The following is a 55,290-nucleotide window of genomic DNA, read 5'->3' as shown; positions in this document are numbered from 1 at the left end:
CGCGCGCGTCACGCTGCCCGGGTACGGGGCCGCCAGGACCGCGCACCCCTTCCCGTTCTCGGACCAGTTCACGCTGGTCCGCACCCTCGGCGTCCCGTCGGTCACCACCCGCCTGTGCCTGGACTCGCGGCCGCTGACCGCCGCGCTGTTCGCCCTGCGCCGTACGGGGGCGGTACGGGCGGTGGCGCGACGCCCGGGGGCGCTGGGCGCGCTGGCCGCCGCCCTGCACCGCGTACGGCTGGGCGGCGGGCAGGGCTTCGCGGTACGGGTCGACGCGCGCGGGCGCGGGCGACGCGTGGCGTATGCACTCACCGGGCGGGAACAGAGCGGCGTCACCGGGCTGGTCGCCGCGCAGGTGGCGCGCGGGCTGCTCACCGGCGGGGTGCCCGCGCCCGGCGTGCACCACATCGAGCAGCTGCCCGCCTTCGCCGGACTTCCGGAGGCCGTGGCGGCCGACGCACGCGACCTTGGGGTGAAACTTCACCACCTGTGATGATCATGACGATTTGGTTGCGGTGGTGGGGATGTGCGTACTTCGCGTCGCCGGAGGTCGTTCCCCGGGGTGTGAGCGGTATCGAGATGCGGGAGGGTGGCGGCGCGCCCGTCGCCCGTGCGCTCCTGAGTACGTACGCGCGTACGTACGCGCGCAGGCTTCCCAAGCCGTCGTTCCGGCTTTCCGGACCGTCACTCCCCGCCGTCTGGCGGACGGTGATACTCGTGCTGGCCGTCGTCACCATCCTGTGGGGAGCGCTGATGGCCGTCGCGGCCGGGTGACGCCCGATTGTGGGGTCGGCGGCCCCGACGTTTGATGGGGGGAGACATCGACCGCCCGCCCCCGCCGGAGAGCGCCCGCCCCGAGGAGACCAGCCGTGGATCTCGTACTGCGTCCCGGAAGGCCCGACGACGCCGCCGCATGCGGCCGGATCTGCTACGAGGCGTTCGCCGGCATCGCCCGCGAGCACGCCTTCCTGCCCGACTTCCCCACCACCGAGGTCGGCGTCGGCACCATGGAGATGCTGCTGAACCACCCCGGTTTCTACAGCGTCGTCGCCGAGCTCGACGGCCGCGTCGTGGGCAGCAACTTCCTCGACGAGCGCTCCCCGATCGTCGGCGTCGGCCCGGTCACCGTCGACTCCGACGTCCAGAACGGCGGCGTCGGCCGCCGCCTGATGCGCGACGTCATGGACCGGGCCACCGAGCGCCGTGCCCCCGGCATCCGGCTGCTCCAGAGCGGCTACCACTCCCGCTCGTTCGCGCTCTACGCCGGCCTCGGCTTCCAGTTCCGCGAGACGGTGGCCTGCCTGCAGGGCCCGCCGATCGGCGGCACCGTGCCCGGCTACCTGGTGCGGCCCGCGCGCGAGGAGGACCGACCCGCCTGCGACGACCTGTGCCGCCGGGTCCACGGCGTCGACCGCGGCGGCGAACTCGCCGACGCCATCGCCCTCGGCACCGCCCGCGTGGTCGAGCACGAGGACCGCATCACCGGCTACGCCACCGACCTGGCCTTCTTCGCCCACGCCGTCGGCGAGACGACCGAGGACGTCCGCGCCCTCATCGGCGCGGCCGAGGAGTTCGGCGGCCCCGGCATCCTCGTCCCCGCGCGCAACAGCGCGCTGCTCCAGTGGTGCCTGGGCCGCGGGCTGAGGGTCCGGCAGCTCATGAGTCTGATGACCATCGGCCTCTACAACGAACCGAACGGCGCCTACCTCCCCTCCATCCTGTACTGACCGCGACCGACGGCGACTGGCGACGACTCCCGTGGACCGGCGGCGCACGTTCACCAGGCACCCCGCCCGTACGGTCGTCGTGTCCTTCGCCGTCGCCGTCCTGGCCGGTACGGCGCTGCTGGCCCTGCCGCCCGCCACCCAGGACGGCCACGCCGCGGACGCCGTCACCGCGCTGTTCACCGCCACCTCCGCCGTGTGCGTGACCGGGCTCGTGGTCGTCGACACCGGCACGTACTGGAGCGGCTTCGGCGAGGGCGTCATCCTGGCCCTCATCCAGGTCGGCGGCTTCGGCATCATGACGCTGGCGTCGCTGCTCGCCCTGCTCGTCTCGGGCCGGCTGCGCCTGCGGATGCAGCTGACGGCGGCGGCCGAGACGAAGAGCCTCGGCATCGGCGACGTACGCCGCGTGCTGCTCGGCGTGGCGGTCTCCACGCTCGCCGTGGAGCTGGCGATCGGGGGCGTCCTGGCCCTGCGGCTGCGGCTGGCGTACGAGCGGGGCGTCGGCGACGCGGTGTACCTCGGGTTCTTCCACGCGGTGTCGGCGTTCAACAACGCCGGGTTCGGGCTGCACGCCGACAACCTCACGCCGTACGCCCGCGACCCGTGGGTGACGCTGCCGATCGCGGCCGCCGTCATCCTCGGCGGCCTCGGCTTCCCGGTGCTGCTGGAGGTGGTGCGCCACCGTCGCCGACGGCGTACGACGGGGCGGCGGCGCTGGTCGCTGCACACCAAACTGACGCTGGTCACCACGGCCCTGCTGCTGGTCGTCGGTACGGTGCTGACCTGTCTGCTGGAGTGGGACAACCCCGCCACGCTGGGCCCGTTCGACGGGGCCGGGCGCGTACTGAACGGCTTCTTCCACTCCGCGATGCTCCGCACGGCGGGCTTCAACGCCCTCGACATCGGCGGCCTGGAGGGCTCCACCCTGCTGTTGAGCTGCATGCTGATGTTCATCGGCGGGGGCAGCGCGGGCACCGCCGGCGGCATCAAGGTGACCACCTTCGCGGTGCTGGGCGTGGCGATGCTCGCCGAGGTGCGCGGCGAGCCGCACTCCGAGGCCATGGGCCGCCGCCTGGCGCCGCACACGCTGCGCCAGGCGCTGACCGTGGCGCTGCTGGGCGTGGGGCTGGTCGTCGCCGCGACGCTGGCCCTGGAGACGCTGCACCCGGCGCCGCTGGAGGCGGTGCTCTTCGAGGCGGTGTCGGCGTTCGCGACCGTCGGACTGACCACGGGCATCACGGCGGACTTCTCCACCCCGGGCCGGCTCATCTTGATCATGCTCATGTTCGTCGGGCGGCTCGGGCCCATCACGCTCGTCTCGGCCCTCGCCCTGCGCGAGCGCACCCGCCGCTACCAGCTACCGGAGGAGCGACCCGTCATTGGCTGAACACCGGTCCTTCCCGCACCGGTGGCGCCGTCGCCGTGAACGGCCCGCGCCGCCCAAGTCCGCCCCGCCCAAGTCCGCCCCGTCCAAGTCCGCCCCGCGCGACCAGCGCGTGGCCGTGATCGGCCTCGGCCGCTTCGGCAGCTCGCTCGCACACGAGCTGACGCGGCGCGGCTGGGACGTCCTCGGCATCGACACCGACCCGCACCTCGTCCAGCAGCACAGCGACACCCTCACCCACGCCGCCGTCGCCGACTGCACCGACCCCGAGGTGCTGCGCCAGCTCGGCGTGGACGAGTTCCCGAGCGTGGTCGTCGCCATCGGCACCGACGTCGAGGCGAGCATCCTGGTGGCCTCCAACCTCCTGGACATCGAGGTGCCCAACCTGTGGGCCAAGGCCATCAGCCGCCAGCACGGCAGGATCCTCGAACGGCTCGGCGCCCACCACGTGGTGCTGCCGGAGCACGAGATGGGCGAACGCGTCGCCCACCTGGTGACGGGCCGGATGCTCGACTTCATCCAGTTCGACGACGACTACGCGCTCGCCAAGACCGTGGCCCCCGCCAGCGCCACCGGCATCCCGCTCGGCGAGAGCCAGGTGCGCAGCCGGTACGGCGTCACGGTCGTCGGCATCAAGCGGCCGGGGCAGGACTTCACGTACGCCACCGCCGAGACGGTCATGGAGCGCGGCGACGTCATCGTCGTCACGGGCCGTACGCAGGCGGTGGAGACCTTCGCGGAACTGAACTGACCGGACTGACCAGGGAGTGGCCGGATGGCACGGGACACGGACGTCATGGTGATCGGGATGGGCGTGGGCGGCGAGCACGTCGCCGGGCGGCTGGCCGAGGCGGGGCTCGACGTCGTCGGCGTGGAGGCGGAGCTCGTCGGCGGGGAGTGCCCGTACTGGGCGTGCATCCCCAGCAAGATGATGATCCGCGCCGGGAACCTCCTCGCCGAGGCGGGCCGCGTCCCCGGCACGGCCGGTACGGCCACGGCGACCCCCGACTTCGGGCAGGTGGCGGCGCGCATCCGGGACGAGGCGACCGACGACTGGGACGACCGCGTGGCCGTGGACCGCTTCACCGGCAAGGGCGGCCGTTTCGTCCGCGGGCGGGCCCGGCTCACCGCGCCGGGGCGGGTCGAGGCCGGCGGCAAGACGTACGCCGTGCGGCGCGGGGTCGTGCTGGCGACCGGCAGCCGCCCGCAGGCGCCGCCGGTGCCCGGCCTGGACGCGGTCCCGTACTGGACGAACCGCGACGCCGTCTCCGCGAAGGAGGCCCCGGACTCGCTGCTGGTGCTCGGCGGCGGCGCCGTCGGCGTGGAGCTGGCGCAGGCGTTCGCCCGCTTCGGCACGGCCGTGACGGTGGTGGAGGCGGCGGACCGGCTGCTTCCGGCGGAGGAGCCGGAGGCGGGCGAGCTCGTCGCGGGGGTGCTGCGGGAGCAGGGGCTCACCGTACGCACCGGGGCGCGCGCCACGGGCGTACGCCATGACGGGGACGGCTTCCACCTCACGCTCGACGGCGACGGAGCGGCCCTCACGGCACGGCGGCTGCTGGTGGCGACCGGGCGGCGGGCCGTGCTGAGCGGCCTCGGCCTGGAGACCGTCGGGCTGGACCCGGAGGGGGCCCGCGCGCTGGAGGTCGACGGGCGGATGCGGGCGGTCGGTGCCGACGGTGTGTGGGGCGTCGGCGACGTCACCGGGCGCGGTGCCTTCACGCACGTGGCGATGTACCAGGCCGAGATCGCCGTACGCGACATCCTCGGCGAGCTGGGTCCGGAGGCGGACTACCGCGCCGTGCCGCGCGTGACGTTCACCGACCCCGAGGTCGGCTCGGTGGGGCTGACGGAGCAGGCGGCGCGCGAGCGCGGCCTGCGGGTGCGTACGGGAACGGCGCAGGTGCCCTCGTCGACGCGCGGCTGGATCCACCGCGCCGGCAACGAGGGGCTGATCAAGGTCGTGGCCGACGCCGACCGGGGCGTCCTGGTCGGCGCGACCTCGGCGGGCCCGGCGGGCGGCGAGGTGCTGTACGGCCTGGCGGTCGCGGTGCAGGCGGAGGTGGAGGTGGCACGGCTGCGCCACATGATGTTCGCGTACCCGACCTTCCACCGGGCGGTGGAGAGCGCGCTCGCGGACCTGGACCTGGACCGGAACCCGCGCTGACGGGCCGTCACCCGGCCTGTCGGTGGCCGGGGATAGGCTGAGGCATGGACGACATCGACGGGGTCGAGATCATCACCTGCGCGGACGGCGAGGCGTTCGAGCGCTGGCTGGCCGCGCACCACACCCGGCACGAAGGCGTGTGGATCAAGGTGGCCAAGAAGAGCTCCGGCGTTCCGTCGGTCACCTCCGACGAGCTGGTCGACATCGGCCTCTGCTACGGCTGGATCTCCGGTCAGCGGCGGTCCCTCGACGCGCGGTACTACCTCCAGAAGTACGTGCCCCGCCGCCCCCGGAGCCTGTGGTCGCGCGTGAACGTCGAGAAGGTCGAGGCGCTGACCGCCGCCGGGCGGATGCGCGAACCGGGCCTCGCGGAGGTGCGCAAGGCCCAGGCGGACGGGCGGTGGGAGGCGGCGTACGCGTCCCAGCGCACGGCCACCGTGCCGCCGGACCTCACGGCCGCGCTCGACGCGGACCCCGGCGCCCGGCGCGCCTTCGAGGCGCTGGACCGGACCGGCCGGTACCAGCTCATCCTCCCGCTGCTCCAGGCCGCCACCCCGGAGAGCCGGCGGGCCCGGCTCGACAAGGCGCTCGCCTCGCTGCGTACGACGGGAGGCACGGCGGGCACCTCACCGGCCTCACCGGCCTCACCGGCGTAGGTCCCGGCGTCACCGGCCTCTCCGGCGTAGGTCCCGGCCCCGGAGCGGCTCCACCCGCACCGGGCCCGCCCGCAGCGGCGGCTCGAACGGGTCCGGCCGGGGTACGGGCCGGGGCGCCGGCCGGGGCCGGGCGGCCGGTCGCGCGTGAGCGGCGTCGTACGCCGCGCGCCGCTCCGGGTCATGCAGCAGGGCGTACGCCGCCACCACCCGGTCCAGCTCCTCCCGGGCGCCCGGCGTACCGGGGGTCGCGTCGGGGTGCAGGGCGCGGACGAGCGCGCGGAAGGCGGCGGTGACCTGCGCGTCCGAGGCCGTCGCCGGGACGCCGAGGACCGCGTAGGGGTCGCCGGGGTCGCGCCGCGGGGGTGTCGCCACCGCCCTTCACCTCCCGTCCCGTCCCGTCCCGTCCCGTCCCGTCCCGTCCCGTCCCGTCCCGTCCCGTCCCGTCCCGTCCCGTCCCGAGTTCCGTGTTGCCCACTTCCGGGATATAAAAATTGAGCGAGCCCTTGTCAAGTGCAGTCCGCGTGAGAAGGGAGTCCGTTCATGGAGGCACTGGTCTGGCTGCTCGTCCCCCTGATGGCCGCCGTCGGCGTCGGCCTCTGGGCCTGGTACGTCTCGCGCCCGAACTCGCTCGACCTCTGGACCGACGTCGAGCGGTACGACCGGCTGCGCGCCGGCCTGAGCTCGCCCCGCAGGCCCGGCCTTACGCGCCGCACTTAGCGGGTACGCGTTCCGTCTCGTCCTCATCGAGAACGGAGCAGACATGAGCTACGCCGTACCTCACCGCGACCGTCGACCGGTCATCGTCGGTGTGGAGGACTGGCACGGCCAGGAAGACCTGGTGCGCTTCGCGGCGGGGCAGGCGGTGCTGCACGGCACCGCCCTGCACATCGCCCACGCCGTGCGGGCGGAAGAGCCGGAGAGTCCCGCCGACCGGGCGGGGGAGGATCTCGTCCAGCGGTACGAGCGGATCGTACGGGCCGAGTTCCCCCAGCTCACCGTGGCCGGTGAGGTGCCCACGGGCAACGCCGCGGCCGCGCTGGTCGAGCGCTCCGCCACCGCCGCGATGATCGTCATCGGCCACCGGGGCAGCGGCGGCTTCCCGCGGCTGCCCCTGGGGTCGGTCAGCTGGCAGGTCGCCACGCACTCCGAGTGCCCGGTCATCGTCGTACGACCGGGAGAGGCGGGGGACGCGGCGGACGCGGGGCTGAGCCGGGAGTCCGGGGGCCTCGGGGGTCCCCGGGAGAACCGGGTCGTGGTCGGCGTGGCCACGGACGAGGTGTCCCTGGCCGCGCTGGACCTGGCGTACGAGGAGGCGGAGCTGCGCGGCGCCCGGCTGGAGCTGGTGCACGGCGCGTACCACCCCGGCATGGTGCCGACGGGGCCGGTCGGCATGGTGCCGCCGGACTTCTCGGTCATGGACGACGGCGCCGAGGCCTTCCTCCAGAAGGAGATCGAGCTGCGCCGCGACCGGCACCCGGGGGTGCAGGTCGACGTGCGCATCGACCACACCCGCCCCGCCGGCCTCCTCGTCGAGGCGGCGCGCGACGCGTCGCTGCTCGTCGTCGGCACCCGCGGCCGCACCGGGCTGCGCCGGCTGCTGCTCGGCTCGGTCAGCGCCGAGGTCCTGCACACGGCGAGCTGCCCGGTGCTGGTGGTCCCGACGGGCGCCGACGACGTCGCGGACGCCGAGGCCATCGAGGCCGCCGGGGCGTGAGCGCGCGGTGCTCCTAGAGCCTGTCGCCCTAGCGCCCGAGGCGGCGCCGTAGCGCGCGACGGACCCAGCGCCGCACCGGCCGCAGGAGCCGCCGCACCCAGCGGCGCGCCCGGCCGCGCGCCCGCCGCAGCGGGTGGGTGGCGCCGGGCGCGCCGTACGGCGGCGGCTCGGGCAGCAGGGGCACGCGCGGCATCAGGTAGCGGATGCCGCCGCGCACCATGACGCACAGGGGCGTGCCGTCCACGTCCTCCACGAGCACGGTGAAGGGCCGCGGCGGGTCCCCGGGCAGCTCGCCGGGGAGCTCGGCGGCCAGTTCGCGCACGCCCCGGCGGCCGTGCTCGTGCCGTACGGCCACCACCTTGCCGTCGACCAGGACCTCGACGTCGTGCGCGGCCCGCCCGAGCAGGACCGTGATGGAGTGGCCCTCCTGGTCGAGGTGGAAGCGGTGGCGGTGAGGCGCGGACATCACCCCGAGCCTTACGAAGCCCTACCTGATGGGGCGCGTACGGCCCCGGCGGGACCAGCGGACGGCGAAGAAGATCACGTCGATGACGAGCACGACGATGCCGATGATCAGCAGGTACATCAGGCCCTCGACGACGACGCCGATGAGGCCCAGGATGATGGCGACCAGGATCAGGAACAGGAACAGCGCCATGGGTGGAGCACCTCCTCCGGTGGAGTGACCGGCGGCCTCCCGGTGGAGTGACCGGCGGTGAGCGACCGGCCGGCCGGTGGCGGCCGGTCAGCGGCGGGCGAGTCTGCGTTCGCCGTTGGCGCCCGCCCGGTAGGGCAGGCCGTAGTGCTGGAAGATCGCTTCCTCGCCGTCGGCCGGGAGGACGCCGTCCATGTCGATGGACGGGGCCTTGCGGACCTCGCCCTTGGCGTACGGCACCTTGAGGTAGTCCGGTCCGGCGATGGCCTCGTCGAGGGGCACGAACACCAGGCGCTGCCGGGTGGGCAGGCCGGTGCGTACGGTGGCCATGGCGGGTTCGTCGGTGCCGGTGTCCACGTAGACCGCCTCCAGCACGCCGATCTTGTGGCCCTTGGGGTCGACGACGTCGTGGTTGCGCCACTCGCGGATGTCTGCTGACCGAATCATGCGTGCTGCCCTCTGCGCGGGTGGTTGGCCGTGGGCGAGCGACCACGCGGGTGCGGGGCACCCGCTTCGTGACGGCCGCTCTCCCGTCCAGCCTGCCCCGGCGCGCCGGACGCCGCCACACGGAGCCGGGCAGCGCCCTCCGGGTGCGCCTAGCCGTCGGTGTAGCTGAAGTCGCCCACCGTCCATGCGCTGACGTCCTCGATGGCCACCCGGTACATCCCGCCCGTCTCCGGGATGCCGACCGTGCCCTGGAGGATCCGGGCGACGTGGAAGTGCAGGTGCGAGGGGGCCGTACCGCGGGAGCCGTCCGCACGGTCGGTGCCGTCCGCACGGTCGGTGCCGTCCGCGCGGTCCGCGCCGTCCGTGCCGCTGAAGACGCCGGCGAACGCGCTCAGCCGCGCCGAGTCCCGCAGGACCTCGGCCACGCGCTCGCGCCACACGGCCTCGGGGGCGAGCCGCCCCGTGATCACGGCGCCGTTCACGACGACGGTCAGCGACATCTGATTGGACCGCTGGGACTCCACCGTGGCCGCGACGTCCACGAGCAGGTCATCAGGCTTCGTCATGCGGCCGACCCTACAATCCCGGCCGTCCCGGCGGCAGCCGCCCGAGTGAGGGAGGCTTGATCCGTCGGTGACGTATACCCAAGTTCCCTGTGGGGCAAGCGTGGTGTCGGGCGAGGAGGGGGCGCGCGGGGGTGCGGGAGATTTCGACATGGTCACAAGCGGCCGGATTCATGTGACATCCCTAAGGTGTGCCTTACCTAAGTTGTATGGTGGCGCCGTTGGTCCGGCCGAGGGGAAGGGACGTGGAGTCCATGGGCGAGGTCCGCCTGGTGGCGAAAAACCTTGAGGTCGGGCATGGTGGCGGCCGTCCGGTCCTGAAGCAGGTCGACCTCTCGCTGCGGGCCGGTGCGATCACCGTGCTCGTCGGGCCCAACGGTTGCGGAAAATCGACCCTGTTGCGGACCGTCGCCGGTCTGCTGCCGCCGCTCGCCGGCGAGATACGCGTCGACGACGCGCCGCTCGACTCGTTCGCGCGCCGCACCCTGTCCCAGCGCCTCGCCTTCCTGCCGCAGACCTCGCAGGCCCCCGCCGGGGTGACGGTCCGTGAGCTCGTCCGGCACGGCCGGTACGCCCACCGGGGCGCCCTCGCCCGGCACACCGCCGAGGACACCGAGGCCATCGACTGGGCCCTGGAGGTCACGGACGCCGCGCCGCTCGTCGAGCGCCGGCTCGACGAACTGTCCGGCGGCGAACGCCAGCGCGCCTGGCTGGCGATGGTGCTGGCCCAGCGGGCCGGGGTGCTGCTGCTGGACGAGCCGACGACGTACCTCGACATGCGCCACCAGTTCGAGGTGCTCGATGTGGTGCGGCGCCTCGCCCGCGAGCACGGCATCGCCTGCGGGGTCGTGCTGCACGACTTGATGCAGGCGGCGGCGTACGCCGACGACGTCGTGGTGGTCGCGGACGGCGGGATCGCGGCGGCGGGCGCGGCCGAGGACGTACTGACCCCGGACGTCATCGAGCGCGCCTTCGGCCTGCGCGTCAACGTCGTACGCGACCCGGAGACCGGCTACCTCGCCTGCTTCCCGCAACGGTCCGAGGCGTCCCTGGGGGAGTCCGCCGCTTCCTGAACCGCGCGCGGGCCCCTGACCGCGCGGGTCCCCGACCGCGCGGGTCCCCGACCGCCCGCGTCCCCGATCACCCGCGTCCCCAACCGCCCGCGTCATCCCTTACCCAAGGCACAAGGAGAGTTCGACCATGCAGAGAATGCTGCGCGCCCTCGCGACCGGCGGTACCGCCGCGGCCCTCATACTCACCGCCACCGGCTGCGGCGGCGGCACGGTCGGGGACACCGCCGGTGACAAGAAGACGGGCGGCGCCGACAAGGCCGCCACCGGCAAGATCACCGTCGACACCGCGCAGGGCAAGGTCACCCTCGACAAGCCCGCCACCAAGGTCGTGGCGCTGGAGTGGACGTACACCGAGGAGCTCGTCGCCCTCGGCGTCACCCCGGCCGGCAACGCCGACAACCAGGGCTACGGCACCTGGATCACCGCCAAGGGCGCGGCCCTGCCCGACAAGGTCACCGACGTCGGCAACCGCAACGAGCCCAGCCTGGAGAAGATCCGCGCCCTCCAGCCCGACCTCATCGTGATCGACAACGACCGGTCGAAGGCCAACCTCAAGCAGCTCCAGGACATCGCGCCGGTGCTGTCGTTCACGTACACCACCAAGCCGCAGCTCGAGACGATGAAGAAGAACTTCGGCGAGCTGGCGAAGGCGGTCGGCAAGGAGGACAAGGCCGCCGAGGTCACGAAGCAGATCGACACCAAGGCCGCGGACCTCAAGGCGCGTCTCGACAAGGCCGGCAAGGGCGGCATGAAGTACGCGCTCGCGCAGGGCTTCACCGCCAACGGCACCGCCTCGGTCCGCATGCTGACGGACGACGCCATCGCGCCGCAGGTGCTGGGCCTGGCCGGGATGAAGAACGGCTGGAAGGGCCAGCCGGACGCGTGGGGCATGACCACCGTCGGCGTCGAGGGCCTGACGCAGGTCGAGAAGGACGCCACCTTCCTCTACGTCGCCGCCGAAAAGGACAACCCCTTCACCGGCGCCTTCAAGGACAACGCCGTCTGGAAGGGTCTGCCGTTCGTCAAGAACGACAAGGCGCTGCCGCTCGACCCGGGCACCTGGCTCTTCGGTGGCCCGCTGTCGGCGATGCACATCCTCGACGAGACCGGCAAGGCCCTGAAGGTCTGATGGCTCGGGAAGGACTGACGGCGGTCGCACCCGCCCGTCCGCGCCGTCCGCGCCGTCCGGTCGACGGCCGCCGCCCACGGGCCCTGCTCGTGGGCGGCGCCCTGTCGCTGCTGCTGTGCCTGGTCGCCGTGGTCCACCTCGGCCTCGGGGTGTCCGGCGTGGGCATCGGCGACATCGTGGACCTGCTCCTCGGCCACGGCGACGCGCGCACCCACGACGTCCTGATGGGCAGCCGCATGCCGCGCACCCTGACCGGGCTCGTCGTCGGTCTCGCGCTCGGCGTCTCCGGCGTGCTCATCCAGGGCGCCACCCGCAACCCGCTCGCCGCGCCCGACACCCTCGGCGTCAACGCGGGCGCGTACCTCGCCGTCGTCGTCGTCGCCTTCTTCGGCGTCAGCCTCGGCCCGCTGCCCGCCGGTGCGGCGGCGTTCCTCGGCGGGCTCGTCGCCATCGCCGTCGTGTACGCGCTCAGCAGCGGCGGCGTCATGACGCCCGGCAAGGTGCTGCTCGCCGGCGCGACGGTCGGGCTGGCCGCCACCGCCGGGGCCGAGTTCCTCCAGATGCTCGACGTCAACGCCACCCGCGGGCTGTTCTTCTGGGGCAACGGCACCCTGATGCAGTCCGGTCTGGAGCGGCCGCTCGTCCTCGGCGCGGTCGTCCTCGCCGGCGCGCTGATCGCCCCGCTGCTGGCCCGGCCGCTGGACCTGCTGTCGCTCGGCGACGAGACCGCCCAGGCCATGGGCGTACGCGTGGAGCGCATCCGCCCGGCCGCCTTCCTCGTCGCGGTGCTGCTGTCCGCCGCCGCGGTCACGCTCGCCGGGCCCATCGGCTTCGTCGGGCTCATCGCGCCCGTCGTCGTACGGCAGTTGGGCATCCGCGCGCACGCCGCGATGATGCCGATGGCGGCGCTGCTGGCGGCGGCGCTGGTGCTCGGCGCGGACGCGGCGGCGCAGCTGATCGTGAGGCCGTCCGCGACGCAGCCCGCCGAGATCCCGGTCGGCGTGGTCACGGCCCTGATCGGCGGCCCGGTCTTCATGCTGCTCGCGCGCCGGGTCAGCACCGGTGACGCCGATACGGGCGCGGCCGTCGCGGTCTCCGACCAGCGGCGCGCTCCGGCGTACGCCGTCGTCCTCGGCGCCGGGCTGGCCGCCCTGGCGCTGGCGATGGCGGTGTCGCTGCGCGTCGGCGACGTACAGATCAGCTGGGGCGGGCTCGTCACCGCGCTGTTCTCCACCGCCGACCAGATCACCGAGTCCGTGGTGGCCTACCGGCTGCCGCGCATCCTGGTCGCCGCGCTCGCCGGGGCCTGCCTGGCCGTCGCGGGTGCCGCCGTCCAGGCCGTCGTCCGCAACCCGCTGGCCGAACCGGGGCTCGTCGGCGTGACCGGCGGGGCCTCGCTGGGCGCGGTCGCCGTCATCCTCGTCGTCCCGTCGGCGCCGCTGGTGGCGCTGCCGGCGGCGGCCGCGGTCGGCGGCGTCCTGATGCTCGCGGTGGTGCTGCTGGTGGCGCGGGGCAGCGCCAAGGGCGGCCGGGGCGGGCTCGACCCGACCCGGGTGGTGCTGGTCGGCCTGGGCGCCGCCGCCACCTCGATGGCCCTGGTCAACATCATGGTCGTCGGGGCGCAGATGAACATCTCCACGGCGCTCGGCTGGCTCGCGGGCAGCACGTACGCCCGTGACTTCTCGGCGCTGGCCTGGCTCGCGGTGCCCGCGCTGGTCGCGGTCCTGCTCGTGGCCGCCGCCCGGCCGGTGAACCTGCTGTCGCTCGGCGACGAACTGCCGCGCGCCCTCGGCCTGGAGCTGGGCCGCGCCCGGCTCCTCGTCCTCGGCGCGGGCGCGGTCCTCGCGGCGGGCACGGCGGCGGCGGTCGGCGCGGTCGGCTTCGTCGGCCTGGTCGCCCCGCACCTCGCCCGCCGCGTCGTCGGCAGCGGCACGGCCCGCATGGTGCCGATGGCGGCGGTGCTCGGCTCCGTCCTGGTGGTCTCCTCGGACGCCCTCGGCCGCTGGCTGCTGGCCCCGACGGAAATCCCGGTCGGCATCGTCACCGCGCTGGTGGGGGCGCCGTACCTGGTCTGGCTGCTGCGGCGGACACGGGAGGTATGAGGCTCTCCGCCTGCCCGCACACCTCAGTCGCGGTACCTCGTGAGCCATCCGGCGCTTCGCCGGATGGCTCGTCGGCGGCTCGGTGGGCCACCCGATGAGTCGCCCTCCCAGATGGGGATCTGCTTCGCCGCCTTCGCCAAGGCCCCGCACTGGACGGGGAGAAAGAGCCGGTCAACGAAGACCATGCCGGACGCCGGGCCGCGGCCTGGCTCTACCGGTACTGCACGGTGCGTACTCCACTGACCTCGGTCCCGGAAGGTACGCGGACGGCCGCACCCGTGCACCCTTGTAATTGAACACGTTCAACACGGCTGGCAGGATGGTGCCGACGGCCTCCGCACTGGCGTGTGGCCCAACGAGGCATGCCATCAGGGGGCGGACCGTGGACGAAAGCACACCGTGGCGGAACCTGGGAGTCATCGGGCTGCGACTTGTCGACCTGGTGGTCCGCTACGCCCTCGTCTTCGCGCTCACCTTGTGGGCCACGGACGCCTCGCTGCCGGGGGAGCCGGGCATCCTCCAGGGCTGGCCGTCCCTCGCCCTCGTGATCGGAGCCCCCTCCCTCCTCATCAGTTTCGTCTACGGGCTGGCCAACACCCGCACCGGCATAGCCTTCCGAGGACCGCTTGTGGGGCTCCTGATGCTCCCCCTGTGGTTTCTGCTCTTCTTCCCGCCGCTCCTGCTCTTCCCCGCCGCGGGCCACGTCGTCTTCGCCCTGTGGGTGATGCGGGCCCCGCTTCTGGGCCCCTCCCAGCTCCGGCGGCACGGCCGCGCGGCGCTCACCGTCGTCGCCGGACTGCCTCAGGCGCTGTCGCGCTACATCCGCCGCGCGGCTCCCTAGCGCTGTGGCCGGGGACCAAAACACATCCGCTGGAGCGGCAGACCGTTCCAGCGTGCCGCCTGAACCCGGCAGCCCCGCTGGTCACAGCATTAGTCGTCGAACTCGAAGCCCGCCGCCTCGGCACGGGCAACGATCTCGCGAACTGCGCTGGAATTCGAGATCACGGGCTCGAGGGCAGCTTTGAGCTGCGTGAGGTCACTCAAGCTCCCAAGTGCACAGAACATGCCGCCCTCGCTGTCGAAGTCGAGGCACTCAGCGAGATCCGGCCAGGCGAACTGCACAAGACCTTCCCAGAAGTACCCATTCGGCTCGTGACCGGCGTCAACTACTGCAGCATCGGCGGCAAGGTCGCCTGCGGCGAGTGTCAGCGAGTGCTCGCCGTCGAGGTCATTCAGTCTGAGAGACACGGCGGGATCTTCCCATGCGCGCCAAAGGTCTGGTCGCACCTCACATACGTGAGCTCGCCGCGACCGGCCACGAGATCGATTAACCGAGACACCTCCTAGGCCCCGTGGCGTCCGGGACTGCCTCTTTACGCAGGTCACCCAGGCGACGCGCGAATACTCCGCGTGCCGCCTGTGCCGACGAGGACGGCACGATGGGCATGAGCCGTCCTGCCCGGTGATCAGTGGATCTCGTACTGCTCATGCGGGATGGCCCGCTCCCACACCGCCTCGAATGCCGAAGCGCATAGTTCCGCACAAGCCGGATCGTCTGTCTCCTCCGGCCCGGCTGATGCGCCGTCACCGGTGAAGTGGTTCCAGCGCACAGCTCGCCCGTCGATCAGCCAGAAGTCGTTGCCGGGGAGGGCGATGTCGGACGCCCGGCGGCGGGAAAGCCATCGGACCTTCTCACCGGCACGGATGTTCACGGTCGTCCCGGCGTGCTCGTAGCGGATGTACTCAGTGACCGGCTCGGAGACGATGCGGGCCCGGCGGACAACGACGCCGCGGCTGACGGCCTGTTCGATGAGGCGCGCCCAGGGGGCCCAGTACTGCGAGTTTGGATCGACGTCTCGGCGCCCGGTGCGACGCCAGTTCTCGAAGTCCTGAGCCTCATCGGCGACTGCGTAGATGTCCCTCATCTCGAGGTGCACGGCCGAATGCCGGGCGGCCTTCAGAAGCTCCTCGAAGCTGCGCGCTCGCTGCGGCATTGCAGGCCTCTCTCAGGGGTCGTCGGTGCCATGTGCACGGTCGTGCCGATCGGTTGGCCACAACTCGGTAGGACCTAACGGCGTCGGCGTATGCCCCAGTGCCAGGCCCCCGTGCGGTCCCGAGCTCCGGCAGGACGGCTCGAAGGCGGGTTTCCGCCCCAGAAACGTCCCATCGAACTTGGGCACGCGCTGGGGATCAACCGTCCCGCTTCTCACCGAGTGCGGCCCGCAACCAGTCCAGTCCGTTCTGGCTCAGCAGTTCCTCCGCCAGGCGCTTGGCCGTGTCGGTGACCAGCCGGTCGCGACTGTTGTCGACCCAGCGCTGCGCGTTGCCGTACCCCTGCTCCTTGTACTCCAGGCCCTGCAGCATGCACTCCAGCTTGTCGGCATCGCGGGCGCACACCGCCTCGGGGCTTTCCTTGGCCTCGTACTCCGCGACCCACTCCCGTACCGCCGAGGCGAGCACCTCCGGCATGCCGGCCACCTGGTCGGCAGTGACCGCCTGCGGATCGGCTTGCGGCGCGTACTTCCTGCCGAGGTAGTTGACGTCCCCCGTGCGCGTCTCCTGCGAGTCGTGCCACACCGCGAGCAGAGCGGCGCGCGCCGGATCGGCGCCTTCCAGCTTGGCGATGACCGAGGCGATGAGGGAGGTACGCCAGGCGTGCTCCGCGACACTCTCCGGGTCCCGCACGCCCGCCATCCACCAGCCGGTGCGCCGTGTGTGCTTGAGCGTCCCCGCTTCGTACAGGAAGCGTGCCACCGCGGACAGGTCTTCAGCCACCGTCCGTCTCCTCTCACGCCTCGGCGAGGCGGATCGCGTACCGGATGCCGTCCAGCTCCCGCCCATCCAACCTCATTGCCGGCCCCGGTCAGTCGTGCTGAATGCCGATCTCGTACGCGATCTCCCATCGCACATCGGCCACGATGATGTCCGCGGTTTCGACCGGGCGACCCTCAGCGTCGTAGTAGGTGCGTTCGATCTGGGTGATCAGATCGCCGACGGAGATGCCCAGCAGGTTGGCCTGCTCCTGTGTGGCCCGCGCCGGGCGCGGTACTTCGACGGCCACGTCGATGATGACGCCGATCGACCTCATCCGTTCCACGACCCCGGCACCCGCGTGCGGGCCCATCTCGGGCAGCACGATGGGGGTTCCATCGGTGATGGCCATCGGTTCCCAGGACTCGGAGAGCTGCACGGGCTGGCCGTCGGCGAGGAACTCGTAGTGGGTGTGCACGGTGAGGTCACCCGGGGCGATGGCGAGCCGCTCGGCGATGTGCTCGGGTGCCGGAACGCGCGCGGTGCTGTGTGACTCCCACGTACCCGCCCTGCCTTGTTCCTTCATGTCGGCGCGGAACGGGCTACCGCCTCGCTGCTCGCGGTGTCGTGACCGCACCATCCGGAGGCGCTCGCGCGGACGGCGGACGTAGGTGCCGGACCCGGCTCGGCCTTCCAGAAGGCCTTCGATGATGAGCCGCTCCATCGCCCGTTGGGCCACGTTCTGGCCCACGCCGTACTCGGCGGCGATGCGGGCGCGGCTGGGGAGCTTGGCGCCGACGGCCCACTCGCCGGACTTGATCCGGTCGCGCAGCTGGTCGGCCACCTGAAGGTAGTGGGTCTCGCGGGGCATATGCGCGGCTCCGGGGTCGTACACGTCGATGTTGACAAAGCTAATGCATCAGGTCGAAGCTGAATACTCAGCATCACGAAGCGTGATGCCTTGATTGCAGGGAGAGCTGTGCCCAGCGACAAGGCGAAGACCGCCGCCATCGTCGGCATGCTCATCGGCGCCGCAGGCGTCGAGCCGACCATCGAAGACGCGCCCGGGCGCGTGCGCATCGAGGTCGCCCTCCCCGATCACCTGGGCAGCACGCAGAGACGGGCGATCCTCCTCGCCCTCGACCGCGCCGACCGGTATGGGCACGAACGGCGCGAGAACCGCACGACCGTATGGGCCGAACTGGACAAGGTGGACCGATGACCGATGAGTGATCCTGCGTGCCGCACCCAGCCGGCGATTCCGCAAGCAGAGGAGCCCGGAGCCTTGTGGCTCGCCTCCGTGATGGAGCCACCGTCGATCATCCTGACCGCGTGGGCCGACAGCGGCTACTCCCTCGCGGAGGTACCCCTCGGCGTGCGGTTCGACGTCGTGCGCGTCACCGCGTGTCTGGGTGTGCGCGCTCTCGACGCCTTGGCCAACGCGGCCGTCTCGCTGGGGCCGGTGCTGTACTGCCGCCCGCGTCAGGCCGTCGAGGTCCTCGTGCCGGTCGGCACCGCTGCCACCTGGGAACCGTTGCGCGGCACCGTATGCGCCGGGCGCGGCGGCGCGCTGCTCTGCCCGGCGCCGGGCGTGACCCGCCGCGGTAGGACGTGGCTGTACCCGCCCGTCGGCGACGGCGTACTCACGGACGCCGAGCTGCTGCGCGTCCACCTGCAGCGGGCGTACGCGTGGGGGCGGTCGTGACGGCGGCGGCGTCGGGCCGGGTGTTCTGCGTGCACTGCGACCGCCCGATCCGGGGCGAGGCCGTCCGCATCGAGACCGTCGAGGCCGGGTCCGGTGTCCGCCCGGACAACTACCGGCACGAGACGTGCGCCCCGCGTGTGGGCGCCTCGGGGCGCCGAGGTGCGCGCCCGCCGCGCTGAGGCGCGCACCAGCGTGCGGCCGCATGAACGGGTGCGGCCGCACGTCGACGCCTTCGGGTGCGACCACGAGGCGCTCGCCGGTGGCCAGGATGTCGTCGGCGGATGGTGGCTCAGCGGGCAGAGGTACCTCGGGGTGTACCTGATCGCCTGCTCGCCGCACCGGTTCCGCCCCGAGTACGGCTGTCCCGTCCGGGTATCGTCGCGCCGACGAGGGGGGGACCGATGACTTCGAGCACACCGCACACTCCGGGCACGGACAGCACGTTCACCATCGGCGGCGAATTCCGGGTGGCCCGACTCGGGTTCGGGGCCATGCGCCTGGCGACCGGGCCAGGGCCGGAGCGGGAGGGCGCCGTCGCGGTGGCCCGGCGGGCCGTCGAGCTCGGCGTCAGCCTGATCGATACGGCCCACCTGTACGGATGGGGGGCCAACGAGGAACTGCTGGCCGAGGCCCTGTACCCGTACCCGGACGACCTGTTGATCACCACCAAGGTGGGGGTCACGCGGTCCGGGCCCGAAGGGTGGGCGTACGACGCACGGCCGGAAAGCCTGCGCGAGCAGGTCGAGCAGGGCCTGCGCCGGCTGCGGACCGAGCGCATCGGGCTGCTGCAGCTGCATCGGATCGACCCGAAGGTTCCGCTCGCCGAACAGGTCGGCGCGCTCCGCGAGCTCCAGCTCGAAGGGAAGATCGGGCACATCGGCCTCTCCGAAGTCACCGCCGAGCAGCTCGCCGAGGCCCGGCAGACCGCGGAGATCGCGAGCGTGCAGAATCGCTACAACCTCTTCGACCGGGACTACGAGCCGGTGCTGGAGGCATGCGAGGCCGGCGGCATCGCCTTCCTTCCCTGGCGTCCCGTCGCCGCGGAGACCGGCCCCGGCCAGGCGGACGTGCTCGCCGCCGTGGCGGGCGAACTCGGGGCCACCGTTCCGCAGGTCCTGCTCGCCTGGCTGCTCGCCCGCTCTCCGGTCGTCCTGCCGATACCCGGAACCGGCTCGCTCGCCCACCTGCAGGAGAACCTCGCAGCGGCGGACCTTCGGCTCGCCGACTCCCAGCGGCAGCTCCTCGACCGTACCGCCTCGCCCGCCTAGGGATGCCTCAAGCCGCCCCCGCCATCCGCGCCGACGGCGTCTCCTGGGCGGCAGCGTCCGCAGCCGCCTCCGGCGCCGGGCGCAGGGTCCGTGACACCAGCACGCCCACCGCGCAGACCAGCGCCGCCGCGAGGCACACCGCCGTGAAGCCGTCCGCGAAGGCCGCGCGGGCCAGGGGCTGGAGCGCGGTGGGGACGAGTTCGAAGCGGCCGGTTTCGACGGCGGCGCGGACACCCGCCTCAGGGCCCAGGCCCTCGCCCACCCGGGCCGAGAACAGGGCGCCGAACACCGCGATGCCGGTCGCGGTGCCGAGGGGGTAGCAGGCGTTGGTGAGGCCCGAGGCCATGCCGGCGCGGTCGGCCGGGACCGCGCCCACGGCCACGCCCATGAGTGGCGGGAAGATCACGGCCCCGCCGATGCCCAGCAGCACCAGGCCGAGCGCCGTGACCGCGAAGTCGGCCCCGGAACCCGCCGCCGCCAGCGCCAGCAGCCCCGCCCCCTGCGCCGCGAAGCCCCCCGCCACCAGCGCGTCCGCCGTGTAGCGGCGCTGGAGGCGCGCCACGAAGAGGCCCGCGATCAGCAGGCTGCCGGTCAACGGCAGCAGGTGCAGGCCGACTTCGAGCGGGGTGTACGCGTGCGCCGACTGGAGCCACAGGGTGATGAAGGCCAGCACGCCCAGGCTCGTCAGCCGGGCGAGGAACCCCAGCAGCGCCGCGCCCGAGAAGGCGCGCACCCGCAGGAGCGCCAGGTCGATCAGGCCGTCGCCGCGCCGCTGGGCGGCGACCAGGGCGAGGGCGAGCCCCACGCCGACGGCCACCGAGAGCACCACCTGCGGCGACGTCCACCCGGCCTCCGGCCCGGCGATCAGCGGGTAGTGCAGTGCCAGCAGCGCCCCGACGCCGAGGAGCGCGCCGAACGGGTCGATGCGGCGCCGGGCATCGCGCGGTGCCGCCGACTCGGGCATCCGGGTCAGCGCGCCGACCACCACCAGCACCCCGATCGGCACGTTCACCAGGAAGATCCACCGCCAGCCGAGGAGGTCGACGAGGACCCCGCCGACCACGGGCCCGAGGGCCCCCGCGGCGGAGGCGATGGCGGCGAACGCCGCTATCGCCCGCTGGCGGCGGGCCCCTTCGGGGTAGGCGGCCGCGATCAGCGCCAGGGTGGGGGCGAAGACGAGCGCGCCGCCGACGCCCTGCGCGGCACGGGCGGCGATGAGCGTGCCGACGTCGGGCGCAAGACCACATCCGGCCGAAGCGAGGGTGAAAAGCGCCATCCCGGCGGTGAAGACGGTCCGGCGCCCGATCCGGTCGGAGAGCGCGCCCGCGCTCAGCAGCAGGGCGCCGAAGGCGAGCGAGTACGCGGAGACCGTCCACTGGACCTGGCCGAGCCCGCTCTCCAGGTCGCGGGCGATACCGGACAGGGCGACGTTCACGACCGTCACGTCCAGCGTCATCATCACGCCACCCGCGCTGACGAGGGCGAAGGTCCATCGGGGCGTGCGTCGGCGGGAAGCCACCGCTGAGCACCTCCAATTCGGGTCCGGGCGGGGAGGCCGAAGCCATGTCAAAAGCCGCGCGTACGCCGTGCCCGAAGCGCCTGACGGACCGTCAAATGGCTTGCGCCGCCGCGTGGCTGAAAGTTGACCTTGTCCCTAAGGTAAGCCTAACCTAATCTAGCCCCGCCCGGACGTCCAGACGTTCGAGCGCAATGATCCGGCCAGACATCGGAGCTGCCTGATGCCCCTTTCCGCCGACCATCCCGTGCCCGCTCTGCCCGAAGTGGCCCCCGCGGCCTGGCGCGAGGCCAACCGCCGCCTCCTGGCCAAAGCGCTCGGCGAGTGGTGTTTCGAGGACATGCTGAAAGCGGTCGAGACCGGCGAAGGCGGCTACCGCGTCGACCTCGACAGCGGTACGACGTACGCGTTCGACGCCACGCCCGGCGCCTTCGGCTGGCTGCGCGTCGATCCCGACTCGATCACCCGCACCGCCACCAGCATGCTGGGCAACTCCATCGCCCAACCCGCCTGGGACGCCCTGCAGTTCCTGATGGAGGCGACCTCCACCATCGGCAGCGACCCCTCCACCATCGCCACCTACTTCACCGAGCTCTCCGCCACCCTCGCCGTCGACGCCGCCCGCCTCACCCACGGCGGCGAGACCGTGGCCGAGATGCGCGCCCTGGACCACTCCGAGCTGGAGTGCCGGATGACCGGCCACAACCTGCTCGTCGCCAACAAAGGCCGGATCGGCTTCTCCGCCACCGACGTACGCCGGTACGCCCCCGAGTCCGCGCAGCCGCTGAAACTCCAGTGGATCGCCGTCCACCGCGGCCTCGCCGAATTCCGCGGCACCTCCGAGCTGTCCGAAACCGCCATCCTGGGCGAGGAGTTGGACGCGGAGACCCGCAGCCGGTTCACCGCCGTCCTGGAGGAGGCCGGGGTCGACCCGCAGGGTTACGTGTGGATGCCCGTGCACCCCTGGCAGTGGGACCACGCCGTGCAGATCGTGCACGCCGCCGACGTCGCGCAGAACCGCATCGTCCCGCTGGGCGAGAGCCCGGACGCGTACTTGCCCGGCCAGTCCATCCGGACGATGGCCAACGCCACCACGCCCGAGCGGTACGACGTCAAACTGCCGCTGAAGATCCTCAACACCCTGGTCTGGCGCGGCATACCGCCGCACTGCACCATGGGCGCCCCGGTCGTCACGCAGTGGCTGCGCGGGCTCGTCGAGCGCGACCCGTTCCTGACCGACACGTGCCGCACCGTCTTCCTCGGCGAGGTCGCCTCCGTCACCGTCCAGCACCCCTACCTGTCGAAACTGCAGGACGCGCCCTACCAGCACCTGGAGACCCTCGGCTGCATCTGGCGCGACTCCGTCTCCGCGCGCAAGGACCAGGGCGAGCGCGTGCGCACCTTCGCCTCGCTGCTGCACGTCGACAGCGCCGGCGACGCCTTCGTCGCCGAACTCGTCCGCGCCTCCGGCCTGGACCCGCAGGAGTGGCTGCGCCGCCTCTTCGACACGCTGCTCACGCCGATCCTGCACGTGCTGTACCGGTACGGCGTCACCTTCAACCCGCACGGCCAGAACACGCTGCTCGGGTACGACGAGAACGACGTCCCGGTCCGGCTCTACCTCAAGGACTTCGTGGACGACGTCTGCGTGTCGTTCACCGACGTGCCGGAGCGCGGCCCCGAGCCCGACGGGCACGACCACGTGCTGCCCCGCAAGCACCCGTCGATCATCAAGCAGCACGTCATGGACCAGGTCTTCGTCGGCCACTTCCGCTACCTCGCGCCGCTCTGCGCCGACCAGCTCGGCGTACCGGAGAAGACCTTCTGGCGGCTGGTGCGGCAGACCATCCTCGACTTCCAGCGGCAGTTCAAGGAGCGGTTCCCCGAGCTCGTCGGGCGGTTCGCCGAGTACGACCTGCTCACCCCGGAGATCCCCCGGTACGGCCTGAACCGCGACCGGATCGTGGTCACCCGGTACACCGACCGCGCCCTGCGCCACGCGCTGTACCCGAACGGCACGCACCCCAACCCGCTCGCCGAGGACTGAGGAGGCAGCGTGATCCCGTTGGCCCAGACCCGACCCCCGTTTTCGCCGTCCCCGTCCCCGTCGCCGTCCTTCCCGCCGTCCGTGCTCGCCGCCTCCCAGGAGGGCCTCGCCGAGGTCCTCGCCACCCTCGCCGAGGCGGTCGACGCCGCCGGCGCCGCCCGCCGCCCCGCCGGACCGATCCCGGCGGGCGCCCCCGCCGACGTCCTCGCGGCGGCGGCCGAGACCCTCGGCCCGGCCGAAGTCCCCGCCGAGGGGCTCGGCGCCAAGGCGGCGCTCCAGCTGCTCGCGACCGTGCTGCTGGAGCAGGGCATCGACCTCTCCCACCCGCGCGCCGCCGCCCACCTCCAGGCGCCGTCCCTGTCGGTCGCGGTCGCCGCGGACACCCTGGCCGCCGCCGGAAACGCGTCGCTGGACACGTACGACTCCGGCCCCTCCGGCATCGCCGTCGAGCGGTGGCTCATCGGCGCCCTGATCCGCCTGGCCGGGCTCGGGGAGCGCGCCGACGGCGTCCTCACGCCCGGCGGGTCGCTCTCCAACCTGATGGGCCTGCTGCTCGCCCGCGACGCCGCCGCGCTGCGGCGCGGCATCGACGCCCGCCGGGAGGGCGTGGCGGCGCTGCCCGGCCCGGTGGTGTTCTGCTCGGAGCTCGCCCACTTCTCCACGCACCGGGCGTGCGCCGCGCTCGGCCTCGGCGAGGCCGCCGTGCATCCGGTGCCCGTCGACGAGCGCCGCCGCATGCGGCCCGAGGCGCTCGCCGCCGCGCTGGCGGAGCTCGGCCCGGACCGGACGCCGATCGCGGTGGTCGCCACCGCCGGGACCACGGACTTCGGCTCCATCGACCCGCTGCCGGAGATCGCCGAGATCGCCTCCGGGCACGGCATGTGGATGCACGTGGACGCGGCGTACGGCTTCGGCGCGCTCTTCTCCGACCGGCTGGCCGACCGCCTCGCGGGCCTGGAGCTCGCGGACTCCGTCACCCTGGACCTCCACAAGATCGGCTGGCAGCCCGCCGCCGCGAGCGTGCTCCTGGTGTCGGACACCACCGCGTTCACCTCGCTCGACCGCGAGGTGGCCTACCTCAACCCCGTCGACGACTCCGAGGCCGGTTTCGACGGCCTGCTGGGCCGCAGCCTCCAGACCACCCGCCGCCCCGACGCGGTGAAGGCCGCCGCCACGCTGCTGACCTACGGGCGGGAGGGCCTCGGCCGCATGGTCGACGTCTGTCACGACCTGGCCCGCCACGCCGAGCGCCGCATCCTCGCGGAGCCGGAGCTGGAGCTCGTCGCCCCGGCCGAGCTGACGACGGTGGTGTTCCGCTACCGCACCGCGGGCCCCCGGCGCTCCGGCGAGCTGAACGGCGCCCTGCGCCGGCGGCTGCTCGAATCCGGCGCCGCGCTCATCGGGCGCACGGAGGTGGCGCAGCGCGTGTGCCTGAAGTTCACGCTGCTCAACCCCACCGCCACCACCGACGACATCGACGGTCTCGTGGACACGGTCCTCGACGCCGGCCGCACCTGCGAACGACTCATCGAGGAGGGCGCCGCATGAGCATCACCACCCCGGCGGCAACCACCACGGCAGCCACCACCGCCCCCGACCCGCTGCACGTGCTCGACGCGCGCGGCGCGGCCGAACACGCCCACGTCGAGGCCCTCCTGCGCTGCTGGCTGCGCGAGACCGGCACCCCCGTCACCCCCGGCCCGCTCCGCGTGGAGCTGCCCACCGCCGGGCTCGCCCTCGTCACCGAGGTCACGCACTGCTCGCCCACCGGCTGGCACCGCTTCGCCCCCGCCCGCCTGGAGGGCCCCGGCGGCCCGCTCGGCCCGACCGCCGACCCCGTCACCGCCGTGGCGCTGCTCTCCACGGAGGCGGCGGTACGCGGCGGAAGCCGTCCCGGCGGAGTCCCCTCCGGCGAGGTCGCGGACCTGGTGGAGCGCACCGCCGAGTCCGTACGCCGGGTGGCGGCCTTCATCGCCGACCGCCGCGCGCACCCGAAGCCGCCCCCGGAAGTGGACGGCTTCCTCGACGCCGAACAGGCCCTGCTGCTCGGTCACTTGAACCACCCGGCGCCCAAGAGCCGGGACGGCATCTCGGACCACGAGGCGCGGGCGTACTCGCCGGAGCTGCGCGGCTCCTTCCGGCTGCACTGGTTCTCCGCCGACGAGTCGGTCGTCTCCCACGACGCCGTCGACGGCGCCCCCTCGCTGGCCGGCCGCGACACCGTCGCCCTCCTCGCCGACCTCGCCGAACGGCGCCTGGACGACGGCCGGGTGCTGATCCCCGCGCACCCCTGGCAGGCCCGCGACCTGCTGCACCGCCCGCGGATCCAGGCGCTCGTCGCCTCGGGCGCGCTGAAGCCGCTCGGTGAGCTGGGCCCCGAGTGGTGGCCCACCTCCAGCGTGCGGACCGTGTACCGGCCGGACGCCGACGTGATGCTGAAACTCTCCCTCGGGCTGCGGCTGACCAACTCCCGCCGCGAGTCGACCCGTACGGAGCTGCGCCGGGGCCTGGAGATCAACCGGCTCCTCGACGCCGGATACGCCGAGGCTACCTTCGCCGCCCACCCCGGCTTCGCGATCACCCGCGACCCCGCCTGGATCGCGGTGGACGAGCCGGGCCGCCCGGAGGGCCCGGACGTCACCGGCCTCGACGTCGCCGTGCGCGAGGTCCCGGACGGCATCGCGGACCTGCGCTGCCTGGTCGGCCTGGTGGCGCCGCGCCCCGGCCTCGGCCGCAGCGCGCTCGGCGACCTGGTCGCGGCGCTCGGCCCGGGCGCGGCCGAGCAGTGGACGGCCGACTACACCGACAGGGTGCTCGTGCCGATGCTGCACCTGTACGCCGCCACCGGCATCGGCCTGGAGGCCCACCAGCAGAACACCCTGGTCCGGCTGGACGCCACCGGACGCGTCACCGGCTCCACCTTCCGCGACAACCAGGGCTACTACCTGGCCACTTCGTACCTCCCGGGCCTGCTCAAGCGGCTCGGCGCCGACTCCTCCACGCTCGCCGTCGTCGACGACGCCCTCGTGGACGACCGGCTCTCCTACTACCTGCTGCGCAACCAGGCGCTGTCGGTCGTCGGCTGCCTCGCCGTCGACGGACTCGCCGACGAGCGCGACCTCCTCGCCGTCCTCGCCGACCGGCTGCGCGCGGCGCTCCCCGCGCTCGCGGAGGCGGGGCCCGAGGGCGATCGGCTGGCGCGCCGCTGGCTGGAGGCGGACACCCTGCCGTGCAAGGGCAACCTGCTGACCCGGCTGCACGGCATCGACGAGGTCCTCGCGCCGCTCGACGCCCAGTCCGTCTACCTCGACGCCCCCAACCCCCTCCAGGAGGCCACGGCATGACCTCGGTGGACCACGATCCGACCGCCACGATCCCCGGCCCGCCGCTGCCCGTGCTGCCCGCGCCCTGGTCGGCCCGGGTCGCCCGGGCGGAGGGCGCCGACCTCGACGTGGTGCACGGCTGGATGCAGTCGCCGCACATCGACGCCTTCTGGCACCAGGCCTGGCCGCGCGAGCGCTGGTACGAGGAGATCGCCGGGCACCTGGCCGGTGACGCCATCCTGCCGGTCCTGGTCGACCTGGACGGCGAGCCGTTCGCGTACATCGAGGTGTACCGGGTGATCCGCGACCGCCTCGCCGGGCAGTACGCCGAGCTGCCGTACGACCTGGGCGTGCACATCGCCATCGGCGAGGCCGCCCGCACCGGTCAGGGCCTCGGCAGGCGGCTGCTGCGCGCCCTCGCGGAGGGGCTGCTCGCCGCCGACCCCGCGTGCACCCGGGTGGTCGCCGAACCGGACGTGACCAACGCGCCGTCGCTCAGGGCGTTCGAGGCCGCCGGGTTCCGCCCGGCCGGAAAGGTGTCCTTCCCCGACAAGACCGCCGCCCTGATGGTCCATCCGCGTACCGAGGAGGACATGCCCCGATGACGCGAGAACAGCTCGAGAAACAGCTCGTCTCCGAACACGACGTGGTGGCCATCGGCTGCGGCCCCTTCAACCTGGGCCTGGCCGCGCTCGCCTCCACCGTCGACGACCTCGACCTCGTCGTTGTGGAGGAGCGGCCGGAGCTCACCTGGCACCGGGGCATGATGTTCGGCGACGCCTCGATGCAGGTGAACTTCCTCGCCGACCTCGTCACCCTCGTCGCCCCCTGGCACCCGCTGTCGTTCCTGGCGTACCTCCACGACATGGACCGGCTCTACACCTTCACCGTGCGCGAGAACTTCTTCCCCTCGCGCCGGGAGTACGAGGACTACCTGCGCTGGGCGGCCGCCCGGCTGCCCTCCGTCCGCTTCTCGCACCGCGCCGAGGAGGTCCGCTGGGACGCCGGGGCCGAGCGGTTCACCGTGGACGTCGTACGCGGGGACGGCACGCGGCTGCGGATGCTCGCCCGCAACCTGGTCCTGGGCATCGGCACCGCGCCGCACGTCCCGGAGGCGCTGGCGGACCTGCCCGAGTCGCTGCTGCTGCACACCTCGGACTACCTCTACCGGGCGGCCGACGTGGCGGCGGCCGGCAAGGTCACGGTCGTCGGCTCCGGGCAGTCCGGCGCCGAGGTCGCCGTCGACCTGCTGACCCGCAACCTCGACGGCGGCCCGGCGGTGAGCTGGCTGACCCGTACGTCGTCGTTCGCGCCGCTCGACTACACCAAGATGAACCTGGAGCTGACGACCCCGGCGTACATGCGGTACTTCCACTCCCTCCCCGAGGGCGTGCGCGACCGGCTCGTCGGCGAGCAGTGGCAGTTCTACAAGGGCATCTCCACCGACACCCTGGAGGAGATCCACGAACTGCTCTACCGCAGGCAGCTGGAGCACGGCCTGGCCGACGTGGAGCTGCGCTTCGGCATCACCGTCGAGTCGGCGGCCGTGGACCCGACCGGCCGCGCGGCGGTCCTGACCTGCCGGCACCGCGACACGGACCGCGTCTTCGAGCACACCACCGGTCTCGTGGTCGCCGCCACCGGCTACCGCAACCGGACGCCCGCCTTCCTGGCCCCGGTGGACGAACTGCTCCAGCGCGACGGGCGCGGGCGTCCCCGCGTACGCCTGGACCACTCCGTCGAGCTCGCGGACGGGGTGAGCGGCCGGGTCTTCGTCGCCAACGCCGAGATCCACGCGCACGGCGTCTCGTCGCCGAACCTCGACATCGGCGCCGTACGCAACGCGACCATCCTCAACGCGATCACCGGGCGCGAAACGTACCGGCTGCCGAAGCACAGCGCCTTCACCCGCTTCGAGCCGCCGGGGCCGGCGGCGTAGGCGAGGGATATCGTCGCGCGGGGCCGCCTGCGCGACGATATCGGCAACTTCCATGGTGCTGCTGCGGCGGAATCGGTAGGTTCCTGCGGTATGAAGATCAGTTCGGCGTCCCGCACGCTTCCCGTCACCGACCGCACGCGCCACCGCCGCCTGCGCGACCAGGGCAGCACGGACCGCGACGCCCTCGACGCCATCCTCGCCGCCGGTTTCCTCTGCCACCTCGGGGTCGTGGTCGGCGGCCACCCCATGGTCGTCCCGACGGTGTACGGCTCCGACGGCAGGTGGCTGTACGTGCACGGCTCGGTCGCCAGTCGCAGCCTGGTCGCCGCGCCGGAGGCGACGGTGTGCGTCACGGTCACGCACCTGGACGGCCTGGTCCTGGCGCGGTCGGTCTTCGAGCACGGCGTGAACTACCGCAGTGCGATGGTCTACGGCGTCCCGCGCCTGGTGACGGACCCGGAGGAGAAGCTCGCCGGCCTGCGCTGCCTCACCGAGCAGGCCACGCCGGGCCAGTGGGACTACGCCCGCCGCCCGAACCGCAAGGAGCTGGCCGCCACCGCACTGCTGGCGCTCTCCCTGGAGGAGGCGTCCGTCAAGATCCGCACCGGCGGTCCGGACGACGGCGACGGCCCCGACGCCGAGCTCGGCCTGTGGGCCGGGGTGGTGCCGATGTCCACCGTCTTCGGGGAGCCCGAACCCGACCCGGCCCTCGGGGACGGTGTCGCGCCGCCCCCGCCCCACGTCACCGCGCTCAGTGGGCGCCGGTGAGCTCCCCGCTGAGCTTCCCGTGCAGCCGGGCGCTGGGCTCGTTGAGCCCGGTGATCTCCACGCGCTTGCCGCGCTGGGCGTACCTGTGCACGACGGCGTCGAGGGCGGCGACGGAGGAGGCGTCCCAGATGTGCGCCGCGCTCAGGTCGACGACGACCCTGCCGGGGTCACCCGCGTAGTCGAACCGGCCCGCCAGGTCGTTGGAGGAGGCGAAGAACAGCTCGCCCGTCACCCGGTAGACGACGGTGGTGCCGTCCGGGTCGGTGACGGCGGTGACGTCGGCGAGGCGCGCCACGCGCCGGGCGAAGACCACCATCGCCGTGACCGAGCCGACGACGACACCGACGGCGAGGTTGTGCGTGGCCACGACGCACCCGACGGTGATCACCATGACGGCGATCTCCCCGGCCGGCATCCGCCGCAGCGTCTTCGGGGCGATGGAGTGCCAGTCGAACGTCGCGCACGACACCATGACCATGACCGCGACGAGCGCCGCCATCGGGATGTCGGAGACGACCGGCCCGAAGACGATGCACAGCACCATCAGGAAGGCGCCCGCGAGGAACGTCGACAGGCGCGTCCGGGCGCCCGACACCTTCACGTTGATCATCGTCTGGCCGATCATCGCGCAGCCGCCCATGCCGCCGAAGAAACCGGTGACGATGTTGGCCACGCCCTGCCCGATGGACTCGCGCGTCTTGCTGGAGCGGGTGTCGGTGATGTCGTCCACGAGCTTGGCCGTCATCAGCGACTCCATCAGCCCGACCAGCGCCATGGCGAAGGCGTACGGGGCGATCGTCGCCAGCGTGTCCAGCGTGAACGGCACGTCCGGCAGCCCGGGCACCGGCAGCGACGACGGCAGGGCGCCCTTGTCCCCGACGGTCGGCACCGCGATCCCGGCGGCGACGGTGACGACCGTCAGGACGGCGATCGACACCAGCGGCGCCGGCACCACCGTGGTCACCCGGGGGAGGAACACCATCAGCGCCAGGCCCGCCGCCATCAGCGGATAGACGGCCCACGGCACGTCCCGCATCTCCGGCACCTGCGCGAGGAAGATCAGGATCGCGAGCGAGTTGACGAAGCCGACCATCACCGAGCGGGGGACGAACCGCATCAGCCTCGCCACCCCCAGCGCGCCGAGCGCCACCTGGAAGACCCCGGCGAGGATCACCGCGGCCACCAGGTAGCCCAGGCCGTGCTCGCGGTTGAGCGGCGCGATCACCAGCGCGACGGCACCCGTCGCGGCGGAGATCATCGCCCGGCGGCCGCCGACGACCGCGATGACCACGGCCATGGTGAAGGAGGCGAACAGCCCGATCGCCGGCTCGACCCCCGCGATGATCGAGAACGAGATCGCCTCGGGGATCAGCGCGAGCGCGACCACCAGACCGGCGAGCACCTCGGTGCGCCACACCTTCGGATCGGTCAGCCAGTCGGGCCGCAGCCGCCGGAGCAGCGGCACGGCGGAAGGCGTGGAAGAAGACAAGGGAACGGCACCTGCCAGAGAAAGGGGGGACCGGACAACCCTACGGGAGCCGGTCGTCCCCCAGCCGTGGTGGGGATCACTGCGGGCACGGGGCCGCGCGGCCGTCACCGCCGTCCGCGGCCGCCGTTGGACAGGCATGACCGTGATCTTGTCGTCCTCGCCGTGGCTCTTCTCCTCGGACGAGACCTTCAGCATGCGCCCGTTGCACTCCGCCCAGTTCGGCAGCAGTTGGATCGTGGACGTGCCCGCCGCGGCGCTCGCGCCCCTGGCCGCCGGGCCGGACGCCGCCCGCAGGCTCTGGGCGCGCCGCGGGTACCTGGAGGGCAGCCGGGCGAACCGGGCGCTGGCCCGGATGCTGCGGGAGCGGCCGCAGGACTTCGGCGCCATCGGGCACATCGTGCTCGGCGCGGACGCCGTGGAGATCGGGCCCGGCGTCCGCAGCTTCAGCGGCGTGCTGCACGTCATCGCCCCCGAGTGCATCGACGGCCTGCAGCGGCTGAAGGTCATCTCCGACGCGGCCGCGTACGGCGACGAGCCGCACGTGCTGGAGCAGTCGGTGATGCGGCTGGAGATCGTGTGCGGTGACGACCGGCGCGACCGGCTGCGCCGGCTCCACGGCCTCGCGGACACGTACCTCAACACCGCGACCGCGCAGGACCGCCTGATCCGCTGCCCCGTCATCCGCGGACTCATGGACGCCGACTGGGAGCGCGAGGGCACCTTCGACCCGCGCCGGGGCCTGACGTCCCCCACGGGCCTCCCGGTCTTCGACATGGCGGAGGTGACGCGCGCCCTGGCCTGCCTGTCCCGCTCCCCGCGCCCCGACGCGGCCCACCTGACCGCGTCCGACGACGGCCTGGAGCTCCTGTGGAGCGACCCCTCCGCGCCGCTCTACCGCGAGCTGTTCCACGGCCGCGTGACCCCCGTCGGCGTCGTGCGCGCCGTGGAGGCGCGGCGCGCGGCACGTGCCGCGCTCGCCGCACTCCCGAAGAGGCGCCTGGAGGGCTACGGCCACCTCATCCGGTACGCGCCCGAGCTCGTCCACTGGCAGCCGTGCCGCTTCCTCCCGGTGGACGAGCTGCACGATCCCCGCTCCTCCTCCTGGCAGGACGCCATCGCCCACCGCCTGCCGGCGGAGACGGTCGCGGCGGCGGAGAGGCTGGTCGAGCGCTACGCGCGGGTGCGTCCGCGGCCCGGGGCGGGCGCGTACAAGAGGTACAAGCAGGAGACGTCGGAGTACGGCCTCTGGCGGGATCTCCTCGACGGCTGACGGCCCGGCCGCGGCGTCATGGCGTGACGCCGCCCGCCGGAGCGCGCCCGAAGGCCGGTGGGGTGGTCGCGCCGTCCGGTTCCCGCAGCAGGCGCTCCTCGTAGCGGCCCAGTGCGAGGAGGGCGCACAGCAGGAGGGGAGGAATCAGCAGGGCTAAGAAGATCACGACGGATCCTTCCGAAGAAAGCCTTCCTCTTCGCGTTGCCGCCCGGAGGGGGCGAAAACCCCCACTACCGGCCTGCTGCCGCCCACCTCTTCCGGGAATACCCCCGCCGGGTATAGCGTCTTAGCTGACACATACCCCCCGGGGGTATTGTTCTCAGTGAAGGGGCAGAGTGATGTCAACCGTCAATCCGCGGCGCTGGTGGGCACTTCTCGTGCTGGCCACCGCGCAGTTCATGGTCATCATGGACACTTCGATCATCGGCGTGGCACTCCCGGAGATGCAGCGTGACCTGGGCTTCTCCCAGGGAGACCTGCAGTGGGTGTTCAACGCGTACGTCATCGCCTTCGGCGGGCTGCTGCTGCTCGGCGGGCGGCTGTCCGACCTGCTCGGGGCCCGGCGCGTGTTCGTCTCCGGCTGGGTCGTGCTGACCGCCGGCTCCGTGATCGCCGCGGCCGCGAGCACCGCGTGGGTCGAGGTCGCCGGGCGCGCGGTGCAGGGCGTCGGCGGGGCGCTGATCGCGCCGGCGTCGATGACGCTGCTGATGATGCTCTTCGGGCACGACCCCAGGGAACTGGGCAAGGCGCTCGCCCTGTACGGCGCCGCGGCGCCGGCGGGCGGCACCGCCGGGGTGTTCCTCGGCGGCGTGTTCACCGAGTGGGCGAGCTGGCCCTGGGTCTTCATCGTCTACGTGCCGATCGGCGTCGCCACCCTGCTGGCCGCCGGCCTGCTCCCGGCCGTCGCGGGACGGCGCGGCTCGGTGGACGTCCTCGGCGCGGTGTCCGTCACCGCCGGTCTCGCGCTCGCGGTGTTCGCGGTCGTACGGGCCCCCGAGGTCGGCTGGGGCGACGCCCAGACCGTCCTGGAGCTCACCGGCGCCGCCCTGCTCCTGGCGCTGTTCCTGGTCGTCCAGCGGTCGGTCAAGGCCCCGCTGATGCCCCTCGGCGTCTGGCGCACCCCCGGCCTCGGCGTCTCCAACCTGGCGATGACGCTGCTGGGCGCCGCGTGGATCCCCATGTGGTACTTCCTCAACCTCTACCTCCAGCAGGTGCTGGGCTACGGGGCGTTCGCCAGCGGCGCGGCGCTGCTGCCGATGACCGGGCTCCTGATGGTCTTCATGACGCTGCTCACCGCCCGGCTGCTGGGCCGCTTCGGGGCCAAGCCGCTGATCGCGGGTGGCCTGCTGGTCCTCGCGGCGGGCCTGGTGTGGCTGTCGGCCGTCGAGCCGACCGGCACGTTCCTGGTCGACGTGCTGCCCGCGTCCCTGGTGGCGGCGACGGGCATGTCCCTCGCGTACATCCCGGCCATGATGTCGGCGATCTCCGGCGTACCGCAGGAGCAGGCCGGTCTGGCCTCCGGCATCGTCAACACCACCTACCAGGTGGGCTCCGCCCTCGGCCTGGCCGCGCTCACCGCACTCGCCACCTCGCGGGGAGCGGGCGCGCTGGGCGACCTGCCGGCCCTCACCGACGGCTTCCGCGCCGCGTTCCTGGGCGCCGCCGCGGTCGCCGCGGCCGGCGGCGTACTCACCGCCCTGCTGATGCGCGGCGCGAAGTCCCCGGCGGCGGCCGCCCCGGCCGAGGCACCGGCGTCCGCGCCGAGCGAGCGGGTGGGCTCCTGACCCATGGACGGCTGCTGCCGCACCCCACCGGACGACCCGGGGCGGCCCGGCACCGCAACGATGCCGGGCCGCCCCCTGTCGTGCGGCGCGGGAGGTGGTGTGTACAGCGCGGCGGCCAGGGGAGCGGCGCGGATGATGGCCGCGACCAGGTCCCGGGGCGCGGGCGGGGTGGGCGGGTGCGTCATGGCCGCTGGAAGGTGCGGCGGCGGTGGGAGCAGCCGCGGGCGGTGGCGAGGAGCTCCTGGATCCGGTCGCCGGCCTCGTCGGCGTTCCGCATCGGGGTGGGGAACGGCAGGCGGGCGTCGTGGTGGCCGCGGGGGTGTTCGAGGCGGAGGGTGAGGGCGTACCGGTCGAGGGCGAGGGGGAGGACGCGGACGACGCCCTGGAGTCGCGAGGGGTCGATCAGGCGCGTCAGCCGCTCGACCGCCTCGGGGTGGGAGTCCGCCAGGTGGATGAGCATGGCGGGCTCGTGGGTCGCCAGGGGGTCCGGTGCGGTGAGGACGATCTCGTCGAGGCCGACGTGGAGAACCCCCTCGGCCGTCTCCAGGGTGGCGCGGGCGGCGTCGAGGCGGAGGCCCACCGTGTCCGCGTCCGGCGCCGGGGTGACGGGCGTCAGCCAGCCGGAGAGGGTCACCCGGGCGCGCACCCGGTCCCGTACGGCGGTGGGGGCGACGTCCGTGAACTCGACGAGTGCGGCCAGCCCTCCGCGCGGAGCCGCCGCGGCCCGCCCGGCCAGGCAGCTGCCGGCGGGCAGCCGCAGCCCCAGGCGCCCCCGCTCGTCGACGTGGTGAACGTCCATCAGGTGGCAGCTGTGGCCGTCCGTGGTGACGGTCAGGGACGTCGCCGCGGCGAGGACGGATCGGACCCGTTCCGCGGGGGTCGGCTCGGCGGCGCGTACGTCGGCGCTCACGGTCTCCACCTCCAGTTAGGTAAGGCTCGCCTAACCTAGCGTGGAGGCGCGGGTCGGCGCCAGTGCGCGGAGAGCGCCGGTACGTGGAGACGGCCGGTACGTGGAGATGGCCGGTACGCGGAGGGGGCCCGGTACGCGGAGGGGCAGGCCTCTACCGGCCCTTTACCGGGTCACTAGGGTGACCTCGGTGGCCTTGACGCTCGTGAACACCGGTGTGCCGTCGGTCAGTCCCAGATCCGCCGCGGCCGCCGGGGTGATCTCGGCGACGAGGTCCGGGGCCTGGTCCGAGGTGACCAGCACCCGCATGCGGCTGCCGACGGCCGTGATCTCCCGTACGGTGCCGGGCCAGGTGTTGCGCGCGCTGCCGGTGGGCCGCTCGCGGTGGAGGGACACCGCCTCGGGCGGGATGATCGCGAGGGCGTCGGCACCGTCGGCCACCGGCTCGGCGGCGACGACGGCCGTGCCGTCGGGAAGGGCGAGCCCGTCGGGCGTGGCGGTGCCCGGCCAGGCGTTGCGGCCCAGCATCCGCGCCACCCACGGGGAGCGGGGGTGCCGGGTCACCTCGGCCGGGGCGGCGTCCTGCAGCGCGCGGCCGTCCTCGAGGACCAGCACGCGGTCCGCGAGCGACACCGCCTCGACGGGGTCGTGGGTGACGATCAGGCACACGCCGCCGAAGCCGTCGAGGTGGCGGCGCAGGGTGTGGCGGACGTGGGCGCGGGTCGTCTGGTCCAGCGCCGCCAGCGGCTCGTCGAGCAGCAGCAGCCGCGGCCGGGCGGCGAGCGCCCGGGCGAGGGCCACCCGCTGGGCCTGGCCGCCGGAGAGCTGGGCGGGGCGGCGCTGGGCGAGGTGGCCGACGCCGAGGCGGTCCAGCCACCGCCGGGCGGCGGCCCGGGCCTCGGCGCGGGGCACGCCGTGGGTGCGCAGCCCGTACGCGGTGTTGGCCAGGGCCGACAGGTGCGGGAACAGCGCGCCGTCCTGGGGCACCCAGGCGACACCGCGCCGGTGCGGCGGCAGGTCGGTCACGTCGGTGTCGCCCAGGCGGAGGCGGGCGTGCGCCCGGTCGGTTAGCGCCAGCAGGGCCCGCAGGAGGGTCGTCTTGCCGGCGCCGTTGGGTCCGACGACGGCGATGGTGGTGCCGGGCGCGGCGTCCAGGACGAGGTCGGTGAAGCCGGTGACCTCGGCGTGCAGGGCCCAGCGGTGGGCATCGGCGGGCGGGGCCTTCGGCCCGGGCGCGGTCACGGGCACGGTGCCGGGGAGGGGGGACGGGGCGTCGTCGTGCCGGTCCGGCAGCGTGCCCCCGGCCGTGCGCGCCCCGCCGCCGGGCGTCGCGGTCCAGCGGCCGCGCAGCGCGACGAGTACGGCCATCGCGATGGCGAGCAGCAGCAGGGACACGGAGGTCGCGGCCTCCGGCTGGTCCTGGAGGAGCAGGTACACCTGGAGCGGCAGCGTCTGCGTCGTCCCGGGCAGGTTGCCCGCGAAGGTGATGGTGGCGCCGAACTCGCCCAGCGCCCGCGCCCACGTCAGCGCGGCGCCCGCCGCGAGGCCCGGCGCGACCATCGGCAGCGTCACCGTGCGGAACACCCGGAACGGCGAGGCGCCGAGGGACGCCGCGGTCTCCTCGTACCGCTTGTTCAGGCCGGCAAGCGCCCCCTCCAGGCTGATGACCAGGAACGGCATGGCGACGAAGGTCGCCGCGACGACCGCGCCGGAGGTGTGGAACGGCAGCGTGACGCCGAACCAGTCCTCCAGCCACGGCCCGAGCACCCCGCGCCGCCCGAAGGCGAGCAGCAGCGCCACGCCGCCCACGGTCGGCGGCAGCACCATCGGCAGCAGCACCAGCGACCGGACGAGCGCCTTGCCGGGAAACGGCACCCGGGCCAGCAGCCAGGCGAGCGGCACCCCGAGCAGCAGCGACAGGCCGAGCGCCCAGAAGGACACGACGAAGGACAGCCGCAGCGCCTGGAGGGACTGCTCGGTGCCGAGGTGCGCGCCCAGCTCGCCCCACGACGTACGCGTCAGGATGCCGAGGAGCGGCAGCAGCAGGAACGCGACCGCCAGCAGGGCGGGCAGCGCCAGGGCGGCGGGCGCGTGGCGGCGGTGCGGGCGGAGGCGTTTCATCGGTACGTCCTGCGGGGTCGGGGATGGGGGCACGGGCCGGAGGCGGTGCCGGGTTACGGCTTCTGGAAGCCCGCGTCCTGGAGGATCCTCTGCCCCTCGGGGCCGGACAGCCACGCCACGAAGGCGGCCGCCGCCTCGGCGTTGTCGGAGTCCTTCAGCGTGGCGGCCGGGTACTCGGCGATGGCGTTCTGCGCATCGGGGATGGCGACGGCGTCGACCTTGCCGGGAGCGCTGTCGGCGTCGGTCCGGTACACGAGACCGGCGTCCGCCTCGCCCAGCTCGACCTTGCTGAGCACGGCACGGACGTTCGGCTCCTGGGAGACCGGCTTCACCGTGATCTTCTGCGCGTCGAGGATCTTCTTGCTGTACTTCCCGACCGGCACCTCGGGCGCCGCGAGGACGACCTTGAGCTTGGGGTCGCCGAGGTCCTTCAGCTCGTCGACCTTCTCGGGGTTGCCCTCGCGGACGGCGATGACCAGGCGGTTCTTCGCGATGACGGCCGGGGTGCCGGTCTCGCCCCGGACGCCGTCCATGCTCTTGGTGTCCGCGGTGACCAGCGCGTCGGCCGGTGCCCCGTTCTTGACCTGGGCGACGAGCTCCTGGGAGCCGGCGAAGGAGAAGGTGATCTTCGTGCCGGGGTGGCTCTTCTCGTACGCGGCCCCCGCGGTCTTGAAGACGTCGGTCAGGGAGGCGGCGGCCAGCACGGTCAGGTCGGCCTTCGGTACGGCGTCCTTCGTGCCCCCGCCGGCCTTGTCGCGGTCGGTGCCGCAGGCGGCGAGCGGGACGAGCAGGGCGGCGGTGAGGACGGCGGCAGCGGCGGTACGGCGCCGGGCGCGGTTCCGGGCGCGGTCCTGGACAGGGGTCTGGACGCGGGTCTGGGACATGGGGCGACTCCTGGTGTGACGTGCGCGGAGGCGGTACGCGCCGCCGCGGCGCGGTGAACGGACGAGCCGCGCCGGGACGGCGACGCCGCTGCCAAGGGACTTCCGCGTGACCCGCCGGCCGGTTCTCCGGTCGGTCAGGCGCGGTCGATGTGCACGTTGGTGGACTTCACGCGGGCGGTGGCCCGCATGCCGACCTCCAGCCCCAGTTCCTCGACGGCCTCGCGGGTGAGCAGGGAGACGAGTCGGTGCGGCCCGGCCTGGATCTCGACCTGGGCGGCGACATCGCCGAGCTTGACGGCGGTGACGATGCCGGGGAAGGCGTTGCGGGCGCTGGTGTACGTGTCGTCGTCGACGTCTCCCGGGCCGGCCTGCGCGACCTCGATGGCGAACGCGGCCAGGTCCCGGCCGTCGATGAGGCGGCGGCCCGCCTCGTCACGGTGGGTCGCGACCCGGCCGGCGTCCGCCCAGCGCCGCGCGGTGTCCGGACTGACGCCCAGGAGCCGTGCGGCCTGGCCAATGGTGTAGGACTGCATGTGCGTCACGCTAGGGCCGTTTCGCTCTTATCTGCAAACCTTTGAGGCTTCCTCCATGGCAGATGGGAGGTGCTTCGGTCGAAGCGCCAAGCCGGGCCCGGCCCCGCACGCGCCCACGTCGCGGCGACGGCATGCCGGCGCCCTGAGCCACCTTGGGCAGATGCGGTGAAAGCTCCGGCACCGGGCTCGCAGAATCGGTCAATCCTCCACTGCTGCCGGGCACCTGCGTTCCGGGAGACTCGCGTCCGTGAACGAGACGACGTCGCAGGCGCCCTGGCTGTCCCCGGGAGTGAAGGGCATCGGCGCGGCGAGCTTCCTGGCGGACGTGGGCCACGAGATCCCCACGGCGCTGTTGCCGTCCCTGCTGACCTCCACGCTCGGCGCACCGGCCGCCGCCCTCGGCGCGATCGAGGGCGTCTCCGACGCGCTCGCCGGGGCGGCCCGCTTCGGCGGCGGCGTCCTCGCGGACGATCCGGCCCGGCGCCGCAAGGTCGCCGTCGGCGGTTACGCCACCACCGCGGTCCTGGGCGCGGCCACCGCCGGAGCCACGGCGGTGTGGCAGGTCGGCGTCCTGCGCGCCGCCGCCTGGACGGCCCGCGGTCTGCGGGTCCCCGCCCGCAACGCGCTCCTCGCCGACATCGTCCCGCCCCGGGCGTACGGCCGGGCCTACGGGTTCGAGCGGATGATGGACAACCTGGGCGCCGTCTTCGGTCCGCTCCTCGCCCTGGGCCTGGTGGCGTGGCTCGGCGTGACGTGGGCGATCGGCCTCTCCGCCGTCCCCGGGCTGCTGGCCGCCGCCGCCATCGTCTACGCGATCCGCAGGACCCCGCGCCCCACCCGGCGCGACCGGGTCCCGCTGCGGATCCGCGTGAAGCCGGTCCTCCGGGGCGACCTCGGCCGGCTCATGGCGGCCGTGGCGGCGTTCGAGGCGGGCAACGTCGCCGCCACCCTCCTCATCCTGCGCGCCACCGAACTCCTGAGCCCCGCGCACGGGACGCGGACGGCGACGACCCTCGCGCTCGGCCTGTACACCGCGTACAACGTCGCCGCGACCGCCGCCTCGGTCCCGGCCGGCCGCCTCGCCGACCGCCTCGGCCCGCGGGGCCCGGTCCTCGTCCTCGCCGCCGGTGTCGCCGCGTTCGCCCTCTCCTACGGCCTCTTCGCCGTCACCCCCGCGGCCCTCGCCGTCCTCGCGGTCCCCTTCGTCCTGGCCGGCCTCGGCATCGGCGCGGTCGAGACGGCCCAGCACTCCGCGGTGGCCGCCCTCGCCCCGAAGCCCGTGCGCGGCTCCGCCTTCGGCGTGCTGGCCACCGTGCAGTCCCTCGGCAACCTGGCCGCCAGCGCCGTCGCCGGCGTCCTGTGGACCGCCGTGTCCCCGACCGCCGCCTTCGCCTACCTCACGGCCTGGATGCTCCTGGCACTGGCCGGGCTGTTCCTCTTGAGGACCTCCGTGAGGGCGGAGACGTCACGGTGAGGGCGACGCCTCGCCCGCGAGGCGCTCCGGGTTCTCCTGCTCCGCTAGCGGTGCGGCGGGGGAGCCGTGGGAAGCGGCGTTGTCGCCGGTGACGTCCACTGCCGCGCGGGGCGGGACTCGTACAGCACCGTGTGGAACCGTCCGGCCGACTCCAGGCCCTCGGGGTCCGCGCCGAGCGCCCGGACCGCCTCCACGGCGTACGCCTGCTCGCGCGCGTCCGTGAAGCGCCGCTGCGGCCAGGTGCGGGCCCGGTCCGCCACGGTCCGCATGCCCCGCGAGGCGAGGACCTCGGCGATGCCCGCGTACGACACGGTGCGCAGGACGAAGGCGCTGACCCACACCGGCGGGCGGGCCGCGTCCAGCAGCGCGTCGAACGTGCGCCGGGTGACGTAACTCCCCCCGCCCGTCATGGTGAGGAGCCCGACGCCCGAGACGGCGCGGCGCAGGCCCGGACCGGCCGGGCCGCGTTCCAGGTTGTCGGTGAACGCCGCGTCCAGCAGCCCCACCACCCGCGCGTACCGCAGTGCCCGGCCGGCGATGTCCAGGCCGACGACCGGGACGGCGTCCGCCCGACGGCGCCCCGCGTAGAACTCCTTGTCCCACGCGATCAGCTCCTCGGTGGACAGCCGCCGCGCCCGCGGGCAGGTGTAGTGCTCGTACAGCTCCGCGAGGGTGAGGTCGTGGTTGAGGAGGGCGGCGTTGACGCCGTACGAGCAGCACACGTCCAGCACGGCGGGTGAACCCCGGCCGCCGCGCGGCGCGGCGGTGCGCCACTCGGCCACGGTGCGCCTGAAGACGGCCTGGGCGTGGTGGGGGATCTCGTACCGCAGCGGTGCCAGCCGTGCGAAGTACGCGCGCGGGTCCGGCTGGTCGTAGACGTCGTCGAACCGCGCTTTGCCGCCGTCCGCGCCGTCCGTGCCGTCCGCGCCGTCCGCGCCGTCCGCGTCGTCCGGGCCGCCGGGGCCGGAGCCTGTCATGGAGAGCACCTCTCCCTCACGTCACTCGTGCCGTCCCTGCCGTCCATGCCGTCCGCCATCGTCGCCGCCCGGGGCGGCGCGGGGGACGTGTGCACCGGGGGCGCACGGGCGCAGGCTCCGCGCCGGCGGTCATCGGCCGCCCGGCCCACCGGGTCGTACGTACCGCCATGCGACGACATCCGATCGACGTCCCATATGTCCCGATATCATGCCTTCATGATCTCGCTTGGCCGACTGCGGCCGCGCCGCTCCCCCCGCGGCAGATGGGACGCGGCACTGCTGTCGCCCCTGGTCCTCACGGCCCTCATCGTCGGCCTGGCGTTCGCCACGCCGAGGGAGATCGCCTTCAGCCGCCTCCTGCCCGCCGCGCCCGCCCTCGCCGCCGCGATGTGGCCGGTTCTGCCCACCCTGCTGCTGGGGGCGTTCTGCCTGCTGGTCATGGTCACGCTCAGCTTCTTCCACACCGACCTCGGGACGCCCTACACCGGCGCCGCGATCGTCGCGGTGACCCTGGCCGCCGCGTACGCGAGCCACCTCCGGCTCCAGCGGGAGCAGACGCTCTTCCACGTCCGGCTCGTCGCCGACGCGGCCCAGAAGGTGCTGCTGCGCCCCCTGCCGGGGCGCATCGACGGCGTCGAGATCGAGTCGCTGTACCTGGCGGCCCAGGAGCAGGCCCGCATCGGCGGCGACTTCTACGAGGCGGCCGACACCCCGTACGGGGTCCGGCTGCTCATCGGTGACGTGCGCGGCAAGGGGCTGTCCGCGGTGGGCGCGGCCGCGGCCGTGACCAGCTCCTTCCGGGAGGCCGCGTACGACGAGCCCGACCTGACGGGCATCGCCCGGCGCCTGGAGACCAGCATCATCCGCCACATCGCCGCCTTCCCGGGGCCGGACCTGCCGGAGCGCTTCGCCACCGTCCTCCTCGTGGAGATCCCCCGCGTCGGTGACCGGATCACGCTCCTCAACTGCGGACACCCGCCGCCCCTGCTCGTGCACCACGGGCGGACCCACGTCCTGGAGCCGTCCACCCCCTCGCCGCCCCTCAACCTCGCGGCGCTGATCGGAGACGCCTACTGCGTCGACACCGCCGCCTTCGCCCCGGGCGACCACCTGCTCCTCTACACCGACGGCGTGACGGAGACCCGGGACCACGCGGGCGCGTTCTTCCCCCTCCCGGAGTGGATGGCGGAGCAGGAGCCGGCGTCACCCCGCGAGCTGCTCGACCTGCTGCACCGCGACCTGCTCCGCTACAGCCGGGGAAGGCTCGACGACGACATCGCGGCCCTCGCCCTGCGGTGCACCTGACGGGAAGGCGGGGTGCCTCCCGTGTGCGTGTCGCCCCAACCGGCGCTGCGCTACGGCTGATTGGGCGTGTGCGCGGTGCACCCCGTGTACGCCGATGGTTGTATGGCCGGGGCCGGGCGGCGTTCCTAGGGTTGCGACCGTGATCAATCTCAGTGGGCACGTGATCGTCACCAGGCCGGCTCGAGTCCTGGATCTCCGTTGGCACTCCGCGTGGCACTCGCTCGCGGAGACCGTTCGCCTCTGCTGGCACGAGGCCCGTCCCCTCGTGCAGGTCGCCTTCCTCCTGCGGTTCGCGGTCGGAGTGGCGTCCGCGGCGCAGGTGCCGCACTCCCTCACCCGCCCCGCGCTCGGCATGGCGTCCCTGTGGTGTGCCGTGGTCTGCGCGTATCTGCTCAACGGTGTCACCGACGTCCGCGAGGACCGGGTCAACGGCTCCCGGCGCCCGATCGCCCGCGGCGACCTCCCCGAGCGGACCGCCGCACAAGGCAGCGTCCTGCTGGCCTGCGCCGCCCTCCTCCTCGGCGGGCTCGCCGGGCCCGGCGTGGTGCTCTGGACGGCCGGTTTCCTGGTCCTGGGCTGGGCCTACTCGGCCGAACCGGTGACGGCGAAATGCTTCAGCGGGCGCTGCGCGCTGGTGGTCTTCGGACTGGGCGCCACGGCGTACGGGGCGGGGGTCTCGGCGTCCGGCGGCGAGTGGACCGCGACCGGCGTGCTGGTCGCCGGGGTGATGCCGGCCTGGATGGCCCTGGTCGGCGCCGTGGTCAAGGACCTGGGCGACGTCAGCGGCGACGCGGCCGGCGGCCGCCGTACGGTCGCCGTCGTCCGTGGTCCGGCGGCCGCGCGCGCCCTGGCGGTGGCCGGTGCCCTCACCGTCGGCACGGCCGCACCGGCGCTGGCGCTGCTGTGGGCGACGCCCGCCCTGACGGTCGCGGTGCCGCTGGCGCTCGGGTCGCTGTGGGTGGTCGTCCGGGTGGTGCGGGACGCCCGCCGCGAAGACGCCGGCCGCGCGGAACGCCGCGGAGCCTACCGGGCGTTCATGGTCACCCAGTACGTCGCGAACCTGGCCGCGCTCGCCGGCCTGGTCCTGCTGGGGACCCTCGGGTGAACCGGTCCGCCTGAACGGAGTGGGACACGCCCACGTCGATCACCCCGACCGCGCCGCGCCGGCGGCACGGTCAGCCCTCTCCCGGGAACATCTTGTTCAGCGCCTGCACCCGGGAGTTGATGCCGAGCTTGCGGTACGCGTTGTGCAGATGGCGTTTGACGGTCGCCTCCGTGATCTCGAAGCGCCGGCTGATCTGCCGGTTCGTCAGCCCCTCCCGTACCGCCGCGAGGATCTCCCGTTCGCGCAGCGTGAGCAGCTCCAGGGACTGCGGCTCCAGATCCGCCCGGGGCGGCGCCCCGGACGGCGGCCGCGGAGGGTCGGCGGGGGCCGGCGGCCGTGCGGCCTCCTCGTAGCCGCGGATCCCCTGGTAGAGACGCGCCCCCGTGACCGTACGGAACGTGGTGCTGATCTCCTGCTGCACCGCGTGCCGTTCCCCGGCCGGCATCAGGCCCGCCGCCCGTGTGACGGCCTCCTGCATGGCCTGCCAGAGCACCTCCGCCGCCCGGACCGACTCCGACACCGGGATCCGCTGGGTGACGCGGTGCGCCCCGAGCAGCCGGGAGTACTCCCCGGCACCCGCCACCTCCGCCGGCCGGCCGGTCTCCAGCGACTGCGCGCACTCGGCGACGATGTTCTGGGCCTGGTAGCGGCACTGCCGCCAGGCGTCTTCGCGGGTCGCCAGCGGGCTGCTCAGCCGTTGGAGTTCCGCCCGGTACGCCTCGACGATGGCGGACGTGGCGGTACGGAGCTGGTGTGCGGCCGCCTGACGACTCACTTCGCGCCTCCCCTTCCCGGGGCCGCGGCAGGCCCTGCCGATCTGCCCCGCAGCCTTGATCGCGGAGAACGTAGCACCCTTCGTATCAGCGGAAAATGGGCGTCCGGAAAATGAGAATGCGAGAGCTCGGCGGCCCCGAAGCCACGGATTTCGTGGTTTCGGGGCCCGCCGGAGTGGAGAAGGACTTCCGTCACGACGTCCTGGCGCGTTGGGTGACGACGATGCAGGCGAGCACGACGGCCGCGGTCAGCGGCACGGCCGCGCCGATCTCCTCGCCGAGCAGCAGCACCGCCCATACGAGGGTCAACAGCGGCTGCGCCAACTGGAGTTGGCTGGCACGCGCCACCCCGATGAGCCCCATGCCCTTGTACCAGACGACGAAGCCGCCGAACTGCGAGACGGCCGCGATGTACGCCATGCCGACCAGCGCCTTGGCCGTGAGGTCCACCGGCTCGTGCGGCAGCGCCCACAGGGAGACGGCGAGGTTGACCGGGAAGGCCAGGACCACGCCCCAGGCGATGACCCGCCACCCCGGCATCCGGGCGGAGAGCCGCCCGCCGAAGGCGTACCCGGCCGCGCAGACGACGAGGGCGCCGAAGAGGTAGAGATCGGCGACCGTCGGCGTGCCGTGGCTCTGCGAGAGCGTGAAGGCGACGACGGTCGCCCCGCCGGTCAGGGCCGCGGCCCAGAACACCTTCGAGGGATGGCGCCGGGTGAGGACCGCGGAGAACGCCGCGGTGGCCATCGGCAGCGCGCCGATGACGATCGCCGAGTTCGCCGTGGACGACGTCTGCAGGGCGAGCGTGGTGAGCAGCGGGAAGCCGATCGCACAGCCGCCCGCGACGACCGCGAGCGCGGGCCAGTCGGCACGGGCCGGCAGCGGCGCCCGCGTCACCAGCAGCGCCGTACCCGCGATGACGGCGGCGAGCACACCGCGCACCCCGATGGCGCTCCACGGTCCGAAGCCGTCGAGGGCCCACACCGTGCCGGGGAAGCTGAAGGAGAAGCTGAGCACGCCGAGCGCGGCGTAGAGGGTGCCGCGCGGCACGACGGACGAGCCACCGGCCGGGGTCGTGGCGGAAGGGGTCGTGCCGGTCGGGGTCGTGCCGGTCGGGGGCGTGGCGGCCCGGGCCGGGGCTGTGGGGATCTGTTGCGTTGCCATGGTCATCCGTTCCTGCGGTCTCGGGAGATGTCTTCCAGCCGTGCGGCGATGGCCCGCGCGAACCGGGTCGCGGAGCCCTCCGCGAAGGGCATGCTCAGCGACGGCTCGCACACTTCTAGTTCGAGCAGCACGGGTCTGCCCTCGCCGTCGCGGATGAGGTCGACGCGGCCGTAGAGCAGCGGCCGTTCCAGCTCCAGTCGTGCCACCACCGCCGCCAGCGCGGCCGAGGCGACCGCCCGCTCGTCCTCGGCGGCCTCGCGCGCGGTGCGGGCGTCCTGGGTGGGGACGTCGACGGTGCCGTCCGGCAGGAGCAGCGCCCGCTTGCGGATGGCGTGGCTGTACGCGCCGTCGAAGTAGACGAGGTCGGTCTCGCCGTCGCGGTCGACGGCGTCCAGGTAGGGCTGGAGGAGCGCGTCGCAGCCCTGCTGGAGCAGCTTGGCGATGTGCCGCGTCGCCTCGGGCTCCTGGGCGCGGGAGAACCGCTGCACGTCCCGCGAGTAGGCGCCCACGGTCGGCTTGACCACGAACTCGGCGGCCGCCGGGTGCCGTTCGAGGAAGGCCCGCAGGGCGTCGGCGGGCTCCGCCTCGGGCGCCACGAAGCTGCTCGGTACGACGGGCACACCGGCCGCGTCCAGATCGCCCAGGTAGCTCTTGTCGAGGTTCCAGCGCACCACCGGGAGCGGGTTCAGGAGATGCGTCACGGCGGTGACGTGCTCGCACCACCGCAGGAAGCGCGGGAGCTGCTCGACGTAACTCCAGGGGGACCGCAGCAGTACGGCGTCGAAGAGTCCCCAGTCGATGTCCGGGTCCTCCCAGCTGCATATCTCGGCCCGCACTCCGGCGGCCTCACACGCCTCCAGCAGCAGCGGCATGTCGTAGTCGATCGGAAGGCTGGTCATGTCGGTGGCCAGGGCCACGTGGTTGCCCATAGGGGGAACGCTCCATTGATGTACCGGTGTTACCAGGGGACGGTTTCGCCGCGGTGCGTGTACGTGCCGGTGGGGCCGTCGTCGCCGAGCAGGGCCATCGCCACGCCCGTCCGGGCGCCCTCCGGGATCGTGAGGTCTCCCTCGCCGTCGTTCAGGCCGGTCCGGGTGTACCCGGGGTGCACGGCGTTCACCTTGATCGGGGTGTCGCGCAGTTCGTAGGCGAGGTGGACGGTCCACGAGTTGAGCGCGCTCTTGGAGGCGCTGTAGGCGGGGAGCGACTTGAACATGTCGCTGTAGGCGTACGAGTCGGGATCGCCGTGCGTGCCGACGGAGCCCAGCAGGCTGGACAGGTTGACGATGCGGCCGGCCCGGGACCGCCGCAGCAGCGGCAGGAAGGCCCGGGTGACCTCGACGACGGCGAACAGGTTGGTGTCGAAGGTCTGGCGCCACAGCGCGAGCGGCTGTTCCGACGGCCTCCTGCCGTACTCCTCGACGCGGATGGCGGCGTTGTTGACGAGGATGTCGAGCCGGCCGTACGACCGCTCGACCTGGGCGGCGGCGGCCTGGATGCCGGCGGTGTCGGTCACGTCGAGGACCAGCGGTTCCACCGGGAGGCCGGTCCGGCGCAGTTCCTTCGCCGCCACGGTGACCGCCTCGCGGTCCCGTCCGCTGAGGAGTACCCGGACGCCCTCGGCGGCGAGTCGGCGCGCGGTCTCGAATCCGATACCGCGGTTCGCGCCGGTGACGAGGGCCAGCCGGGACGAGTGGTCGGGCATACGCACCTCCGGAGTGCTAGAGAGTGGTGAGGAACTTCGCGATGGGGACCGCGAAGCGGTCGATGTCGACGAGGAAGGCGTCGTGGCCCTCGTCCGACTCCAGGGACAGGAACGCGGCGTCCGTGCCGCCGGCGCCGAGGCCGTCGGCGATCTCGCGCTGCTGTGCGGGCGGAAAGAGGATGTCGGTCTCCACACCGATCACCAGCGCCTTCTCCAGCGGCATGCGGGCCAGGACCTCGGCGGTCGGGGCGCCGCAGGACTCGCCGAGGTCGAAGCGGTCCATGCAGCGGCTGAGGTGGAGATAGCTGTTGGGGTCGAACCGGCCGGAGAACTTCCGGGCGTGGCATTCGAGGTACGCCTCGACCTCGAACTCCGGACCGAAGGGGTCGTCGTCCGCGCGGCGCTCCGCCGCGATGCGGGCACGGCCGAAGCGGCGGTCCCACTCCCGGGCCGAACGGTAGGTGGTCATGCCCAGCTTGCGCGCCGTGAGCATGCCGCGGTGCGGGTAGCTCTCCGCGTCGTAGCGGCCGTCGTTCCACTGCGGGTCGAAGCGGATCGCCTCGCGTTGCAGCGAGCGGACCGCCGTCGCGAACGGCAGCGAGTTCGCCGCCCCGCAGATGTTCAGGTGGGCGCGGGCCAGCCCCGGGTGCCGGGCCAGGAGCGACAGCGCGCTCATGCCGCCCATGGAGGTGCCGATGACGCAGGCCAGCCGCTCGACGCCGAGGGCACGTACGGTGTGGGCGGCGGCGTCGGCGATGTCCTCCATCGAGAGTTCCGGGAAGTCGGGCCCGTACGGTACGCCCGTGGCGGGATCGACGGAGGCGGGCCCCGTCGAGCCCTTGCAACTGCCCAGTGAGTTGACGCAGATCACGTACCAGCGGTCGGTGTCGACCGGTCTGCCCGGTCCCACCATGGCCTCCCACCACCCCGGTGAGGGGTCCTGCGGGTGGGAGGCGACGTGGCTGTCGGGCGACAGGCCGGTGAGGATCAGGACCGCGTTGTCACGTTCCCGGGTCAGCCGTCCGAGCGTCTCGTACGCGATCCGCGCACCGGTCAGGGTGCCGCCGCGGAGCAGGGTGAACGTACGGGGCAGGGCGGAGAACCGGGCGGCCGGCGGGACGAATTCCCTGCTCACGTCAGTTCCCGGAGTCCAGCGACGCGAGCCACTCGTCGTCCGAGCCCTCGTTGACGCCCTCCATGAGGAACGTGGACAGATAGCGCTCCCCGGTGTCGGGCAGCATGGCGAGCAGCACCGAGCCCTCCGGGGCGGTCTCCGCGACGCGCAGCGCGGTCGCCAGGGTCGCGCCGGCGGAGATGCCCGCGAAGACGCCCTCCTCCGCGGCGAGCCGGCGCGCGGTGTCACGGCCCACCGTCTCGTCGATGGTGACCAGCTCGTCGATGACGCGGTCGTCGAGCACGCTGGGCACGAAGTTCGGGGACCAGCCCTGGATCCGGTGGACGTTCCACTCCTGCTTGCCCAGGATGGCGGCGTTCTCCGGCTCGGCGGCGACGACCCGGACCCCGGGGCGGGCGGTCTTCAGCATCTGCCCGACGCCGGTGAGGGTGCCGCTGGTACCGAACCCGGTGACGAAGTAGTCCAGCCGCCTGCCCGCGAAGTCCGCGAGGATCTCCGACGCCGTGGTCTCCCGGTGGTAGGCGGGATTGGCCGGGTTGTCGAACTGGCGCGCCCGGAACCAGCCGTGCTTCTCGGCCAGTTCGTCGGCGATGCGGTTGCCGCCGCTGCTGCCGAGCTCGCCGGGGAAGAGGATCACCTTGCCGCCGTACGCCCGGATGAGCTGGCGCCGCTCCTTCGAGTACGTGTCGCCCATGACCGCGACGAAGTGGTAGCCGCGCGCCGCGGCCACCATCGCCAGGGCGATGCCGACGTTGCCGGACGTGCACTCCACGATCGTGTCGCCGGGCTTCAGCAGGCCCTTGGCCTCGGCGTCGAGGACCACGGAGAGCGCGAGCCGGTCCTTCACCGAGCCGCCGGGATTGAACGCCTCCACCTTCACGTAGACCGTGGTGTGCGCGGGGGCGAGGCGGTTCAGCCTGACGATCGGTGTGCGGCCGACGGTGTCGAGGATGCTGTCGTAGAGGGGCATGGGGTCTCTCCTTGGCGGGCGGGTGAAGGGGGCGACCGGCGGCAACCGGGCGAGCGGACCGGGAAGGGGGCCGGGAAGGGAGCCGGGAAGGGGGCCGGGGAGCGAGCCGGGAAGGGGGCCGGGCCTAGCGGCCGGCGAAGGCGTTCTCGAACACGGGCGCGACCATGTCGAGGATCACGGCGACGGCGCGTTCGTTCTGCGCCTCGTCCAGGGAGGCGTCGAACTCGGCCAGTTCCACGCCGAGCAGCCGGTCGGCCGGGATCGTGTCGAAGACGGTCCGTATCTGCTCGGGGAGCAGGCCGTCGGGGACGGTGTAGTCGGCCGGTACGTGGCCCGGCTCGAGCACGTCCCAGTCGATGTGCACCCAGACGGGGCGGTCGCCGATGGCGTCCAGGATGTTCTCGGCCGTCGTCTCCGCGGGCGGGATGACCCGCACCCCGGCCCGGGCGATCAGCTCGGCCTCGGCCTCGTCGATGTCCCGGCTGCCGACCAGCACCGCCTGCGACGCCGGCAGCCCGGCACCGTGGCCGCTGTCCCACAGGCCGCACGCGGCGGCGAGGACCATCCCGCCCAGGTAGCCGGTCCCGGTGGTGTCCGGCGTGTTGAAGTCGCCGTGCCCGTCGATGTAGAGCACCACGGCGTCCGGGAGCTCACGGGCCACGACCGGCAGCGTGCCGATGCTCGCGGGGCAGGTGTTGGAGATCAGGACCGTCCGGTGCCCGGCGCGGATGCTCTCGCCGACGGCCCGGCCCAGTGCGGTCAGCTGCCCCCCGGCCTGCGGAAGGCTGACGCTCCAGTCGTCGTCGGCGGCGGGCGCGGGCTCGCCGATCCAGCGGCCGGTGAGTCCGTACCGCTGCTCCAGGGCGCGCGCGATGCGGGCCGCGCCCTCGATCATCCGGGGCTTCCGGTCGGCCACCCGGCCCTGGGAGACGATGAGTTCGATCATGGTTCAGGAAGTCCTCTGCGTGCCGTCGTCGATGCGGGGCTGGAAGGGGCAGGTGTCGGAGCGCCCGGTGTTCTCCTCGATCAGGCCGTACTGCTGCCATTCGAGGGCACCGGCGCCGTAGGAACCCAATTGCGGGGAGTGCTGAACACCGTCGTAACGGTGTATTCGCCTGCGAATGTTGGCGCGCACTTTCCGCCCGCTCGGAGTGTCTCCGGCGAATACGTCGAACCGCTCCCGCGGATTGATGACGAGGACGAACGAGCCGCCGAGATGACGGCTGCGGCGCACTCGGTGTGCGGGATTGCTCATGTTGCAGAACAGCGGCATTCCGTTGAAGCACATGGACCAGGCCTCGGACTCCGGATGCCGGGCGACGCCGGCCGGCCAGGGCGCGGGGTCGATCCGGTGCAGCTCCTGCAGGACGTGCCAGCCGAAGGCGTGGTGGTCCTCGACGGAGTCGGCCGTCACGGCTTCCGGCGAGAACACCACGACCAGCGGATACGCGGTGTCCAGCTGTCCGTCCCAGCGCCTGGCCTGCTCGACGTACTCCGTGAGGGCCGCCGCCAGGTGCCGGATGCCGTCGCTCCCGGCGTCCGCCACGAAGGCGAATCTCAGAAGCTCCTTGCGGAAGGCGTTCCGCGAGAACACACAGGGAAAGTCCGGGTCGGAGAGCCGCGCCGCGATCTCCTCGACCGCGGTGCGCTGCCAGCCCTCCTCGAATTCACTTGTCCGCGCCTGGGGAACGATTGCTGATTGCTGCGACGTGTGCACCTAGCCATCCGTTTCTGCGGTTACGGGCTGTGGCGATGGCCATGGTGTCCCGCGAAATCGGAGCTTCGCAATGGAGGGAAACGAAGGGTTGAGCAAGGGCGTATGGCGCGTACAGCGAAAGTTGTAGGGAATGTGTTTTCCCTCGGCAGCAGGCGTGGCCGGAAACCGTCCTGCGCCCGGCGGGCGCCGCGCGTACGCCGCTAGGTTCGCCGCGTGGACGAAAGGGAACTGATCGAGCGCGCCGGCGGCCCCGTCACGCGCGGCCGCCTGGTGCGCGACCTCAAAGAGCTCGGTGTCGGCGCCGGCGACACCGTCATGGTGCACACCCGCATGTCGGCGATCGGCTACGTCGTGGGCGGCACGCACACCGTGATCGGCGCGCTCCTGGAGGCCGTCGGCGACGGCGGCACGCTCATGGCCTACTGCGGCTGGAACGACGCCCCGCCCTACGACCTCGCCGACTGGCCGCCGGAGTGGCGGGACGCGGCCCGGGCCGAGTGGCCCGCCTACGACCCGCTGCTCAGCGAGGCCGACCACAACAACGGCCGGGTCCCCGAGGCCCTGCGCCACTGGCCCGGCGCGGTCCGCAGCCGGCACCCCGACGCGAGCTTCGTCGCGGTCGGGCCGGCCGCTCACCGCCTGATGGACGACCACCCCTGGGACGACCCGCACGGCCCGGACAGCCCGCTCGCCCGGCTCGCCGAGGACGGCGGCCGGGTCCTGCTGCTCGGCGCCCCGCTGGACGCGCTGACGCTGCTGCACCACGCGGAGGCACTGGCCGAGGCGCCCGGCAAGCGGTACGTCGCGTACGAGCAGCCGATCACCGTCGACGGCCGCCGGGTGTGGCGGCGGTTCCGGGACGTCGACACCGAGACCGAGGCGTTCCCGTACGGACGCGTGGTGCCCGAGGGGGTGTGGCCGTTCACGGTGATCGCCGAGGACATGCTCGCCGCGGGCATCGGCCGCACCGGCCGCGTGGGCGCCGCCCCCTGCCACCTCTTCGAGGCTCCGGACGTGGTCCGGTTCGGCGTCGAGTGGATCGAGAGCAAGCTGGGGAAGGGGGAGGCGGCGGGCAAGCCGGGGGAGACGGCCGGCGGCTCCTGAACCGCCGACCGCCGCCTACCGCTGACCACTTATCGCCTACCGCCTCCGGCCGCCTACCGCCACCGGCCGCCTCCGGCCGGCGCGGCGGCCGGTGTTCCGCCCGCCGCGCCGGCCTCGGCACGGTCACTTCACGCGCCCACTCACGCGGCCACGGGGCCCGCACCGGCCTTCGCGCGGATGTCGCGCCGCAGCCGCCCGTCCGCCGCGGCGACGGCCGCCGCCAGCAACTCCTCCCGGTGCGGTCCGGCGCCGTACGGCACGACCTCCAGGTCCGCCACGAGCCCGGCCAGCAGGCCCTCGCGGTCCAGCACCTCGGCGTACCGGTGCACCAGGAACTGCTTGCAGCGCCGGTGTGCCCGGGGCGCGGCGGCGACCCGCCGGGCCACGTCCGCCGCGTTCGCCTCCGTCACCACCAGCCAGGGCGCCCGCCGCAGGAGCGGGCCGTCACCACCGGGGCGCCCGGCGAACGCCCGCGCCACCGCGTCCCGCACGTCCGCGCGGGGAAGCAGCGCCGCGCCCAGCACGTCGGCCCAGCCCGGCGCGTCCGCCGCGGTGAACGCCGCCACCGCCGCGTCCGGGAACCGGGCCGCCACCAGGAGCGCCAACTGCTGCACCGCGTTGTGCCCGGCGATCCAGTCGGCCGGGTCCTCCGTGGCGGCCAGCCGCCGCCACGCCGCGTCGAGCCGCGCCAGCGCGCCCTCGGGGCCCTCGGTGGAGGCGGCCAGCACCTCGCTGCGGATCCGGTCGTCCGTGCACAGCATGCCGACGGCGGTGCCCAGCGGCAGGGTCTCCAGCGTCTCGAACAGCTCGGCGTCGTCGTAGACGAGCCGGTAGTCGACGAGGGCCCGGAAGACCTCGGCCCACTCCGGCTCCCGGAAGGCCTCCGGCAGGCTCGCGACGTCCTCCTCCGGCACGTACGAGAAGTCGTACGAGCCGTCGAAGAGGGTGCGGAACACCCCGAGCGCCAGCCGCATCTGCGCGAGGGTGAACCGTTCCGCGCCCGCCGGCGGGCGCGCCTCCACCTGGAGCGTCCACGTCCCGGCCAGCAGCACCCGCTCGCAGCGGAAGACCAGCTCGGGGAACCACGTGCCGCAGCGGTCCAGCAGGACCGTCAGCCCGGTGAGCCGCCCGGCCTCCTCCTCGGTGACGTCCGGCGGCTCCGTCCACTCGCCCTCCACCCGGTCGGGGCGGAACATCAGGCTCGCCTTGTGGATGCCCAGCGGCACGTCCAGCTCGAACGCGTCCCGGGTGAACCGCAGCAGCTTGTTGCCGCCCGGGCCGAACCGGTCCGACAGGCGCTGGAGTTCGCGCACTCCCGAGGGGGCCCGCTCGGCGGGGTAGCGGGCGGTCCGGGCGAGCAGCCACTGGTGCAGCGCGTTGTGGAGCTGGTGCGGGTTGCCGGGCCCGTCCTCGCCGCCGGCCGGTACGCCCTCGGCGGCCAGCTCCAGCAGCCGGCCCCAGGTCAGCTCCTCCTCCAGGGCGAAGTCGTCCGGCACCGGCGCGCCGCGCCACACCGCGACCCACGCGCCGAACCCCTCGACCGCGTGGCGCTCGCGGTCCGAGAGGCCGAACGCGCCCACGAGGTCCAGCCACTGCTCCAGCAGATCGAGGTACGCGCGGTACGGGCCCGGTTCCGGACGGTCCACCAGTTCCAGCAGCAGCCGCTTGAGGGTGCTGTCGTACGCCTCGATCAGGTCGCTCCTGGTCAGGTCCAGCAGCACCTGGTCCCCGCCGTCGTCCCACGCTCCGGCACCCACGTAGGCCCGGTACGCGTCGTTCAGCGCCCGGCCGCGCCGTGCCGCGTCACCCGGGTCGGCGGCCGACAGGTCGACCCGGCAGCGCTCCACGGCCAGGTAGCGCGTGGCGAACTCCTCGTCCCGGGCGGCCAGTGCGAGCAACCGGTACGTCTCGGCGGGCGGCGCGGACGAGCGCGCGGCGAACCGGCACAGCGCCTCCGTGCGGGCCGCGTCGTCCCGGGGGAGAGCGTCCACCGTGCGCCTGAGGACCTCCTCGCGCTCCGCCGCCGTGTACACATCCAGGGCGTGCAGGGCCGACGACAGGGACGCCACCGCGTCCAGCAGGGCCAGCGCGGCCTCCGTACCGCCCGCCCCGCCCGCCGCGAGGGCGAGGGCCGGGGTGAGCACGGTCTCCAGGGCCGTGTCCGGCACGGTGCCGGCCGCCTCCAGGCGGGCCACCGCGACCGCGACCCGCACGTCGGCGGTGCCCGTGGCCCGCGCAGCGGCCAGCCCGTGCACGTACGCCCGCGCGGCCTCCGGCACCAGCTCCGCGGCCCGCTCCGCCGGCACGCCGCCGTCGACCAGCGCCTCCGCGGCACGGGCCGCGAACGCGGGCGACGCCACGTCGGCGCCGAGCCGGACGAACACGTCGGGGGCCGGCAGGAAACTGTCCCGCACGATCCGTTCCCGGACCCGCGACGACAGATGGGGCACCTCGTCCAGGCGGGCCGCGCCCGGCATCAGCTCCGGGCCGGGCGGCGTGCCGTCCGCCCGGGCCGCCGCGGCGGCGTCGGCGGCGTCGGCGGCGGTGAACAGCAGCCGGCAGCCCTGCGGGACGGCGGTCATGCGCCGCGTGCCGGTCTCCACCGCGGGGGGCCGGCCGGTGCCGAAGTAGCACTCCTGCGTCCACGGGTCCGCGAGCGCGTACGACGCGGTCTCCGGGATGTCCTCCGGGCGCCCCCGCAGTACGGCGACGCCCTCCTGACGGAACATCACCGCGGCGTGTTCGGCCGGTGCGCCCCGCTCCACCAGGACGTGCCCGAGCCGCGCCCGCTGCTCGGGGTCGAGGCGCAGGTAGCGGCTCCAGGCGTCCTCCAGGCGTACGGACGTGAGGAACGACGAGGCGCGCACCCGGCGCGGCGGCACCAGGATGTCGACCGGCGCGGCGACGCACGTGGCGCGCCAGACGGCCCGGCAGGCGTCGGTGAGGGTCTCCAGCGACGGTTCGGGGTCGAACGCGGCGGCCGGGCGGACCTGCACCAGCCGCGTCCGGGCGGTGTCCACCCGGCGCAGGAGCGCGCCGCGCCACAGCGTCGTACCGGGGACGCCGGTCAGCCAGACCAGGCTGTTCTCCCCGTCGCCCAGGCGCTGGGCGGAGGCGAAGCCGAAGCCCAGCGACAGCTGGCCGACGAGCCGCCCGTCCGGCGTGAGTTCGGTGAGGCCGGTGACGGAGACGGTGCCCGCGTCGGTCTCCAGCACCCACTCGGAGTCCACGCGGGGCATGCCGAAGCCGCGGTGCACCCGCGTCAGCAGGTCGGTCAGGGCGGCCACGTCGGCGTCGCCCAGCAGCGGTGTCTCGCCCGGTGCGGCCGGGTCGGCCGCACCGGCCGTGCCCGCCGCGTCGACGAGGGGCTGCACGAACGCGGCGATGGGGGAGGGCCGGTACCCGGGGTCGGCCAGCCGCTGCTGGGCCACGGCGTGTTCGCCGTACCCGCTGAAGACGACCGCCGCGACCGTCGCGTACACGTCCTCGGGGCGCGGGCACACCAGGCTCTCGTAGCCGCCCGCGTTGACGTTGTCCTCCTGGTCCTCCGCACCGGAACTGCGGACGATCCAGGGGGCGTCGCCGCACACCTCGCGCAGCCGCGCGGCGAGATCGGGCTGCCGCTCGCGCAGGAAATATGCGTATCCCGCGACGAGTTCCTTCTGCGTCGTTTCCGTCCCGCCCGCCCGCGCCGTGAATTCACGGGCGTCGGCCGGGTCGAGCGGGTACACCGGGAGTGCCACGTCGGTGAATTGCGGGTCGCGGTGCAGCCGGAGCAGCCGGGCGCATTTCGCGCCGTACTTCGCGGTCTCCTCCGCCGATTCCTGCCCGGATACGTCTGCGGTGCCGGTAACGGCTGGGCTGTCCATGGAAAGCCGCCTCAATGTCTCTGGTTTCCTTCGGGGTGTCGGGGGGCGGGTTCAGTCGTCGAGCAGCCGCGCC

56 protein-coding genes (2 of these 56 running past the window's edge) are annotated in these 55,290 nt (G+C 73.5%); 29 read left to right on the top strand and 27 right to left on the bottom strand.

The annotated features are described in order from the left end of the window. From AC07FJ_RS14575 to AC07FJ_RS14545, 7 genes are all read left to right on the top strand, one after another. Positions 1-493 carry the 3' end of a saccharopine dehydrogenase NADP-binding domain-containing protein gene (locus tag AC07FJ_RS14575; protein WP_479048956.1) on the top strand. 566 nt of this gene lie to the left of the window's left edge, so only the last 493 of its 1,059 coding nucleotides appear in the window; its start codon lies off the left edge, out of view; it ends in the stop codon at positions 491-493. A gap of 71 nt (positions 494-564) precedes the next feature. Beyond that, positions 565-774: a hypothetical protein gene (locus AC07FJ_RS14570; RefSeq protein WP_479048953.1), complete on the top strand. Its 210-nt coding sequence runs from the start codon at positions 565-567 to the stop codon at positions 772-774. Between the two features lie 95 nt (positions 775-869). Continuing rightward, the gene (locus AC07FJ_RS14565) at positions 870-1,727 is read left to right on the top strand and encodes a GNAT family N-acetyltransferase (RefSeq protein ID WP_479048950.1); all 858 of its coding nucleotides are present in this window, start codon (positions 870-872) and stop codon (positions 1,725-1,727) included. 79 nt (positions 1,728-1,806) lie between these two features. Further along, positions 1,807-3,114, top strand: coding sequence for a TrkH family potassium uptake protein (locus AC07FJ_RS14560; protein ID WP_479048948.1), 1,308 nt, complete (start codon positions 1,807-1,809; stop codon positions 3,112-3,114). Beyond that, the gene (locus tag AC07FJ_RS14555; protein WP_479048945.1) at positions 3,107-3,862 is read left to right on the top strand and encodes a potassium channel family protein; all 756 of its coding nucleotides are present in this window, start codon (positions 3,107-3,109) and stop codon (positions 3,860-3,862) included. Before AC07FJ_RS14560 ends, AC07FJ_RS14555 begins: the two co-directional genes overlap by 8 nt. A gap of 24 nt (positions 3,863-3,886) precedes the next feature. After that, on the top strand, positions 3,887-5,275 hold the full coding sequence (locus AC07FJ_RS14550) for a dihydrolipoyl dehydrogenase family protein (protein WP_479048943.1): 1,389 nt from the start codon (positions 3,887-3,889) through the stop codon (positions 5,273-5,275). 44 nt (positions 5,276-5,319) lie between these two features. Beyond that, complete coding sequence (locus AC07FJ_RS14545; protein WP_479048940.1) at positions 5,320-5,931, top strand: YdeI/OmpD-associated family protein; 612 nt, start codon at positions 5,320-5,322, stop codon at positions 5,929-5,931. A gap of 9 nt (positions 5,932-5,940) precedes the next feature. On the opposite strand, the gene AC07FJ_RS14540 is transcribed toward AC07FJ_RS14545, so the two are convergent. Further along, a complete protein-coding gene (locus AC07FJ_RS14540; RefSeq protein ID WP_479048937.1) occupies positions 5,941-6,303 on the bottom strand; it encodes a J domain-containing protein in 363 nt (120 codons plus the stop codon). Between the two features lie 168 nt (positions 6,304-6,471). On the opposite strand from AC07FJ_RS14540, the gene AC07FJ_RS14535 reads away from it, so the two are divergent. After that, positions 6,472-6,648, top strand: a complete 177-nt coding sequence (locus AC07FJ_RS14535; RefSeq protein WP_361425432.1) for a hypothetical protein — start codon at positions 6,472-6,474, stop codon at positions 6,646-6,648. Positions 6,649-6,691: 43 nt separating this feature from the next. After that, entirely contained in the window at positions 6,692-7,645 is a 954-nt protein-coding gene (locus AC07FJ_RS14530; protein WP_479048934.1) for a universal stress protein, read from the top strand. A gap of 28 nt (positions 7,646-7,673) precedes the next feature. On the opposite strand, the gene AC07FJ_RS14525 is transcribed toward AC07FJ_RS14530, so the two are convergent. From AC07FJ_RS14525 to AC07FJ_RS14510, 4 genes are all read right to left on the bottom strand, one after another. Beyond that, a complete protein-coding gene (locus AC07FJ_RS14525) occupies positions 7,674-8,111 on the bottom strand; it encodes a hypothetical protein (RefSeq protein ID WP_479048931.1) in 438 nt (145 codons plus the stop codon). Between the two features lie 21 nt (positions 8,112-8,132). Beyond that, positions 8,133-8,303, bottom strand: a complete 171-nt coding sequence (locus AC07FJ_RS14520) for a hypothetical protein (protein WP_479048929.1) — start codon at positions 8,301-8,303, stop codon at positions 8,133-8,135. 87 nt (positions 8,304-8,390) lie between these two features. After that, on the bottom strand, positions 8,391-8,747 hold the full coding sequence (locus AC07FJ_RS14515) for a PRC-barrel domain-containing protein (RefSeq protein WP_361425420.1): 357 nt from the start codon (positions 8,745-8,747) through the stop codon (positions 8,391-8,393). Positions 8,748-8,896: 149 nt separating this feature from the next. Next, the gene (locus AC07FJ_RS14510) at positions 8,897-9,313 is read right to left on the bottom strand and encodes a hypothetical protein (protein WP_479048926.1); all 417 of its coding nucleotides are present in this window, start codon (positions 9,311-9,313) and stop codon (positions 8,897-8,899) included. Positions 9,314-9,564: 251 nt separating this feature from the next. On the opposite strand from AC07FJ_RS14510, the gene AC07FJ_RS14505 reads away from it, so the two are divergent. From AC07FJ_RS14505 to AC07FJ_RS14490, 4 genes are all read left to right on the top strand, one after another. Beyond that, positions 9,565-10,383, top strand: coding sequence for an ABC transporter ATP-binding protein (locus tag AC07FJ_RS14505; RefSeq protein ID WP_479048923.1), 819 nt, complete (start codon positions 9,565-9,567; stop codon positions 10,381-10,383). Between the two features lie 127 nt (positions 10,384-10,510). Next, positions 10,511-11,512, top strand: a complete 1,002-nt coding sequence (locus tag AC07FJ_RS14500; RefSeq protein ID WP_479048921.1) for an ABC transporter substrate-binding protein — start codon at positions 10,511-10,513, stop codon at positions 11,510-11,512. Further along, positions 11,512-13,614 carry an iron ABC transporter permease gene (locus AC07FJ_RS14495; RefSeq protein WP_479048919.1) on the top strand — a complete coding sequence of 701 codons (2,103 nt, stop codon included), beginning with the start codon at positions 11,512-11,514 and terminating at the stop codon, positions 13,612-13,614. Before AC07FJ_RS14500 ends, AC07FJ_RS14495 begins: the two co-directional genes overlap by 1 nt. A 382-nt stretch (positions 13,615-13,996) precedes the next feature. Next, entirely contained in the window at positions 13,997-14,455 is a 459-nt protein-coding gene (locus AC07FJ_RS14490) for a hypothetical protein (RefSeq protein ID WP_479048916.1), read from the top strand. A gap of 89 nt (positions 14,456-14,544) precedes the next feature. Here AC07FJ_RS14490 and AC07FJ_RS14485 read toward each other — a convergent pair whose 3' ends face one another. The 4 genes from AC07FJ_RS14485 to AC07FJ_RS14470 form a co-directional block, all read right to left on the bottom strand. Continuing rightward, positions 14,545-14,862 carry an Imm51 family immunity protein gene (locus tag AC07FJ_RS14485; protein WP_479048914.1) on the bottom strand — a complete coding sequence of 106 codons (318 nt, stop codon included), beginning with the start codon at positions 14,860-14,862 and terminating at the stop codon, positions 14,545-14,547. A gap of 218 nt (positions 14,863-15,080) precedes the next feature. Then, positions 15,081-15,608 (bottom strand): DUF6879 family protein, encoded by a 528-nt coding sequence (locus AC07FJ_RS14480; protein ID WP_479048912.1) that lies wholly within the window; start codon positions 15,606-15,608, stop codon positions 15,081-15,083. Positions 15,609-15,804: 196 nt separating this feature from the next. Beyond that, positions 15,805-16,389: an HD domain-containing protein gene (locus AC07FJ_RS14475; protein ID WP_479048909.1), complete on the bottom strand. Its 585-nt coding sequence runs from the start codon at positions 16,387-16,389 to the stop codon at positions 15,805-15,807. A gap of 88 nt (positions 16,390-16,477) precedes the next feature. After that, positions 16,478-17,236, bottom strand: coding sequence for a GntR family transcriptional regulator (locus tag AC07FJ_RS14470; protein WP_479048907.1), 759 nt, complete (start codon positions 17,234-17,236; stop codon positions 16,478-16,480). Positions 17,237-17,344: 108 nt separating this feature from the next. Between AC07FJ_RS14470 and AC07FJ_RS14465 the strand changes: the two genes are divergently transcribed. The 4 genes from AC07FJ_RS14465 (at position 17,345) to AC07FJ_RS14450 (ending at position 19,338) form a co-directional block, all read left to right on the top strand. Then, positions 17,345-17,587: a hypothetical protein gene (locus tag AC07FJ_RS14465; protein ID WP_479048904.1), complete on the top strand. Its 243-nt coding sequence runs from the start codon at positions 17,345-17,347 to the stop codon at positions 17,585-17,587. 3 nt (positions 17,588-17,590) lie between these two features. Further along, positions 17,591-18,070 (top strand): hypothetical protein, encoded by a 480-nt coding sequence (locus AC07FJ_RS14460; protein ID WP_479048902.1) that lies wholly within the window; start codon positions 17,591-17,593, stop codon positions 18,068-18,070. Beyond that, on the top strand, positions 18,067-18,249 hold the full coding sequence (locus tag AC07FJ_RS14455) for a hypothetical protein (protein ID WP_479048898.1): 183 nt from the start codon (positions 18,067-18,069) through the stop codon (positions 18,247-18,249). The genes AC07FJ_RS14460 and AC07FJ_RS14455 overlap by 4 nt, the downstream gene beginning before the upstream one ends. Before the next feature lie 222 nt (positions 18,250-18,471). Beyond that, complete coding sequence (locus AC07FJ_RS14450; RefSeq protein ID WP_479048896.1) at positions 18,472-19,338, top strand: aldo/keto reductase; 867 nt, start codon at positions 18,472-18,474, stop codon at positions 19,336-19,338. 7 nt (positions 19,339-19,345) lie between these two features. Here the strand turns inward: AC07FJ_RS14450 and AC07FJ_RS14445 are convergent, their stop codons facing one another. Then, positions 19,346-20,857 carry an MFS transporter gene (locus AC07FJ_RS14445; protein WP_479048894.1) on the bottom strand — a complete coding sequence of 504 codons (1,512 nt, stop codon included), beginning with the start codon at positions 20,855-20,857 and terminating at the stop codon, positions 19,346-19,348. 220 nt (positions 20,858-21,077) lie between these two features. Here AC07FJ_RS14445 and AC07FJ_RS14440 point away from each other — a divergent pair, with 220 nt between their 5' ends. The 6 genes from AC07FJ_RS14440 to AC07FJ_RS14415 all read left to right on the top strand — a co-directional run bounded on the left by AC07FJ_RS14440 (position 21,078) and on the right by AC07FJ_RS14415 (position 28,931). Continuing rightward, on the top strand, positions 21,078-22,901 hold the full coding sequence (locus AC07FJ_RS14440) for an IucA/IucC family protein (RefSeq protein WP_479048891.1): 1,824 nt from the start codon (positions 21,078-21,080) through the stop codon (positions 22,899-22,901). Positions 22,902-22,910: 9 nt separating this feature from the next. After that, complete coding sequence (locus AC07FJ_RS14435; RefSeq protein ID WP_479048888.1) at positions 22,911-24,449, top strand: pyridoxal phosphate-dependent decarboxylase family protein; 1,539 nt, start codon at positions 22,911-22,913, stop codon at positions 24,447-24,449. After that, positions 24,446-26,245, top strand: a complete 1,800-nt coding sequence (locus AC07FJ_RS14430) for an IucA/IucC family protein (protein ID WP_479048885.1) — start codon at positions 24,446-24,448, stop codon at positions 26,243-26,245. The genes AC07FJ_RS14435 and AC07FJ_RS14430 overlap by 4 nt, the downstream gene beginning before the upstream one ends. Beyond that, complete coding sequence (locus AC07FJ_RS14425; protein ID WP_479048882.1) at positions 26,242-26,829, top strand: GNAT family N-acetyltransferase; 588 nt, start codon at positions 26,242-26,244, stop codon at positions 26,827-26,829. Before AC07FJ_RS14430 ends, AC07FJ_RS14425 begins: the two co-directional genes overlap by 4 nt. Further along, the gene (locus tag AC07FJ_RS14420; protein WP_479048879.1) at positions 26,826-28,163 is read left to right on the top strand and encodes a lysine N(6)-hydroxylase/L-ornithine N(5)-oxygenase family protein; all 1,338 of its coding nucleotides are present in this window, start codon (positions 26,826-26,828) and stop codon (positions 28,161-28,163) included. Before AC07FJ_RS14425 ends, AC07FJ_RS14420 begins: the two co-directional genes overlap by 4 nt. Positions 28,164-28,253: 90 nt before the next feature. Beyond that, positions 28,254-28,931: a pyridoxamine 5'-phosphate oxidase family protein gene (locus AC07FJ_RS14415; protein WP_479048877.1), complete on the top strand. Its 678-nt coding sequence runs from the start codon at positions 28,254-28,256 to the stop codon at positions 28,929-28,931. On the opposite strand, the gene AC07FJ_RS14410 is transcribed toward AC07FJ_RS14415, so the two are convergent. Next, a complete protein-coding gene (locus AC07FJ_RS14410; protein WP_479048875.1) occupies positions 28,915-30,420 on the bottom strand; it encodes a SulP family inorganic anion transporter in 1,506 nt (501 codons plus the stop codon). The two genes, AC07FJ_RS14415 and AC07FJ_RS14410, sit on opposite strands and share 17 nt — an antisense overlap. A gap of 136 nt (positions 30,421-30,556) precedes the next feature. Here AC07FJ_RS14410 and AC07FJ_RS14405 point away from each other — a divergent pair, with 136 nt between their 5' ends. Beyond that, a complete protein-coding gene (locus AC07FJ_RS14405; protein WP_479048873.1) occupies positions 30,557-31,690 on the top strand; it encodes a hypothetical protein in 1,134 nt (377 codons plus the stop codon). Between the two features lie 16 nt (positions 31,691-31,706). On the opposite strand, the gene AC07FJ_RS14400 is transcribed toward AC07FJ_RS14405, so the two are convergent. After that, a complete protein-coding gene (locus tag AC07FJ_RS14400; RefSeq protein ID WP_479048870.1) occupies positions 31,707-31,856 on the bottom strand; it encodes a hypothetical protein in 150 nt (49 codons plus the stop codon). Positions 31,857-32,028: 172 nt separating this feature from the next. Here AC07FJ_RS14400 and AC07FJ_RS14395 point away from each other — a divergent pair, with 172 nt between their 5' ends. Beyond that, positions 32,029-33,474, top strand: coding sequence for an MFS transporter (locus AC07FJ_RS14395; protein ID WP_479048868.1), 1,446 nt, complete (start codon positions 32,029-32,031; stop codon positions 33,472-33,474). A 181-nt stretch (positions 33,475-33,655) separates the two neighbouring features. On the opposite strand, the gene AC07FJ_RS14390 is transcribed toward AC07FJ_RS14395, so the two are convergent. The 4 genes from AC07FJ_RS14390 to AC07FJ_RS14375 all read right to left on the bottom strand — a co-directional run bounded on the left by AC07FJ_RS14390 (position 33,656) and on the right by AC07FJ_RS14375 (position 37,919). Further along, positions 33,656-34,384, bottom strand: coding sequence for a DUF2470 domain-containing protein (locus AC07FJ_RS14390; RefSeq protein WP_479048866.1), 729 nt, complete (start codon positions 34,382-34,384; stop codon positions 33,656-33,658). 162 nt (positions 34,385-34,546) lie between these two features. Then, positions 34,547-36,502: an ABC transporter permease gene (locus tag AC07FJ_RS14385; protein ID WP_479048863.1), complete on the bottom strand. Its 1,956-nt coding sequence runs from the start codon at positions 36,500-36,502 to the stop codon at positions 34,547-34,549. A 53-nt stretch (positions 36,503-36,555) separates the two neighbouring features. Then, positions 36,556-37,386, bottom strand: a complete 831-nt coding sequence (gene modA / locus AC07FJ_RS14380) for a molybdate ABC transporter substrate-binding protein (RefSeq protein ID WP_479048860.1) — start codon at positions 37,384-37,386, stop codon at positions 36,556-36,558. Positions 37,387-37,520: 134 nt separating this feature from the next. Beyond that, on the bottom strand, positions 37,521-37,919 hold the full coding sequence (locus tag AC07FJ_RS14375) for a TOBE domain-containing protein (RefSeq protein WP_479048857.1): 399 nt from the start codon (positions 37,917-37,919) through the stop codon (positions 37,521-37,523). Positions 37,920-38,166: 247 nt separating this feature from the next. Here AC07FJ_RS14375 and AC07FJ_RS14370 point away from each other — a divergent pair, with 247 nt between their 5' ends. After that, positions 38,167-39,393: an MFS transporter gene (locus tag AC07FJ_RS14370; protein WP_479048855.1), complete on the top strand. Its 1,227-nt coding sequence runs from the start codon at positions 38,167-38,169 to the stop codon at positions 39,391-39,393. 44 nt (positions 39,394-39,437) lie between these two features. Here AC07FJ_RS14370 and AC07FJ_RS14365 read toward each other — a convergent pair whose 3' ends face one another. Next, complete coding sequence (locus AC07FJ_RS14365) at positions 39,438-40,370, bottom strand: hypothetical protein (RefSeq protein WP_479048852.1); 933 nt, start codon at positions 40,368-40,370, stop codon at positions 39,438-39,440. Between the two features lie 216 nt (positions 40,371-40,586). On the opposite strand from AC07FJ_RS14365, the gene AC07FJ_RS14360 reads away from it, so the two are divergent. Together AC07FJ_RS14360 and AC07FJ_RS14355 are read left to right on the top strand one after the other, a co-directional pair. Further along, positions 40,587-41,675: a PP2C family protein-serine/threonine phosphatase gene (locus AC07FJ_RS14360; RefSeq protein ID WP_479048849.1), complete on the top strand. Its 1,089-nt coding sequence runs from the start codon at positions 40,587-40,589 to the stop codon at positions 41,673-41,675. Between the two features lie 139 nt (positions 41,676-41,814). Next, positions 41,815-42,780: a UbiA family prenyltransferase gene (locus AC07FJ_RS14355; RefSeq protein WP_479048847.1), complete on the top strand. Its 966-nt coding sequence runs from the start codon at positions 41,815-41,817 to the stop codon at positions 42,778-42,780. 70 nt (positions 42,781-42,850) lie between these two features. Here AC07FJ_RS14355 and AC07FJ_RS14350 read toward each other — a convergent pair whose 3' ends face one another. The 8 genes from AC07FJ_RS14350 to AC07FJ_RS14315 form a co-directional block, all read right to left on the bottom strand. Then, complete coding sequence (locus tag AC07FJ_RS14350; RefSeq protein ID WP_479048844.1) at positions 42,851-43,555, bottom strand: helix-turn-helix transcriptional regulator; 705 nt, start codon at positions 43,553-43,555, stop codon at positions 42,851-42,853. Positions 43,556-43,745: 190 nt separating this feature from the next. Next, a complete protein-coding gene (locus tag AC07FJ_RS14345; protein ID WP_479048841.1) occupies positions 43,746-44,717 on the bottom strand; it encodes a DMT family transporter in 972 nt (323 codons plus the stop codon). Between the two features lie 2 nt (positions 44,718-44,719). Continuing rightward, positions 44,720-45,646 (bottom strand): ATP-grasp domain-containing protein, encoded by a 927-nt coding sequence (locus AC07FJ_RS14340; RefSeq protein ID WP_479048838.1) that lies wholly within the window; start codon positions 45,644-45,646, stop codon positions 44,720-44,722. A 29-nt stretch (positions 45,647-45,675) separates the two neighbouring features. Beyond that, positions 45,676-46,422, bottom strand: a complete 747-nt coding sequence (locus tag AC07FJ_RS14335) for an SDR family oxidoreductase (RefSeq protein WP_479048835.1) — start codon at positions 46,420-46,422, stop codon at positions 45,676-45,678. Positions 46,423-46,438: 16 nt separating this feature from the next. Beyond that, positions 46,439-47,557, bottom strand: coding sequence for a homoserine O-acetyltransferase MetX (gene metX / locus AC07FJ_RS14330; protein ID WP_479048833.1), 1,119 nt, complete (start codon positions 47,555-47,557; stop codon positions 46,439-46,441). Between the two features lies 1 nt (position 47,558). Beyond that, complete coding sequence (gene cysK, locus AC07FJ_RS14325; protein ID WP_479048831.1) at positions 47,559-48,527, bottom strand: cysteine synthase A; 969 nt, start codon at positions 48,525-48,527, stop codon at positions 47,559-47,561. Between the two features lie 124 nt (positions 48,528-48,651). Beyond that, on the bottom strand, positions 48,652-49,473 hold the full coding sequence (locus tag AC07FJ_RS14320; RefSeq protein WP_479048829.1) for an arginase family protein: 822 nt from the start codon (positions 49,471-49,473) through the stop codon (positions 48,652-48,654). A gap of 3 nt (positions 49,474-49,476) precedes the next feature. Next, positions 49,477-50,244: a YqcI/YcgG family protein gene (locus AC07FJ_RS14315; RefSeq protein WP_479048827.1), complete on the bottom strand. Its 768-nt coding sequence runs from the start codon at positions 50,242-50,244 to the stop codon at positions 49,477-49,479. A gap of 213 nt (positions 50,245-50,457) precedes the next feature. On the opposite strand from AC07FJ_RS14315, the gene aac(3)-VIII reads away from it, so the two are divergent. Continuing rightward, positions 50,458-51,348: an aminoglycoside N-acetyltransferase AAC(3)-VIII gene (aac(3)-VIII, locus tag AC07FJ_RS14310; RefSeq protein WP_479048825.1), complete on the top strand. Its 891-nt coding sequence runs from the start codon at positions 50,458-50,460 to the stop codon at positions 51,346-51,348. 140 nt (positions 51,349-51,488) lie between these two features. Here aac(3)-VIII and AC07FJ_RS14305 read toward each other — a convergent pair whose 3' ends face one another. After that, entirely contained in the window at positions 51,489-55,217 is a 3,729-nt protein-coding gene (locus AC07FJ_RS14305) for a hypothetical protein (protein WP_479048823.1), read from the bottom strand. A gap of 51 nt (positions 55,218-55,268) precedes the next feature. Then, positions 55,269-55,290, bottom strand: partial view of an aminotransferase class III-fold pyridoxal phosphate-dependent enzyme gene (locus AC07FJ_RS14300; protein ID WP_479048821.1) — the 3' portion only. 1,229 nt of this gene lie beyond the right edge of the window; 22 of the gene's 1,251 nt are visible here — the last part of the coding sequence; its start codon lies beyond the right edge, outside the window — the gene reads right to left on this strand; it ends in the stop codon at positions 55,269-55,271.

Source organism: Streptomyces sp. NPDC045998 (assembly GCF_056430285.1).
This window is presented reverse-complemented; position numbering and strand designations above follow the sequence as displayed.

Excerpts from the sequence above, each read along its gene's own strand:
- AC07FJ_RS14470 (WP_479048907.1), bottom strand. The coding sequence starts at position 17,236 with ATGCCCCGCGAGACCCACTACCTTCAGGTGGCCGACCAGCTGCGCGAC.
- AC07FJ_RS14450 (WP_479048896.1), top strand. The coding sequence starts at position 18,472 with ATGACTTCGAGCACACCGCACACTCCGGGCACGGACAGCACGTTCACC.
- AC07FJ_RS14515 (WP_361425420.1), bottom strand. The coding sequence starts at position 8,747 with ATGATTCGGTCAGCAGACATCCGCGAGTGGCGCAACCACGACGTCGTC.
- AC07FJ_RS14345 (WP_479048841.1), bottom strand. The coding sequence starts at position 44,717 with ATGGCAACGCAACAGATCCCCACAGCCCCGGCCCGGGCCGCCACGCCC.
- AC07FJ_RS14425 (WP_479048882.1), top strand. The coding sequence starts at position 26,242 with ATGACCTCGGTGGACCACGATCCGACCGCCACGATCCCCGGCCCGCCG.
- AC07FJ_RS14360 (WP_479048849.1), top strand. The coding sequence starts at position 40,587 with ATGATCTCGCTTGGCCGACTGCGGCCGCGCCGCTCCCCCCGCGGCAGA.
- AC07FJ_RS14375 (WP_479048857.1), bottom strand. The coding sequence starts at position 37,919 with ATGCAGTCCTACACCATTGGCCAGGCCGCACGGCTCCTGGGCGTCAGT.
- AC07FJ_RS14405 (WP_479048873.1), top strand. The coding sequence starts at position 30,557 with ATGACCGTGATCTTGTCGTCCTCGCCGTGGCTCTTCTCCTCGGACGAG.
- AC07FJ_RS14320 (WP_479048829.1), bottom strand. The coding sequence starts at position 49,473 with ATGATCGAACTCATCGTCTCCCAGGGCCGGGTGGCCGACCGGAAGCCC.
- AC07FJ_RS14365 (WP_479048852.1), bottom strand. The coding sequence starts at position 40,370 with ATGACAGGCTCCGGCCCCGGCGGCCCGGACGACGCGGACGGCGCGGAC.
- AC07FJ_RS14530 (WP_479048934.1), top strand. The coding sequence starts at position 6,692 with ATGAGCTACGCCGTACCTCACCGCGACCGTCGACCGGTCATCGTCGGT.
- AC07FJ_RS14550 (WP_479048943.1), top strand. The coding sequence starts at position 3,887 with ATGGCACGGGACACGGACGTCATGGTGATCGGGATGGGCGTGGGCGGC.
- AC07FJ_RS14460 (WP_479048902.1), top strand. The coding sequence starts at position 17,591 with ATGAGTGATCCTGCGTGCCGCACCCAGCCGGCGATTCCGCAAGCAGAG.
- AC07FJ_RS14510 (WP_479048926.1), bottom strand. The coding sequence starts at position 9,313 with ATGACGAAGCCTGATGACCTGCTCGTGGACGTCGCGGCCACGGTGGAG.
- AC07FJ_RS14500 (WP_479048921.1), top strand. The coding sequence starts at position 10,511 with ATGCAGAGAATGCTGCGCGCCCTCGCGACCGGCGGTACCGCCGCGGCC.
- AC07FJ_RS14480 (WP_479048912.1), bottom strand. The coding sequence starts at position 15,608 with ATGCCGCAGCGAGCGCGCAGCTTCGAGGAGCTTCTGAAGGCCGCCCGG.
- AC07FJ_RS14535 (WP_361425432.1), top strand. The coding sequence starts at position 6,472 with ATGGAGGCACTGGTCTGGCTGCTCGTCCCCCTGATGGCCGCCGTCGGC.
- AC07FJ_RS14395 (WP_479048868.1), top strand. The coding sequence starts at position 32,029 with ATGTCAACCGTCAATCCGCGGCGCTGGTGGGCACTTCTCGTGCTGGCC.
- AC07FJ_RS14545 (WP_479048940.1), top strand. The coding sequence starts at position 5,320 with ATGGACGACATCGACGGGGTCGAGATCATCACCTGCGCGGACGGCGAG.
- AC07FJ_RS14340 (WP_479048838.1), bottom strand. The coding sequence starts at position 45,646 with ATGGGCAACCACGTGGCCCTGGCCACCGACATGACCAGCCTTCCGATC.
- AC07FJ_RS14525 (WP_479048931.1), bottom strand. The coding sequence starts at position 8,111 with ATGTCCGCGCCTCACCGCCACCGCTTCCACCTCGACCAGGAGGGCCAC.
- AC07FJ_RS14440 (WP_479048891.1), top strand. The coding sequence starts at position 21,078 with ATGCCCCTTTCCGCCGACCATCCCGTGCCCGCTCTGCCCGAAGTGGCC.
- AC07FJ_RS14505 (WP_479048923.1), top strand. The coding sequence starts at position 9,565 with ATGGGCGAGGTCCGCCTGGTGGCGAAAAACCTTGAGGTCGGGCATGGT.
- AC07FJ_RS14385 (WP_479048863.1), bottom strand. The coding sequence starts at position 36,502 with ATGAAACGCCTCCGCCCGCACCGCCGCCACGCGCCCGCCGCCCTGGCG.
- AC07FJ_RS14495 (WP_479048919.1), top strand. The coding sequence starts at position 11,512 with ATGGCTCGGGAAGGACTGACGGCGGTCGCACCCGCCCGTCCGCGCCGT.
- AC07FJ_RS14305 (WP_479048823.1), bottom strand. The coding sequence starts at position 55,217 with ATGGACAGCCCAGCCGTTACCGGCACCGCAGACGTATCCGGGCAGGAA.
- cysK (WP_479048831.1), bottom strand. The coding sequence starts at position 48,527 with ATGCCCCTCTACGACAGCATCCTCGACACCGTCGGCCGCACACCGATC.
- AC07FJ_RS14420 (WP_479048879.1), top strand. The coding sequence starts at position 26,826 with ATGACGCGAGAACAGCTCGAGAAACAGCTCGTCTCCGAACACGACGTG.
- AC07FJ_RS14520 (WP_479048929.1), bottom strand. The coding sequence starts at position 8,303 with ATGGCGCTGTTCCTGTTCCTGATCCTGGTCGCCATCATCCTGGGCCTC.
- AC07FJ_RS14335 (WP_479048835.1), bottom strand. The coding sequence starts at position 46,422 with ATGCCCGACCACTCGTCCCGGCTGGCCCTCGTCACCGGCGCGAACCGC.
- modA (WP_479048860.1), bottom strand. The coding sequence starts at position 37,386 with ATGTCCCAGACCCGCGTCCAGACCCCTGTCCAGGACCGCGCCCGGAAC.
- AC07FJ_RS14415 (WP_479048877.1), top strand. The coding sequence starts at position 28,254 with ATGAAGATCAGTTCGGCGTCCCGCACGCTTCCCGTCACCGACCGCACG.
- AC07FJ_RS14430 (WP_479048885.1), top strand. The coding sequence starts at position 24,446 with ATGAGCATCACCACCCCGGCGGCAACCACCACGGCAGCCACCACCGCC.